Here is a 53,884-nt window from a genome sequence, read left to right on the forward strand (position 1 = left end):
GCCGGGGGCGGCGGCCAGGAAGCTCCCGCTCTGCGGGGTCCAGGGTCGGCCCTGGGCGTCGGAGATGGTCCCGCCGGCCTCGGTGACGAGCAGCGCGCCGGGCAGCAGGTCCGCGCGGGCGCCGGCGAACTGCCAGAAGGCGTCGATCCGGCCGGCGGCCACGTTGGTCAGGTGCAGGGTCGCGGGCACCGCGACGCGCACCACGAGCGTGTCGAGGAGCATCGCGGTGATCGACGCGCCGATGTGCCGTACGACCTGCGCGTCCTCGTCCGGCCGGGCCTGGCTGGTGGCCACGATGCCCAGGCCCAGGTCGGTGGTGGCGGCGACGTGCAGCGGCCGGCCGTCGAGGTGGGCGCCCGCACCGGTGCGCGCGGTGTAGGTCTCGCCGGTCAGCGGCAGGTGCACCACGGTGAGCACCGGCCGGTTGTCGCGCACCAGCGTGGCGGTGACCGCCCACTCCGGCAGCACGTGCAGGTGGTTGACGTTGCCCTCGGCCGGGTCCACCACCCACCACTCACCGGCCGGCAGCGCCCCGCCGTCCAGTTCGTCCTCCACCCACCGGGCCTGCGGCCGCAGTTCGGTCAGGGCGGGGCGCAGGATGTCCAGGGCCGTGTCGTCGTTGACGGCCAGCGCGGCCATCAGCTCCTCACGGCTCCCGTACCGGACCACCTCGCCGAAACGCCCGCGCAGCGCCGCGCCGGCGGCGCGGACCGCGTCCGCGGTGCGGTCGAGCAGATCGGCGTCGGAGAGGGCAACGTCAGTGGTGAGAAGCGATTCGGACATGGGCGAACTCCCTTATGAGATAGGGGCTATGAGGCTGATCGGGCCGAACTGTGCGGCCGTTCCTGCGCGTTCGTCTCAACGGTAGGCAGCCTCGTCGTTAACTTCAAATGCATGTCAAGTACGGCTGGGATTACTCGCATGCAATTGGATGGGAACCTGCTCCGGCGCTCGACGCTGCCGGAGCAGGGCACGTTGTCAGGGTGGCCGCGTGTCTGCATGTCAACGCCCCGGCGATGAGCCGGAGTTCGGGCGGAATGCGGCGCACGACGGCGGATGAAGGGCGTCGCAGAAGCGCCGTGGGCGCGGACGAAGGCTCAGTCGAGCAGTTCGGCGGCCCGTTCGGCGATGGCGTAGACGGTCGCGTTGGTGTTGGCCGAGGGGATGGACGGCATCACCGAGGCATCGGCGACCCGCAGTCCGGCGATCCCGTGGACGCGAAGGGTCGCAGGGTCCACGACGGCATCGGCGTCGGTTCCCATCCGGCAGGTGCCGGTGAAGTGGAAGTAGGGGCCGGTGGCCTTGCGGAGGAACTCGTCCACGGATTCTCCGCTCGTCACGGCGCCCGGCACCGCTTCCCGCTCGCGCCAGCCGGCGAACGCGTCGGCCTCCCCGATGCGGCGTGCGACTGCCAGGCCCCTGCGCATGACCTCCAGGTCGCGGTCGTCGCTCAGGTAGCCGGGGTCGACGAGGGGAGCGCTGGCGGGATTGGCGTCCGCCAGGCGCACGGTGCCGCTGCTGTGCGGAGCCATCGCGGAGAAGGCGATGGAGTAGCCGTTGGCCGGCGGCCGGCCCCATGCCGACGGGAGCGGTGCGGCGACGATGTAGACCTGAAGGTCCGGCCGGGCCGCGGCGGGGTCGCTGTACAACAGGCCCATCATTTCGGCCGGCGGGTTGGCAGGAACGAACGGTACGGGCCGGCCGGCCTCGTACACCACGCCCGCCATCGGATGGTCCTGCAGATGGGATCCCACTCCCGGCAGGTCGGCGACGACGTCGATGCCGTGTTCGCCGAGGTGTCCTGCCGGGCCGATCCCTGACAGCATCAGGAGGTGCGCGGAGCCGATGGCCCCCGCGGTCAAGATGACTTCGGCGCTCTCGGCGGACACGTGCTCGCCACCCACGGTGTACTCGACGCCGGTGCAGCGGCTCGCCGTGATGCGCAGACGCTGCACGGTCGCGTCCGTGACGACGTCGAGGTTCGGCCGGTCGAGGAACGGACGGATGTAGGCGTCCGCCGCGCTCTGACGGGCGCCGCCGGGCAGATTCATGTCACTCCACCCGAACCCGGTCTCCAGGCCGCCGCCGATGTCGTCGGCGCGTGTGAACCCGGCTTGCACCGCGGCGTCGACACCCGCCGTGGCCAGGGGATGGGGTTCCGGAACCGGGGCGACCACGACCGGCCCGTCCGTGCCCCGCACGGAGGCATCACGGCCGCGAGTGCTCTCGCTGCGGCGGAAGTAGGGCAGCAGATCGTCGAAACCCCAGCCCGGAGCACCGAGCCCGGGCCATTCGTCGTAACCGGAGCGGTGCCCCCGCAGGTGGTAGAGGCCGTTGATACTCGACGATCCGCCGAGTGCCTTACCGCGCAGCACGTCAGCGGCCCTGCCCGTACCGGCCTGCACGGCCGAGGCGCCCAGCCAGAGGGATGACGGGTCGAACCCCAGGAACCCCCATGGAGATGCCATCGCCTCGGTCGCGTCCCGGGCTCCGGCCTCCAGCAACAGCACCCGCACGCCGGGGCGTTCCGAAATCCGGGAGGCAATCACGCACCCTGCTGTCCCCGCTCCCACAACGACATAGTCATAGGGACTCTGGCCCATAATGTCTCCGCTTCCCACGGCAGCGCTGGCCGGCCACCGGGTTCAGTAAAAAAGTCTCATCGACGATCAAAAAGCTGATTACGTGCATGTATTAAAGTGGTCGAAGAGTCGGGATGGTTGTCCACAGGTCGGCCCTGTGCCTTGCTCGGCTGCCTCAGAGCTCGGCGCGCAGAAGGCATGGAACCGGCGGATCAGCAGCGAGCGCGCCCCCCTGGGGATGGCCATGTCGGCGCCGGTGTCTGCGATGACGGCCATGCGGCTGGACTTCTCTTGTTCCATGAGTTTCTTGTCCTTGGTGCGTACCCGTCCAGGAGCAGCCCGGGCTTCCCTTCTGCCCTTGAATCCTAGGATTACCGACACGGCAGGTACTTGAACCTCCGCGACGTTCGTTCGGAACCTCAGCGCCATGCGCGTGGCGGGACAGTCGGCATCACACCAGCATCGGGTCAGGCTGCCCGTACGCGCCGACCGACTTCTGGCCCTGCCGCAGGTGGCGTCCCTTCCCAGGGCTGAAGCGCCCACCTCACGCGAGCCTCTCGCCGCCCGTGCCCCCTCCTCCTTGGAGTGCGGGAGCCCCCGGATCACCGTGTTCCCCGCAGCCGACCGCGCCGCCGCCACCCGCCCGTCCATCAGGCGCAGTCGCCGTGAAGCCGGCCCCGCAGCTGCGCGCCGCGCTGCTCACCGCCTTCGGCCTGCCGGCCGGCGCACCGACGAACCGCACAGGCGCGGCCGACCGTCCGCTCACCGACGCCTTCAAGAACTCGGGTGTACTGCTGATCGACGACGTCCACCGCATCGCCGCCCCCGCACTCGAGGACCTGCGCCTGTTGGCCGGTACCCCCGCCGCCCAGACCGCGCTGGTGCTGTGCGGGGCTGGCGCCGAGCGCACCCGGGCCCGGGCCCGGGCCCGGGCCCCGGACTCGGCCTCGGCAAACCCGGGTGCCGACCTGGCAGGACTGGTCCGGTGAGCAATGGCCCGTCGACCAGTGGGGGCCGCTCCCTCCTCCGTTGCCCGGGACGGGCCGTCGCGTCGGGAGCACACTCGGTGCCGCACGCCGCGGCGCCGGGGTTCGCGCGTGTGCCGGGACGCGGGACTGTCTGCCGCGCTACGACGCGACCGGTTCGGGCCGGGAGGCGTGGTCGATGTTCTCCTCCACCCACGACCGAAGCGCGTTGAGCGGGATCGCGGCGCTCTGCCCGAGGGCGGTGAGGGCGTACTCGACGTGCAGGGGGACGGCGGGGTAGACGGTGCGGTCGAGGATGCCGAAGTCCTCGAGGCGGCGCAGCGTCTGGGTGAGCACCTTGGGGCTGACGCCCTGCAGTCTGCGCTGGAGTTCGCCGAATCGCCGGGGCCCGTCCTCGAGGGCGCCGATGGCCAGTGCGGACCACTTGTTGGCGAGCAGGTCGAGCAGGGCCCGGCAGGGGCACTGGGCGGCGTAGACGTCGTGGTGCGAGTGCTGGCCGCTGGGGCAGGTGGTCGTCATGATCGCGCTCTTCTCACCAGGTCACTTCCCATCGGGAAGTAGTGGACCTTAATGGTAACTATGTCCCCGGGGATAGCGTCGGCGACGTCAACCGGGGGGCCGCCAAGGGCCCTCCGCAGAAAGCCATTTCAGGAGATGACGCATGTCCACGCACACGATGCGCTCGGTGGTCCAGGACGGTTTCGGCGGTCCGGAGGTGCTGCGCGTCCAGCGGGTCCCGCGCCCGGTACCACTGCCCACCGAGGTGCTGGTGCGGGTGCACGCGGCCGGGGTCAACCCGGTGGACTGGAAGACCCGCGGCGGCTCCGGCATGGCCGGGCTGCTGGGTGAGCCGCCGTTCACCCTCGGCTGGGACGTGTCCGGGGTGGTGGAGGAGGTCGGCTTCGGCGTGACCACGCTGAAGGCCGACGACGAGGTGTACGGCATGCCGTGGTTCCCGCGCGCCGCGAACGCCTACGCCGAGTACGTGACCGCCCCGGCCCGCCAGTTCGCCCTCAAGCCCGCCACCCTCGACCACGTGCACGCCGCCGCCGTGCCGCTGGCCGCACTGACCGCCTGGCAGGCCATCGTCGACACCGCTCACCTGCAAGCCGGCCAGCGGGTCCTGATCACCGCCGCCGCCGGCGGGGTCGGCCACTTCGCAGTCCAGTTCGCCCGGCATCTCGGCGCCCACGTGATCGCCACCGCCAGTGCCGCACGCCACCCCTGGCTCAAGGAACTCGGCGCCGACGAGAGCATCGACTACACCAGCACCCGCTTCGAAGACGCCGCCAAGGACATCGACGTCGTCATCGACCTGGTGGGCGACGCCCACGACATGACCAGCACCCGCTCGCTGAAGGTGCTGCGCCCCGGCGGCCTGCTGGTCGCCATCCCGCAGGGAGTGTCGCCCGAGCTGGCACAGGCCGCCGAGGCGGCGGGCGTGCGGGTGACCCCGTTCCTGGTCGAGCCGGACGGTGCCGCGCTGACCACGATCGCCGGGCTGATCGACGCCGGCGAGGTCGCCGTCGAGGTGGCGGAAACCTTCCCCCTGGAGCAGGTCGGCGCCGCCCACGCCCGCGGCGAGGACCTGCGCACCCGCGGCAAGCTCGTCCTCACCCTCACCAACTGACCACCCGACGCAGAAATCGGAGTCGCACGTGTACTACGAGATCCGCCGCTACCAGGCGCAGCCCGGACGCCGCGACGAGTGGGTGCGCTACATGGAGGACGTGGTCATCCCGTTCCAGACGTCCAAGGGCATGGACGTGACCGCCTCCTTCGTCGACGACCAGGACGAGGACGGCTACATCTGGATCCGCCGGTTCGAGGACGAGGCCCGGAGCGAGGCCCTGTCTGCGGCCGTCTACCAGCACGACCGCTGGAGGAACGAGATCGGCCCGGTCGTGTACGGCCTGCTGATCCCCGAGCGGACCGTTGTCACCCGCGTGGTCCCCACCCCCGTCTCACCACTGCAGTGACCGGCCCGCACCACGGGCGCCCGCAGCGGCGCCACCCGAACAGCACAGCCGTAAAGGAACCACTCATGAGCACGGACACACTCGCACTGTCGTTCCCCACCTCCTCGATCACCCGGGCCGCAGCAGGTGCACTGATCACAGCGGTCCACACGGCTGCCGCCCGGATCGGTTTCACGGCGGCCGTCGCCGTCACCGACCCGGGCGGGCACCTCAAGGCGTTCGACCGCGCCGATGACGCGCCCTTCCTCACCGCCGAGGTCGCCGCCGACAAGGCCTGGACCGCAGCTTCCTTCCGCACCCCCACCCACACGTGGAACGGCTACCTCGCCGATCCGGGCATCGCGCCGCTGGCCGGCCACCCGCGCCTGATGGCGGTCGGCGGCGGCTACCCGATCATCGACAACGGCAGGTGCGTCGGAGGCCTCGGAATCTCCGGCGGCAGCTACCAGCAGGACCAGCAGGCCGCCGAAGAGGCCCTGGCCGCCCTCGGTTTCGAGGTACCCACCAGCTGACCGCCCGGCCGGGCCCGAACGCCCGGAAGTACGGCCGGACCCGCTCCCGCACCGGACCGCATCGCAATCGCGGCCGGCGCGGGCGGTGGCCGCCGGGGACGGGCCGGATCGTGCGTCTCAGGTCGGGCGGGTCCCCGAACAACTGGTGACGGGGCGTCGGCCGAGCGGCCAGGAAGCCGGGCGGTCGGTCGGACTCGGTGTTCACCTGCTCCCAGCCGTAGTGGTGAGCCGCAGGGGGAGCAAGTCTTCCGGGAGCTGGTTCCAAGTGCCGTGCAGCGATGGGGAGTCGTTCGTCAGGCGAGGCCGAGCCAGCCGAGGACGGTCTGGACGAGCAGGATGGTGGACATCGCGGCGACGCCGACGACCACGGCGGTGGCCGCGATGCGGTAGCGGGGGCCGTTGGCCGCGTCGCCGAGGACGGAGCGGCGGTTGGTGAGGACGAGGAGGTAGACCAGGACGATCGGGCTGATCAGGCCCTGGAGGACCTGAGTGCCGATCAGGAGCTGGATGACGTCCACCGGGGTGAGGGCGACGATCGCGCCGAGCGCGATCTGGGCGGTGAACAGGCCGAGGAACAGCGGGGCGTCGCGGAAGCTGCGGGAGACGGACCGCTCCACGCCGGCGGCCTCCCCGACGGCGTAGCTGGCGGAGAGCGGGACGACGGCGCCGGCCAGGGCGGAGGCGCCGATCAGGCCGAAGGCGAACAGCAGCTCGGCACCGTGCCCGGCGACCGGCTTCAGGGCTTCGGCGGCCTGCGCGGCGGACTCCAGCGGGCCGCTGCCGCCGATCGCGGAGGCGGTGGCGATGATGATGGTCAGGCTGATCACGCAGGCGAACACCGCGCCGAGCACGGCGTCCGCGCGGATCAGCTTGTAGTCGGCGGGCTTGGCGCCGCGGTCGACGACGCCGGCCGCGGCGTAGAACTGCATGTACGGGCTGACGGTGGTTCCGATCAGGGCGACGGCGAGCAGGATGAAGTCCCGGCCGGGCTCCAGGTGCGGGACGGCCAGGTGTTCGCCGACCTGCCCCCAGTCGGGGTTACCGAGGACCATGGCGACCGGGTAGGCGAAGAACGCCAGCGACATGATCAGGAAGATCCGCTCCGCCCACCGGTAGGAGCCGAACAGCACCAGCGACCACAGCAGGACGGCGGCCGGCGGGATGACCGCCCACTTGGGGACACCGAGCAGCTCGAACGCGGCGCCGATGCCGGCGAACTCGCTGACGACCAGCCCGGTGTTGGCCAGCAGCAGGCAGAAGACCGCGAGCGCGGTCAGACGGAGGCTGAACTGCTCGCGGATCAGCGCGCCGAGGCCCTTGCCGGTGTGGGCGCCGAGCCGGACCGCCATCTCCTGCACCATCACCAGCGCGACGGTGACCAGCACCATGAAGAACAGCGTGCCGTAGGTGAACTGGGAGCCCGCACTGGCGTAGGTGGCGATGCCGGCGGCGTCGTTCCCGGCGTTCGCCGCCACCAGACCCGGTCCGGCGACCATGGCGACGGCCGCGATGCGGCGCCATCCCCGACGGCGGCCGGCAGGCGCGGCAGGTGCGGCAGGTGCGGAGGGAGCCGGGAGCGCGGTGGCGGGGGAGGTGGCCGCCGTGGCGGGCACGGTCGGGGTGGTGAGGTCGCGGGTCACTTGAGGAGCCTCCGGAAGTGCAGGCGGCCGCGCTCGGGCAGCAGGGCGTCGAGGATGTCGTCGGCGAGGATCCGGCCGAGCGGGCGGCCGGCGTCGTCGACCACGAGGAGGGAGCTGGCGCGGGCGGCGACCAGGTGGTCGGCGGCCTCGGCCAGGCGTGTGTCCGGGCGTACGGTGACCGGCGGCGCGAACTGCGCCAGCCACTCCGCCAGGTCGCCGACCAGTGCGGTGTCCTCGGCCACCGCTAGGTCGAACAGCGGGATGTCGCCGACCAGCCGGCCGTGCTCGTCCAGGACCGCGACCGCGTCGATCTCGGTGCGGTGCTCGGCCTGCGCGGCCAGTTCCGCCCGCACCTGGGCGATCGTCCGGTCGGGGCGGGCGGTCACCAGGACGGTGGTCATCGCGCCACCGGCGGTGCCCTCCCGGTGGGTGAGCAGGGTGCGTAGTCCGGCCGCCTCATCGGCGGGCATGCGGGTCAGCAGGGCTTCGCGCTCACCCGGGTCGAGGTCGCGCAGGGCGTCGGCGGCCTCGTCCGGTTCCATCTCGTCGACCAGCCGGGCGGCGTGCTCGGGCGCCGCCTCGCGGAGCAGGTTCTCCAGCTCGGCCGGCTCCATCTCCTCCAGGGCGTCCGCGGCCTGCTCGGGTTCCAGCCAGCCGAGCAACTGCTGGCGTTCGTGGCGGCCGAGGTCCTCGAGGATGTCGGCGAGGTCGGCCGGGCGCAGCCGGTGCAGGGCGGAGCGGGAGGCGCGCAGTTGCACCTCGGCCGGCCCGTGGGTGGCCTGCTCGCCGAACGGGGCCACCGACTGCCAGTCCAGGACGCGTTCCGGGGTGGGCCGGACCTGCCAGCGGCGCGGGCCGAGGCGGCGCAGCAGGGTCGGCAGCGAGACGTCCACGCCGACCAGGACGGTGCGCCCGGCCAGCGGCGTCAGGTAGAGGTCGGCCGCGCGGGTGACCTGGATGCCGTCGACGTCGACGAGCTGGTGGTCCATCACGTCCCGGGCGAGCAGGACCTCGCCGGGGCGCCGCGCGTAGTCGCGCAGGTCGACGCGGGCGGTGCGCAGCCGTACCTGCCCGGCGCCGACGGTGTCGATCGCGCTCGCGGCGAGGAAGGCCCGGCGGCGTCCGATGCGGATGATCAGACCGGTGACCGGCGGATAGGGCTCGGGTCCGTAGAGGCGGGCGACGACGTCGACGACGCGGCCCACCTCCTCGCCGGACTGGTTGGTGACCGGGCCGCCGATCAGTCCGGCGAGGGACACCAGGGAGGCACGGACGGCGCGGGTCGCGGTGGTGCGGCGCGAACTCTCGGCCCGCCGGTCGCGAAGCCGGGCCGTGGTGGACATGAGCAGAGTGGTGGCAGCCACGAGGAACACCCCCTCGCCCCGGTCGGAACGGGGCATCGGGCAGCCCGGGACAGCCCACTGCATCCTCCGGCCGCAGGCTGTGGAGTGCCCGGGAGCACGGCGGCGCACCCCCGCCGGACGGGCCGGTGGGGGAGAGCGCCGGGTGCGCGGCGATCAGAGGAGGAGCGGTTGCCGCGGGTCGCTGAAGGACGGCGAGGACAACACGGTGAAGGGCCGACTATGGCCCGGACTACTGTCCATCACGCCTCCTTCCGGTCCCGGCCACGACTCGATGTCATGGCGGCGCGGCAAGGTGAGAGCCGGGAACGACCCGGCACACCCCAACTCGTCAGAGCTTTGGCACTCCACGGCGTGTCCCCGGCCGATCGGGGAAGCCACTTGGGGTCACCCCTTAGGTCGGGGAGACCTGTCCTGATCCGGAGCGTCTCTCGACGGGTGGGATCAGTGGCCTGTGTCCGTGAAGACGCCTCACCGAACGAGGTGTCTGTTCAAACCGGCATCAGCATAGGCCCCGGTCGCCCCGGCAACCCAATCCTTGACCTGACCTTGACCGGTCCCTGCCCGGCGGGAGGCGGCCGCGCGCCTGCAGCGCGCCTGATTGCCGGCGCGATCCGCATCTGCCGCACGCAGCTCCTGCCGGCGTTCGCCGATCAGGCCACGGGCCCCGCCGGCAGCAGGTGCGCGGTGGAGTCCCGTGGCCCGAACGGACGGGACGTCAGCGCAGGCCGCCGGACGCGAGGATGACGTCCCCGGTGATCCAGCGCGCGTCGTCGGAGGCCAGGAAGGCCACCAGCGGGCCGTAGTCGTCAGGGGTGCCCGTGCGGCCCAGCGGGGTGTCGGCGACGGCCTGTACCTCCTGGGCCGAGCCGGGGAATCCCATGGCCCTGGTGCCCTCGGTGTCCGACGGTCCGGGCATGATCGCGTTGACCCGGATGCCGCGCGGACCGAGCTCCTTGGCCGCCACGATGGTGAACGCGTTGACGGCGCTCTTGGAGGCGACGTAGAGCGAGGAGTACAGGGGGTGGGTGAGCGTGCCGGCCGTCGAGACGTTGACGATCGACGCGGTGCCGATGTCGTCCTGCCCGGCCAGGGCCTGCGTGGTGAGGATCGTCCCCAGCAGGTTCGTGGTCATCTCGCGCTGGAACTCCTTCTCGGTGATGTCCGACAGCGGTGCGAAGGTGGCGACGGCCGCGTTGTTCACCAGTACGTCGACCGGTCCGTACTCCTCGCGCGCCCGATCGAACAGACGGCGCACGTCGCCGCCGCGGGCCACGTCCGCCCGGACCGCGATCGCCCGGCCGCCGGCGGCGGTGATACCCGCGACGACCCGCTCGGCGCCCTCGGCGTCCTCCCGGTAGTTCACCACGACGGCCGCGCCGGTCCCGGCGAGGGCCTTGGCGATGCCCGCGCCGATGCCCTTCGACGCGCCCGTGACGATCGCCGTACGGGCGGTGTTGTTGCTGCTCACAGTGGCTCCTCGAACGTTGATGCTTGCGGAAGTCACCGTAGGAACGCGAATTACTATTAGGAAGTACCTACTTTTTTGTAAGCTCGTGCTGTGATGGAAACCCAGCAGGTCGCGACGGCCGCCCGGCTCCTGGCCCACGACACCTTCGACAAGAAGTGCGCGCTCCGGCCGATCATGGACCAGACGACGAGCCGCTGGGCGACACTGATCATCTCGGCCCTCGTCGCCGGCCCGCACCGCTTCGCGCAACTGCACCAGCGAGTCGGCGGCATCAGCCAGAAGATGCTGTCCCAGAACCTCAAGGCGCTGGCCCGGGCCGGGCTCGTCGACCGCCAGGTCGCGTCCACCAACCCGCCGCAGGTCACCTACTCCCTGACCGACCTCGGCACCGGCCTGGCCGGGCCGCTGACCGAACTCATCCAGTGGTTCGGCCGGCACGGCGGCGAACTCCTCGCCGCCCAGGAGCACTACGACAGCCAGCAGGGCCCACCGCGCGGGTGACCCGGCACCTCCCGCGGCGGTGACCGTCGCGCGCCCACAGTGCGTCAGTTCCCGGCGGGGCCCATACTCCCGCCGCCGAGCAGTCGGTCGACGAGGAGCCCGGGGTAGCCGGTGGCCGGCGGGTCGATGCCGAAGATCGCCCGTAGGTAGAACGGCGCGACGAGCTGGTCGAGGATCTGCTCCAGGGGTGGGGGGGGTTCTCGCCGCGGGCCGTGGCCCGTTGGCGGATCTGCTCGATGGAGTGCATCCGGCGCCGGAAGTGCTGCGCACGCTCCGCATCCACCCCCTCGCCGCAGCCATCGCCCACGACCAGCTCGCCCACCTCGACGGCTACCTCGCCGGCCGGGCCGAGATCGCCCGCCATCTCACCGTCCACCTGGCCCGGATACCCGGCCTGGAGGTCAGCGAGATGCCCGAAGGAGTGCTTCCGTCCTGGTACGGGTTGACGCTCACCTACCGGCCCGACGAACTCGGCGGGCTGCCGATCGAGAGGTTCCACCAGGCACTGGTCGCCGAGGGCGCCACCGAGTTCGACCGGCCCGGCTCCACCTGCCCCATGAACACGCTCCCGCTGTACCAGGAGCCGGCCGTGCTGTTCCCCGGTCACCCGCACTCCCACCGCCACTACAACGCCGGGGACTTCCCGGTCGCCGAGCACGCCCACGCCCACACGATCAAACTCCCGGTCTGGCATCGTGAGCAGGATCTGGAGCTGGCCGACCAGTACGTCCGTGCGGCCATCAAGATCAGCGACCATCACAAGGAGCTGCTGTGACCGTCATTTCCCCCGAGTTCGTGGCCGGCCTTGCGGCCGACGCCGAAGCCGCCGGCATCACCGGCTTCGTGGCCGCCGCGGTGATCACCCACCACGACCGGATCCTGCTCGTACGGCGCAAGCCCGACGACTACCTGGGCGGACTGTGGGAGATCCCCTCCGGAAGGGTCGAGCCCGGGGAGACCATCCTGGACGCCCTGCACCGCGAGACCGCCGAGGAGACCGGCCTGGCCATCGACCAGGTCACCGGCTACATCGGACACTTCGACTACCGGAACAGCCGTGGCACCACCACCCGCCAGTTCAACTTCGCCGGCACCGTGGAGAAGACCGAACCGGTCATCCTCACCGAACACGACGCGTACCAGTGGGCCCTCCCGGGCGAGCTGCCCGAGGTCAGCGACGCGGTCCGCGAGCTGATCGTCCGCTGAGGTGGTGCGAGTGTCGCGGGCCCGCCACACCAGGGCGACCCTGCGACCACGGCTCCTCGACCCGTTCATGCCCAGGGGCGAGGAGTGGATGGAACGTTCACAGTGCATCGGGCGCTCGGACAACTTGCACGAGCGCTTGGTGCTGCTCGGCTTCGCCGGGGACGAGCGCACGCCCCGCCGAGCGGCCGCGGCGGCGAAGGAGCGGTGGCGGGCCGGCCACCGCCGTACCTGCCGGCGCTGGATCACCAGCCCGGGCTCTGGTTGCAGTTCGACCGGTGGCTTCGGGCTGACGGTCCCGCGTGGTGATCCCGGGTCCGGAACCCTCGGCATGGTGTCCCTCCGGGGAGGTCGAGCCGAGCCCTCCACCTGCGGTGACCGCGGTTCTCGGTACCACGGACGGGGCTACGCCCGGCTCCGGGACCGGCGGTGCCGTGTCGGCTGCCCCGGCTCCGTTCGGACGCGCCCGCGGCGCCCAGCGGTCACCCGGGCATCGCCTTGCCCGCCGGGACGCCGTAGCAGAGCGCATCGCTGCGCTCGGCAACGTGGCCCCTGGTCCGGAAGACGCCGCCGCCACGCCTTCCTCAGCGGGACGGTTCTTCCGCGTCCTGCGTGCGGTGGGTGAGGCGGCCTGCGGACTCCAGCCGGGACAGGCGGTCGTGCTCGCGCTCGGCCCAGCGTCGTACCCGGTCGGGTTCGAGCGCGGTGCCGTGGCCGACGTGGAGGGCGGTGGGGCCCAGGGCGAGCATCGCGCGCAGGCTGGTGAGGTTCTGCCGGGGGTCGTCGTGGAAGGGCGGGTTCGCGGGCTTGCCGGGGATCAGGCCCATGAAGGAGTTGGCGATCAGGTCGCCGGCGACGAGGTCGCCCTCGTCGGTCAGGACGGAGACCGATCCGGCGGTGTGTCCGGGGGTGGGCATGATGCGGCCGGCGACCCCGAAGACCTCCAGGCTCGTCTCGCCGCTGATCAGTACGCCGGGTTCGACGGGTTCGGCCTGGGCGTGGAGGTTCTTGTTCCGGTCCATGAGGCGGCCCATAGGGCCGATGGGCAGGTACGGTTCGCGGACCCGGCCGGTGCGGTACGGTCCGAGGTCGGCGACGTGGCCGGCGACGGGTGCGCCGGTGAGGCGGTGCAGTTCGGCGGCCGAGCCAAAGTGGTCGATGTGGCCGTGGGTGAGGATGATCAGCGAGACGTCGGAGGGGTCGACGCCGTGTGCGGCGATCTGGTCGTAGATCTTCCGGCCGCTGCCGGGGATCCCGGCGTCGACGATGACGGGCCGTCGGCCGACCAGCAGGTAGGCGTTGATGGCGTGCCAGCCCAGGACCGGGATCGGGATGACCTTCGTGCGGGACATGAGGGGCTCCGGAGTGTGGGTGGTGCGTCGGCTGGTGCGGGCATGGCTGGGGGCCGCTGGGCGGCGGTGGGTTTGGCAGGTGGCGGGACGTGGGAGCGCGCCCGGATGCTCAGAAGCGGCGGCGGTACTCGGCTGGGGTGGTGCCCAGGCGTCGCTGGAAGGAGCGGTGCAGTGTGTCGACGGAGCCGAGGCCGCTGGCGGCGGCGATCTCCGGGAGGCCGAGGTCGGTCTCCTCCAGCAGCCGGCGGGCGGCCTCCAGCCGGGCGGACTCGACGTAGGCGGCCGGGGTGGTGGAGGTGCGTTGGCGGAAGAGGCGGGAGAAGTGGCGCACGCTCAAGTGCAGCCTGGCGGCGAGGGCTTCGGCCGAGAGGTCCTCGGTCAGGTGCTCGGCGATCCACACCCGCAGGTCGTCGATGCGGTCACCGCCGGCGCTCTGGACGGAGAGCGGCACGCTGAACTGGCTCTGCCCGCCGGAGCGTTTGACGTACATGACCATCATCCGGGCGGTGGCCAGCGCGAGCGCGTGGCCGTGGTCCTCGGCGACCATCGCGAGCGCCATGTCCATCCCCGAGGTGACGCCGGCGCAGGTCCACACCGTCCCGGAGCGGATGAAGATCGGATCGGGATCGACCGCGACCTGCGGGTGCTCGGCCGCCAGGCGGGCCGCGGTCAGCCAGTGGGTGGTGGCGGGTCGGCCGTCGAGCAGCCCCGCCGCGGCCAGCAGGTGCGCACCCGCGCAGATCGACCCGACCCGGCCTGCCCGGGGCGCCGCCGTGCGGAGCCAGGCGGTGACTTCCAGGTCGATCACCGGCTCCACTCCGCCGCCGACCAGGTCGATCGCGCCCGCCACGAGCAGGGTGTCCACCCGGCCGTCCACCGCGCCGAGGGTGAGGTCGGCCATCAGACGCACGCCGCTGGAGGTCGCGACCGGTTCGCCGTCGGCGGTCGCGATCTGTACGACGTAGCCGGGCCGGTCGGGTCCGGCGGCACGGGTGGCTACCGAGAACACCTCCGCCGGTCCGGTGACGTCCAGCAGCTCGACTCCGGGGAAGGCGGCAACGACGACTCGGTGGGGCGACTGGCGCATGGCCTGATCATGGTGCCCGGCGCAGGGTGACTGCAATGACGAGGTCATCGCAGATCCGGCCACGCTCCCGGACGCCCACGGAGCCCGGGACCTCGCCACGCGTCTCATCGCCCGGACAGCGAAGTCACCCGGCGGATACGCGGTACGGACGATCCTTGAGCACGCCGTCCGCCGCGACCATTCGAGCCCAGCCGAGTCGAGGCTCCTCGAGGCGGCCTCTGCTGCCTGCCGCTCTCGGCGCAGGCAGCAGAGCGGTCATCAAGAACCGTCCAGGGGCCCGGCGTACGCGCCGCGGTTGCGCACGAAGTCGCTGCGGGCCTCCGTCGAAGTGCAGTGCGGCGATGGTGGAGTCGGGGGTGGCGTCGGTGTGGCCGAAGGTGGTCCCGGTCGTGGACTCTCCCATGGAGAAGGTGGTGAAGTGGGTGCGCCACTCGCCGGTGACCATGCCGGAGTAGAGGCCGTGGTTGTGCTCCGGTTCCCAGGGCGGGTAGGCGGCGAAGTCCGGGACGAGGACGGTGCCGGGGGTCTTGGGCCACATCGTCGCCCAGATGACCTGCTGGTCGAGGGGGTAGTGGCCGTAGTCGAACTGTTCGCGCAGGGTGGTGCGCAGTTTCCAGCCGACGGTCTGGGTGTTGTCGCTGTTGGCGTGGAGGAAGACCTGTTCGCCGACGCCGCTGCCGTCGACGGCGGCGGGAAGGTCCACGGCAGGGGTCTTGGTGTCGGCGCCGGCGGGAAGTCGTTGCCAGAGGTAGCCGGTGAGGCGGATGTTGTTGGCGTCGGTGAACTGGGCCGTCTGGATCATCACGCCGGTGGGGATCTGCTGCATCCCGTCGCGTCCGTCGTCGCGCAGGTAGGAGGTGGCGGCGTCCTGGTCGGTGACCACGGTGCCGGGTGCGCCGGTGAGGGTGTCGTCGGCGGCGACCGCGACCCAGATGAACACGGTGGCGAGCAGGCACAGCGCGCTGACGGTGGCGCTGAACCAGCCCAGGGAGGAGGGTTTGGCGGATCGGTCGCAGCAGTAGCCAGGCCACGAGGGCCAGGCCGACGACGGAGCAGGTCAGTACGACGGCGAGCCGGCCGCCGTGCTGCATCGCCTCGTGCGCGGGTCTGTCGATGCCGGCGGCGGCGACGGCCGCGAGGACGAAGGGGACCGCAGCGAGCGTCGCGGCGGCTACCTGGGACCGTCCCCACGTGGCACGGTTCGGCGGCGGGCTGCTGGGAGAGGTGGACACGGGCGGCTCCGGGCGAGCGAAGGGATCGGCCCGATGCTCATGGGTCGGATCCGTCTCTCCGGGCGGACCGCGAAACACAACTTCGACCACGATCGAATCGCAAGTTCCACCGAACGGGCTACCACAGCACCTGAGATCGACCGCCTTGGCCGGACCTGCTCACCCCGGTTCCCCAGGGCACCGAGCCTCTCCGGCGGTCGTCGGCCGGGCGCGCCGCTCCAGCCGGGCGGCTCTGGTGATCAGATATCGCTGCTCCGGCGTGTTGGTGGTCCGGGCGGCCGCTGAGCGGTAGTAGCTCAGCGCGGACGCTGTCTCTCCCGCCATCTCCAGGAGATGGGCCCGTACGGCATGCGCCCGGTGGAGGTCTTCGGGAAGCCCGCCGTCGGCGTCGAGCCGGTCGAGCAGCGCCAGAGCAGCAGCAGGGCCGTCGACCATCGCCACGGCGACCGCCCGGTTGAGCGTGACCAGCGGGCCGGGTGCCACCTGTTCGAGAAGCCCGTACAGGCCGAGGACCTGCGGCCAGTCGGTCTCCTCGGCGCGCGCGGCCTGGTCGTGGACGGCGGCGATGGCCGCCAGCACCCGGTACTCGCCCGGACGCTCCCGGCCGGAGAACGAGCCGATGAGCAGCGCCGCTCCTTCCGCGATCAGGACGTGGTCCCAGCGGGCGCGGTCCTGCAGGTCGAGCGGGACGAGCTCGCCGTGCGGCCCGGTGCGCGCGGGCCGTCGGGCCTCGGTCAGCAGCATCAGCGCCAGCAGACCGGCCACCTCGCCCTCGGCGGGCAGGCTCCCGTGCAGTTGGCGGGTCAGTCGGACGGCCTCGCCGGACAGATCGGCACGGTGCAGGTCCGGCCCGCCGGAGGCGGTGTAGCCCTCGTTGAACATCAGGTACAGGACGTGCAGCACGTTCCGCAGCCGCCCGGGCCGGTCCGGTGCGCCCGGCACCGGCACCTCGAACACCGTCGAGGACGCCTTCAAGCGCTGCTTGGCCCGGCTGATGCGCTGCGCCATGGTCGCCTCGGGCACCAGGTAGGCGGCCGCGATCTGGGCGGTCGTCAGGCCGCCGACCGCCCGTAGCGTCAGGGCGATCGCAGAGGCCGGGGTGAGCGCCGGATGGCAGCACATGAACAACAGCGCCAAGGAGTCGTCGGCCACCCGGGCCCGGCCTGGCGCCGGTCCCCGCGCCGTGCGTTCCTCGCGCCGCCGCCGCGCCGCGTCGCTGCGCATCCTGTCGGTGTGGCGGCGGGTGGCGGTCTTCAGCAGCCAGCCGTGGGGGTTCTCCGGCACGCCTTGGGCGGGCCAGTGCCGGGCGGCGGCGATCAGTGCCTCTTGGAGGGCGTCCTCGCACGCGTCGAAGTCGCCCGTGCGCCGGGTCAGCACGCCGAGGACCTGCGGCGCCAGCGAGCGCAGCAGGTCCTCGACGACGACGGGCCGGTCGGTCACAGGTCGAACGCGGCGTCGGTCATCACCTGGCGCACCTCGACCGGCTGCTGGGTCGGGAGCCCGCCCGGGCCGGGCACGGCCGAGATCCTGGCGGCGATCTCCAGGGCACGGGCCTCGGAGTCCACGTCGACAACGTTGAACCCGGCCAGCACCTCCTTGGACTCCGGGAACGGACCGTCGGTCACCACCGGGGCCGAGGTGCCGTCCGAGCGGACGATCCGGGCCAGCCGCGGATCGGCCAGCGGGGTGAACTGCACCATCTCCCCGCTCGCGACCAGTTCCTTCGTCAGGGCGGCGTAGTAGTCGAAATGCGCCGCGACATCGCCGGGCGCCCACTCGTCCATCGGCTCCTCGAACGCTCCACCGTCGTGGTTGACCATCAGCAGGAACTTCGGCATCTGCACTCCTTGATCGTCGGCGCGCCCAGTGTGGCGCACTCGCTCCCTCAACGGAGTCGGCACACGGTTCTCTACATCGCCCGGAACACGTCTTCGGGCCGCGGTCAACCATGAGGGGAACAGTGAGCAGGCCTGGCCGTTCTCGTGAAGCCTCATCAGCCTCCGTAGGGCGCGACCAGCCGGATCCGCCTCAAATCGGCAGGCCGCCACCTCATCGGGGGAGCGGAGCGTCCCTGGGGGTCCCGGATTCGTCGGCCCCTCCCCGGGGACACCCCGGGATTCTTCGGCCTCCGCCCGCCGCGCGCGGAGGCCGCCCCGGCCAGCACCATCCCTGGCACCCACCGACCAGACTTCCTGCGGCGGCATCCGCTTTTCAGGCGCCGTCCAGGTGGCGCGGGTCCGGCGTGAGCGCCGACACCGCCCGGGTACAGCACACCGGGGCCCACCTCGACCGGTCCTGACCGCGGCTCAGTCCACAGCCGGGCTGCGGCGTTCGACGAGGACGACGTCGCGCCACCGGCCCAGGTGCCGGCCGAGCCGCTCGCGGGTGCCGACCACGCGGAAGCCGGCCCGGGCATGCAGGGCCAGGCTGGCCGTGTTCTCCGGGAACACCCCGGACTGCACGGTCCAGATCCCGGCGGCGTCGGTGGAGGCCAGCAGGGCCTGCAGCAGGGCGAGCCCCACGCCCCGCCCCCGGGCGTCGGTCCGGACGTAGACGGAGTGCTCGACCACGCCCGCGTACGCGCACCGGTCGGAGACCGGGACCACCGCGGCCCACCCCAGCACCCGGCCGCCGCCGCCGAGGGCGACCAGGCGGTGAGCGGGGAGCCGGGCGGCGTCGAACGCCTCCCAGGTGGGTGCGGTGCTCTCGAAGGTGGCGTCGCCGCCGTCGATCCCGGCCTGGTAGATCGCCAGTACCTGCTCGGCGTGCTCGGGGAGCATCGCGGCCACGGTCACGCCGGTGGCGCTCACCCGGCCGCCCGGACGCCGAGCTCGTCCAGCAGGCCGCGGATGCGCTGCTCGATCCGGTCACGGATCGGCCGGACGGCGTCCACGCCCTGGCCGGCCGGGTCGTCCAGCTGCCAGTCCAGGTAGCGCTTGCCGGGGAAGTACGGGCAGGCGTCGCCGCAGCCCATGGTGATCACCACGTCGGAGGCCTGCACCGCCTCGACGGTGAGTACCTTCGGCACCTCGGCCGAGACGTCGATGCCGACCTCGCGCATCGCCTCGACCACGGCCGGGTTGACCGTGGCGGCGGGGGCGGAGCCGGCCGAGCGGACCTCGACCCGGTCCTGGCCGAGGTGGGTGAGGAAGGCGGCGGCCATCTGGGACCGGCCGGCGTTGTGGACGCAGACGAACAGGACGGACGGGACGGCGGGGACGGGCAGGTCGGCGGGAGTGCTCACGGCGGGATGCTTTCTCGGTCGGGACGGCGGATGACGGCGGTCGGCGGATGGCGGCAGTTGTGGGAGGGCCGGTCAGCGGCCCGCGGCGGCGGCCCGGTGCTCGCCGTGCGGAACGACGACGTCCTCCGCGGCGGGCGTGGGACGGCCGAACAGCACGGCGACCAGGACGAGGCCGACGGCCAGACCGGCCAGTTGGGCGGCGAGGAACGGCAGGACCGAGGCGGGGGCGATGCCGGCGAAGCTGTCGGTGAAGGCCCGGCCGATCGTGACGGCCGGGTTGGCGAAACTGGTCGAGGACGTGAACCAGTACGCCGCGCCGATGTAGGAGGCCACCGCGACCGGCGCGAAGTGCGCCCGCCCGGTCCGGGCCAGGCCGAGGATCAGCAGGACCAGGCCGGCGGTCGCCACGACCTCGCCCAGCCACAGGTGCGGGGCCGACCGGTCATGGGCCGACCATTGAACGAGTGGTCGGGCGAACATCGCGTTCGCCAGCACGGCGCCGCCGATCGCCCCCGCGACCTGCGCCGGCAGGTAGGCGGCGGCCTCGCGCAGGGTCGGACCGTCGCCGTCGCGGCGCCCGGTCCACCATGCCGCCAGCGTCACGACCGGGTTGAAGTGGGCGCCGGAGACCGGGCCGAGCAGGACGATCAGCACGCCCAGGCCGAACACGGTCGCCAGTGAGTTGGCGAGCAGCTGCACGCCGACGTCCTTCGACAGCTCGGTGGCCTGGATACCGGAGCCGACCACGATCGCGACCAGCGCTCCGGTGCCGACGAACTCGACGGCCGTCCGCCGGCCCAGTGGCGCCATCGGTCTCATCCGGCACCCCCCACGGCCGCGGGGGCCTCGGCGGTGGTGCCGGTCGGGGCCTGGAGCAGGGCGGACAGCTTGGCCAGAGCGGCAGGCAGGACCCAGTAGTAGACCCAGGTCCCGCGGCGCTCGGAGCCGACCAGGCCGGCCTCGCGCAGCACCTTGAGGTGGTGGGAGATGGTCGGCTGGGAGACGTCGAAGGGGCCGGTCAGGTCGCAGACGCACGCCTCGCCGCCCTCGTGGGAGGCGATCAGCGACAGCAGTCGCAGCCGGACCGGGTCGGACAGGGCCTTGAACATCCGCGCCAGGTCGGCGGCCGCCACCTCCCCCAGCGGCTCGCGGACCATCGGCGAGCAGCACACCACCGCGTCGTCCTGCCCGAGGACGACCAGCTCAGATTTCGACATGCATCTATGTTGACAGTCATCTAAGTGGAGAGCAAGCTCGCTGTATCGACAGATGTCGAAACAGAACCTCGGACCGAGGAGAACGCCATGTCCCGTGTTCAGCTCGCCCTGCGCGTCGCCGACCTCGAAGGCTCCATCGCCTTCTACGCCAAGCTGTTCGACACCGAGCCGGCCAAACTTCGCCCCGGCTACGCGAACTTCGCCATCACCGAACCCCCGCTCAAGCTCGTGCTCATCGAGGGCGAGCCCGACCAGCCCACCCGCCTCGACCACCTCGGCGTCGAGGTCGAGAACGCCGGACAGGTCTCCGCCGCCGCCGTCCGCCTCCAGGACGCGGGCCTGGCCACCTCCCAGGAGAACGACACCTCCTGCTGCTACGCGCTGCAGGACAAGGTCTGGGTGACCGGCCCCGGCCAGGAGCCCTGGGAGGTCTACGTCGTCAAGGCCGACGCCGACACCCTGCGCAGGACCCCTGCCGCACCGGCCACTTGCTGCACCCCCGACGAGCAGGCGGTCGAACCCGCGCGGAAGGCTGCCACCGGCTGCGCCTGCGCCTGCTGACAGTACGGTCGTCCCCCGTTTCGGGGCGGCAGGTCCTTGACCGGGCGGGGCGTACGGCATCACGGCCGCAGCATCACGGCCGTGCCGACGAGGCGGACGGCCGCGCCGCTGAGGTCGGGTGACGGCTTACCTTCGAGCCGGCCCGAGCAGGTCAGTCCTCGTGCGGCGGGCCGGCTGCGAGGAGTTCGCGCTTCACGTTGTCGTAGTCGGCCCGGGCCTGCGGGTCGCCGCGGTGGTAGTCGGTCCAGAAGCCGGGGCGCTGCCAGCGGGCATCGGTGAGGCGGGTGCGGCCACCGGCGATGGTCAGGGTCCAGCCGGGCGGTATCCGGGTGTCCACCGTCTCGAAGGAGACGGGGTCCCATTCCAGTCCGGGGTCCGGCGAGTCGGGGCCGAGCACACGGATGTAGCACTGGTCGTCGTCGGTGACCATCTCCAGAACCGGGTAGACGCCACCCACCCGGATCCCGTCGAACTCCGCGACGGGGAAGTCGCCGTCGGGATGGACGATCTCCAAGCATCTGACTCTCATGCGTGGAAGTATCGCCCGGCCCGGTCGACAGGCACCGTCGGCCCGGGCCGAACCAGCCGGCACGGGACAGCTGTGCCGGTACCGCCGGTAGGCGAGCCCGGAGGCCGTTGGCCCACCGACGGGACCCCCACTGTGCGCTCCCGCTCGACCGCTCGGGTCCGGGCCGAGCAGCTCCGGCGGCGACAGCCCGCACACGGCGTGGCCGGTCACCCGGACGGCGGTGCGCGGATTGACGGCCCCACCGACCGGACGGAGGCTGGCAGGCGGCGAAGTCCACCGGACGGTGGGCCGGATCGAAGCCGCGGCGGGACCACCCCGCGCCGGGTACCGGAACCGACCGGACCGCAGCGGGGGCACGAGCCGGGGCGGTCGGCCCCAGCCGTCGCGGACCGAGAGGAAGCGGCGTCGGCGATGTCGGACAAGCAGGCCAGGCGGATCGCGAAGTTCATCGAGCCGCTGCGGGTGGAGCCGGGCTCAGTGGTGGATCTCGCCCGTGACTTCGACCCCCGCTACAAGGCCGGGATCAAGAAGCGGGACGGAGCCGGGCTGCTGCGCACCGGGGTCGGCCTGCTCGCCGAGTACCAGGCGAGGCTGGCAGCCCAGGACACCTTCGGCGTGCTGCTCTGCCTCCAGGCGATCGACGCGGGCGGGAAGGACGGGACGATCCGCCATGTGATGAGCGGGGTCAACCCGCAGGGCGTGCACGTCAGCAGCTTCAAGGTGCCGTCCGCGGAGGAGCTCGACCACGACTACCTGTGGCGCTACGCGTCGCGCCTGCCGGCCCGCGGGGACATCGCGATCTTCAACCGGTCGCACTACGAGGAGGTCCTCGTGGTGCGGGTGCATCCCGAGAACCTCGACCGCCAGCGGCTGCCCGCGGAGGCGAAGGGGCACGACGTCTGGGCGCGCCGCTACCGGGAGATCAACGACTGGGAACGCTATCTCTGCGACAACGGGTTCAGGGTCGTGAAGGTCTTCCTCAACCTCTCCGAGGAGGAGCAGCGCACCCGTTTCCTGAAGCGGATCGACCTGCCGGAGAAGAACTGGAAGTTCTCGGCGGCCGACCTCCGCGAGCGCGAGCGGTGGGACGACTACCAGCACGCCTTCTCCGAGATGCTCTCGGCCACGAGCACCCCGTGGGCGCCGTGGTACGTGGTGCCGGCCGATCGCAAGTGGTTCGCGCGGATCTGCGCCGCCGCGGTGCTCGCCCACACGCTGATGGAGATCGACCCCCGGTACCCGACCGTCGGGAAGAAGGCCCGCAAGGAACTGCGTGCCGCCAAGCGGCTACTGGAGCAGGAGGCCCCCGAGGGCGCCGCCCGCGACCCGTACGCGGCCGGGCACCGTGGTTGACCGCTGCAGGGGCGGGCCCGCCGGGAGGAACGAAACGTCGGAGGTGCGGAGATCACGGCGCAGGCCGATCCGTCGGGTGCGGGCCGGGTGCGGCCCTGGTACGCGACGCCGCCCGAGGAGGTCGCAGCCAGGCTGGCAGCACCATCCGGGAGGCGCTGGACCTGCTGCGCGGCGAGGTGACCAACGAAGTCCGCGCGCCGGGCTCGGACCGGCCCGCCACCTGCACCAAGGGGACGCGGCGAAAGAACACCAGGCCGAGACGCTCTGGCAGAGGCTCGCCGGCCGCCCGTCGGACGTCGCGGCTACGTCCTGGGGCGTCTCAGGGCGTCGGCGATTCGTCGCCAGATGGACGCAGGTCGGCCGAAGGAGCACAGGAGCCGGGCGAGGCGTGGATCGTGGGCGATGGTCTCGCGCTCGATCTCGGCGAGGATCTGCTGATCGCGCGTTGAGAGAGTCATCCGGGGACACCTCCTGGCGTCCGGACGGTGCCGTGCTCCACCGCAGGTTCGGCTTGCGGCGGGCGGGACACGGAACGCCCTGGTACCCCTTACGGTACGCCTCCGCCGGGGCGAAGGGACGGCCGCAGGCACGGCACGGGATCAACCGGGCGTCCCTTCGGCCGGCCGGGGAACGTCGCCAGGACGGACCGCATCCTGCTTCCGGCCCCTCGCCCGCACGCGCCGCCACCGTGGCGGGCAGGACCGCAACGGCACCGGCAACCGCCTGTCGACCTCGTGGCCGCCAGGGCCACCGGCGGCCCGGCCCGGTCCGACGCGGAAGCCGGCCCGGGACCGGACGGGGCGACAGGACGAGACGGACCTCAGATCCCGGTGGTGGCCTTGGCGCGGCCCTCCTTCACGGCGGTCTGCAGGGCCGCGAAGTCGTCCTCGTTCTGGTCGGCGTAGGTTTCGGCGAAGTCCGCGATGGCTTCGTCGAACCGGTCGGAGCCGCCGAGGTAGGCGGCCAGCGCGACCCGGTCACCGGAGCGGGCGTGCGCTCGGGCCAGGGTCCAGCCGCACAGCCGTCCGTACAGCGCCATGCCCGATGGGATCATCGCCTCGATCGGTGCGGAGAACTTCCAGTCCCGCAACTGGCGTACGTAGAAGTCGCGGTCCACCCCGTCCGCGCCGGTGACACGGGTCCAGCCGAGGAAGATGTCGCTCTGGGCCTGCATGAGATGCTGCCCGGCGACGACGCGCTCGCCCTGGTTGCTGTACTGGCTGCGCTTGGCGTACTCCACCAGGACGGAGGGCTGGGCCTCCTTGGCTTGCAGGAACAGCGGTTCGACGCCGTCCCCGGCGGCCAACAGTGCGATCCAGGCGCGGGTGCCGACGCTGCCGACCCCGACGACCTTGCGGGCCATCTGGATCAGCGTGAACTGATCGAGCAGGTATCGCCGGTCGGACTGCAGGGTGCGCCGGTACTTGCCCAGCACGGTGCGGATCAGCTCGTAGATCGCGTCGGCCTGGACACCGCTGAAGACCTCTTCGACGGGGACGATCGCCGGGGGGTCGCTCACGATCTGGCGCCGCCCGTCGACCACGGTGGTGAGCTTGCCCAGGGCCTGCGTGCTGTCGCGGGTGCGGGCCTTGGCCAGTAGTTCCTCGGCCGCCTCGTACCGCTTCGCCTTCATCTTGGACCTGAACTGCCTCATGGCCTCTTCGATGTCGACGTGCGCGTACCAGACTTCCAGGAACGGCTGCTTCGCGAAGCGGCGCATCGCCTTGCGATAGCCCTTGGCCGCCGCCAGGACGATCCTGCGGCGGGCCTTGTCGGAGAAGTCGTTGTCGCGCCCCGCGACCGCCAGGCTCGCGGCCAGCCGCTTGACGTCCCACTCGAACGGCCCGGGCAGAGTCTCGTCGAAGTCGTTGACGTCGAAGACCAGTCGCCGCTCCGGCGAGGCGAACGCGCCGAAATTGGACAGATGCGCGTCTCCGCACAGCTGGACCTGCAGACCCGAGGTGGGCGTGGCCGCGAGGTCCGCCGCCATCGGCAGTGCGGCCCCCCGGTAGTACGTGAACGGCGATACCAGCATGCGCCCGTGCCGTACCGGCACCAGTTCCGGCACCCGCGATGCCGCCTGCCCCAGCAGCAGCCCGACCGGATCCCGTGATCTGCCCGGCTGGAACTCCCCGTGCGCCTCCAGAGGCGCCGCCCGGCGGGCGTCCTTCCCCAGTGCCACCCGATCCGCCCGGCTCAACGGCTGCGCCGCCGCGGGCGCCGCGGCTCGGGTGGATGCCGCCGCATCAGTTTTCCCGCCCGCCACGCCCTTTTTCTTACCCGTCATGGCCACTCCCGTCGGGCCGCAGCCGTGTGTGCTGCCGGCCAACAAAGCACCGCAGATGGTCATAGGTACACCTGTTCCAGGCAGTCACTACCGCACCGGGGCGAAAACCCCTCGAAGGGGTGAGTTGTCGCCGCGGTCACCGGCAGCCACGCGATCCGCTCCGCACGGTCCGTCCGCGGGCGAGCGGAGCGGTATCGCTCCGTCGCGCTTGGGACGGGGAGATCCGGCGGGGCGTGAGCCGCCGGCCCGGTTCGGTGGTGCGCAAGGACGGCGGAGCCGCTCTCGTGCGGCGCGTCACTGCTTCGGCATCGGAGCCGGCGAGGCCAGAATGCGGTATGGCATCAGGCCCGAACCCGGTCGCTCCGCCCCCGCCGACGCCGGTTCGCGCCGGCGATCGGGGTGAGCAGTGGTGGCCGGTGGCGCTGGCGATCCTGGCAGCCGCGCTCCTCCACGTCGGGTTGCCCGCCAAGTACCGGGTGAACCCCGCCTGGGTGGTCCCGGTCGTCCTGACCGTGCTGATGGGCGCGCTGATCATCGGAGACCCGGGCCGCATCGACCGCCAGAAGCCGTGGCTACGGGTCACGACCCGCCTCGTCATCGCCTTCCTGACGGTGGCGAACCTGTTCGCCGCCGGCCGCCTGATCGCTGACATCTTGACCAACAACAAGCTGTTCGCCAACAACGCCACCGGGCTCCTGGCCACCGGCGGAGTGATCTGGGCGACGAACGTGATCACCTTCGGGCTGTGGTACTGGGATCTGGACCGCGGTGGTGCCGCTGCCCGCGCGCACCGACCGTATGCGAATCCGGCACTGGTGTTCCCCGAGATGCAGCACCGGGACTACGCGCCGCCCGCCTGGGTGCCGATCTTCGCCGACTACCTGGTGCTGGCCTTCTGGACCGCCACCGCGTTCAGCCCCACCGACATCTCCGCGATCAAGCGGTGGCCCAAGCTGCTGATGATGACGGAATCGGTGGCGTCCCTCGGAATCGGCGGGCTGGTGATCGCTCGCGCGATCAACATTCTGCAGTAGGAGCCCGCGGCCTTCGCGGTGGTGCGGGTGGCGGAAGCCCGTAGCTGCTGCCCTCCGTCGGGGCGAGTTCGCGCGTGTCGCCCCGCGCGCGGCGGACACGGCGCCTTCCACGTGGGAGTGACTGGGCCGTCCGTGTTTCCCCGGATGACGGGCCTCGCCCGGCTCGACCTCTTCCCGGGCCGGGCGGTCGGGTCACGAACGACGTGGGACTCCCGCTCGGCCGCCACCCGTGTGACCACTCCCGGTGGCCCTCCCGGCGCGTCGAGCTTTTCCTGGAGAAGGCGAGCCGATCGCCGACCACGTCGTTCAGGACAACCGACCCAGGGAGCCTGCGATGCCCGCCGATACGTCAGAGCCGGATCCAGAGCGATCGGGGGACGCGCGGCCGCAGGACGGGCCGCCGAAGGGCGGCCAGCCGGGTGCCGCCGGCTCGCCGAAGCCGGCCGAGCTCTCGCCAGGCGAGCGCAGTGAGCTGGACGAGCTGCGGCACCGGCTCACCGCCCTCGAGGCGTCCACACCACCGCCCAGGGCACGCCACCACCGCCTCCGCACGTCCGGCTCGGTCGTCCTGATCGTCATCTCCTCCCTGCTGGCCCTGCTCGCGGTCATCGCGGTCTGGACCAACTCGATCATCGGCGACACCAACCGGTACGTCGCCACGGTCGGGCCGCTGGCCAGCAACCCCGATGTCCAGGCCGCGATCACCAGCCGGGTCACGTCGGAGGTGCTGGCCCAGATCGATGTGAAGGCGGTGGTGGACCAGATCTCCCAGGCCGCCGTCGAACAGGGCGTGCCGCCCGAACTCGGCAAGCTGATCGGCGGCCTCAGCGGGCCGATCACCAGCGGCCTCACCCAGCTGGTCAGCAACACCGTGAGCAAGGTGGTGACCAGTGACCAGTTCGCGACCCTGTGGGTCGACGCCAACCGGGCGGTGCACTCCACGCTCGACAAGGCGCTGACGGGCAAGGGCGGCGGCGCGGTGTCGCTGGAGAACAACCAGGTCGCCATCGACATCGGCCCGTTCGTGGCCAAGGTCAAGGACCAGCTGGTGAGTTCCGGCTTCGGACCCGCCGCGAAGATCCCGGAGGTGCACACCAGCTTCGTGGTCTACCAGTCGAACGACATCGGGAAGTTCAAGACCTACTTCCGGCTCCTGGAGATCATGGGCACCTGGCTCCCGGTCATCGCCGTGCTGGTCGCCGCCGCCGGTGTGTTCACCGCGGTGAACCGGCGACGCGGCCTGATCGGCGCAGCGCTCGGGGTGGCCGTCGCCATGCTCCTGCTGGGCGTCGTACTGACGGTGTTCCGGTCCATCTACCTCGACCACCTGCCGCCCGGAGCGTCCCAGGCCGCCGCCGGCGCGATCTACGACGCCCTGATCCGCTTCCTGCGTGCGAGCATCCGCGCCGTCGGTGTGACCGCACTGGTGACGGCCGTCGGCGCCTTCCTCATCGGCCCGTCCAGGGTCGCCGTCACGATCCGCAACGGCTGCAGCTCGGCGATCGGTGCACTGCGTCAGGTGTCGACGGCACACGGCATGCGCCTCGGGCCGGTCGGCCGCTTCGTGCACCGGTACAAGCGTTGGATCGGGGCGGCGGTCCTCGCCGTGGCCGCCATCGTCCTCGCGACGTGGAGCTACCCGACGGCGGCCGTGGTGGTGTGGATCGTCGTCGTGGTACTGGCCGGGTTCGCCATCCGCGAGTTCCTCGACACGCCACCGGAGGACTCCGCTTCACGACCGTCGGCACCCACCGCCGGGAGCGCCCCACCCATCGGCGGTTGAAGCCCTTGACCTGGGACGCGCCGCGCCACCTCGGCGGCGGGCCGCACCCCGCTGCGGACACCCTCAGCCCTCACCGTCGTGCTGCTCGTGCTGCCTTCGAGGGGCAGCTCCGTCCTCGGCACCGTGGCCGCCAGGACCGTCGACCCGGTCGGGCGGTCCGGGCTGCCCGCAGGCGTGCTCATCCTCACGCGGATCGCCGCGCTCGCCACCAGCGACGCACCAGCGGTGTCCGACCTCGCCCGCATGACCCGCATGACCCGCATGCCGACGGCACGCCCGGCTCGCGCGCAGGGGAGTGAGGGATCGTCAGGACAGTGCGTACGGCCCGGGAACTCGGGTGCGGACCCCCGGGGGGTAGCCCCACCGGGGGCCGGGGGACAGCGGGATCGCCCCGGACGGCGCACCTCGGAGAGGCTGGCACGGCGGACACCGATGGTCCACCGACGATCCCCGAGGAGCCGACCCGTGAGTCAGCAGGCATCGCAGACCGACCGCCCGTCCGGACGGCAGCGCCGCGGCCGGCGCCGTACCGTACCCGTCGCGGCCGCCCTCGCCGTGGGCGTCCTGGCGCTCGGCGCGCTGGTGGCGCCCGCGGCCTCGGCCGCGCCCGGGCCGGACACCCTCCAGCGGAGCCTGGACGCACTGGTGCACACCGATGGTGTCCCCGCCGCGCTGGCGAGCGTCACCGACCGTTCCGGCCGCACCCGCACCTACACCGCGGGCGTCGGCGACGTGGTCACCGGCTCGCCGGTACCGGCCGACGGCCAGGTGCGGATCGGCAGCAACACCAAGACCTTCACCGCGGTGGTCGTCCTCCAACTGGCCGCCGAACACCGGCTCCGCCTCGACGCCCCGGTCGACCGCTACCTGCCGGGCCTGCTGCGCGGCGACGGGATCGACGGCCGCGGCATCACCGTCCGCCAACTCCTCCAGCACACCAGCGGACTCCCCAACTACACCGACTACCTCGACGACGACATCCGGCCGTACCAGCCCCGCGAACTCGTCGACCTCGCCCTGCGCCACAAGGCAGAGTTCGCCCCCGGGACCTCATGGGCGTACAGCAACACCAACTACATCCTCGCCGGAATGATCATCGAGAAGGTCACCGGACGCACCGTCGCCGAACAGATCGACCGGCGCATCATCCAACCCCTCGGACTGCGCCACACCTCCTTCCCCGCCCCCGGCGACGCGACCATCCGGGAGGCCCACCCCCACGGCTACTACCAGGAGTCCGCGGGCGGACCGCTGCACGACATCACGGAGATGGACCCCTCCTGGGCCTGGGCGGCCGGCCAGATGATCTCCACCAACTCCGACCTCAACCGCTTCTTCACCGCCCTCCTGCGCGGCGACCTCCTCCCGCCCGCCCAACTCGCCCAGATGCGCACCACCGTCCCCGCCGAGAGCACCTTCGGCCCCGGCGCCCGCTACGGACTGGGCCTGGCGAGCATCCCGTTGTCCTGCGGCGGCGTCTACTGGGGCCACGGCGGCAGCATCCCCGGCTACGAGACCCGCGGCGGCGTCACCGAGACCGGCCGCGCCGCCAACGTCGCGGTGACCGTCCAACCCACCGACGAGGCAGGCCTGAAGCACCTCACGGCGGTGGTGGACCGGGCCCTGTGCCCGTGACCCGCACCCACCGGAGGTGGTAGGACAGTCGGGCGGTACGGGCCGACCGGGCCCGTCCGCCCGGGGGCGAGGAAGTGGGGACCAGATGTTCATCGAGGTACTGACCCACCGCCACGCGGGAGCCCACCGGCGCGCCCTGACCGGCGAGTTGATCGCCGCCCACGAGGAGCTGAACCACCTCCTGGCGCGCACCAAGGGGACGCCGATCAGGGAGGTGTGGGCCGACTGCGCCGCCGAGCTCGACCGGTGCACGGGTCTCTACCGAAGCGCATGGGCACGCTTCGCTGCAGCGGTCGGCAACGACTACCCGCAGGGCTCGGACACCGAACCCCCGCCGTCGCTGGGCCCGGAGACGACGCAGGCCTTCCAGGCAGCACTGGACGGGCTCCGGGCCGCACTCGGAACCATGCGAACGGAGGCCCGCCGCCTCGGCCACGAGAGCTGGGTGCGCTGAGCGCGCCCGTCCGGTCGGCCCGGCCTCGGTTTCCGGGCGGCGGATGAGGGCGGCATAGGCTTCAGCGCATGCACAGCACCCTGACGGAGCACGCCCGGTGTCTCTACGGCGACGAGTACCGGCCCACCCCCGAGTGCGACCGGCCCCACCATGAGCACCACTTCGTCGAGGAACTGACCTTCGCCGGCGCGGACTCGATCCTGGCCATGCTGCACGAGCTGTGCCCGCCCCCGGTCAACGGCCACCTGCCGGTCTGGGTGCGCAACCTGGCGTACCGGTTGGTGCTCCTGCAGCGGCCGGACGAGCCGGCGCTGATGCGGGAGGCCGCCCTGAGCCTTGAGATGTTCGGTCCGGACTGGGACGACATCGCGGCGGACCTGAGGCGGCGGGCCGACGAACTGGATGCCCACCGCGGCGAACCGGAGGAGGGGCCGAGTCCCGCCGCGCCGCCCGCATGATCAACCCCTGAGTGGCGTCCGGAACCGACCACCTAGGCTGGAGGTGCTGGTGGGGCGCACGGTCCCACCCGTGGGAACCACCGAAGGGACCACCAGATGCAGGCCGACTCCGGCGCCCCCGATTCCGCTGTCACGCCCGGCACCGCAGGCCCCGGGATCGGACGGTTCGGGCTGGGGACGGCCGCCGTCGGCCGTCCCGGGTACATCACGCTCGGCCGCGACCTGGACCTGCCGTCCACCCGCAGCGTCGAGGCGATGCGCGAGCGGACCCACGCCCTGCTCGACGCCGCCTTCGCCGCGGGAGTGCGGTACTTCGACACGGCCCGCTCCTACGGCCGCGCCGAGGTGTTCGTCGCGGAGTGGCTGGCCACCCGGCTCGCCCCGAACCTGACGGTCGGCAGCAAGTGGGGCTACACCTACACCGCCGACTGGCAGGCCACGGGCGTGTCCGTGCACGAGGTCAAGGAGCACTCCACGGCGGTGTTCGACCGTCAGATCGCCCAGACCAGGTCGCTGCTGGGCAAGTCCCTCGACGTGTACCTGGTGCACTCGGTGACCCCCGACAGCCCCGCCCTCACCGACCCCGCGCTGCACGGACGCCTCGCCGCGCTGGCCGCCGAGGGCGTGCGGGTGGGCCTGTCCACCAGCGGACCGGCCCAGGCCGACACCGTCCGCGCGGCCCTGGACGTGACCGTCGACGGCCGGCCGCTGTTCGCCGCGGTCCAGAGCACCTGGAACGTGCTGGAGACCTCCGCCGGTCCGGCGCTGGCCGAGGCGCACGCGGCGGGCTGGCTGGTGGTGGTGAAGGAGGGCATGGCCAACGGCCGCCTCGCCGACCGCAACGCCACCGGTCCCGACACCGAGGCGCTGCGCGCCTGCGCCGCCCGCACCGGCGCGACCTGCGACGCCGTCGCGCTCGCGGCCGTCGCCGCCCAGCCGTGGGCGGACATCGTGCTCAGCGGCGCCGCGACCATCGACCAGCTCACCTCCAACCTCGCCGCCGCGCACCTCCCGCTCACCCCCGAGGACCTGGCCGCCCTGTCCGCCCTCACCGAACCGGCCGAGGCCTACTGGCGTACCCGGTCCGCCCTGCCCTGGGCCTGACCCCGGGGCCCGATGGTCAGGTGGTGCGGCGCACGGCGCCCGGCGCGCGCAGATCGGCCAGCGCCGGGTAGCCGTCCACCGCCATGATCAGGTCGGCCTCCGCCAGCAGGGTGCGCAGCACGTGCACGATGCCGTCCTCCCCGCCGACCGCCAGGCCGTAGGCGTACGGCCGGCCCACGCCGACGGCGGTCGCGCCGAGCGCGAGCGCCTTGACCACGTCCGCGCCCGAGCGGACCCCGGAGTCGAACAGGACCGGCAGGCCGTCCGCCGCCTCGACCACGCCGGGCAGCGCGTCCAAGGCGGCGAGACCGCCGTTGGCCTGCCGGCCGCCGTGGTTGGAGCAGTAGACCGCGTCCGCGCCGCCGTCCTTGGCGCGGCGGACGTCCTCGGGGTGGCAGATACCCTTGAGGATGATCGGCAGGTCGGTGAGCGACCGCAGCCACGGCAGGTCGTCCCAGGTCAGCGCCTTGGCGAAGATCTGTGCCCACTCCAGCACGGCCGCCTGCGGATCCTCCTGCGGGGGCTTCGCCAGCCGGGCCCGGAACACCGGGTCCGAGGTGTAGTTCGCCAGGCAGTGCCCGCGCAGCTGGGGGAAGTTGGCCGTCGCCAGGTCACGCGGGCGCCAGCCGGTGACCCAGGTGTCCAGCGTCACCACGATCCCCTTGAAGCCGGCCGCCTCGGCCCGGTGGACCAGGCTCTCCGCCAGCGCCCGGTCGGTCGGCGTGTACAGCTGGAAGAAGCCCGGGGTGTCGCCGAGTTCGCCCGCCACCTGCTCCAGCGGGTCGACGGTCAGGGTGGAGGCGACCATCGGTACGCCGGTGCGGGCGGCGGCCCGGGCGGTGGCGAGGTCCCCGTGGCCGTCCTGGGCGCACAGTCCGATCACCCCGACCGGCGCCAGGAACAGCGGGGACGGCAGCCGCAGCCCGAACAGGTCCACCGACAGGTCCCGGCGGGCCGCGCCGACCATCATCCGCGGCACCAGCCCCCACCGCTCGAACGCCGCCACGTTGGCCCGCTGGGTGAACTCGTCGCCCGCCCCGCCCGCGACGTAGGACAGCACGGACGGCGGCATCGCCGCCCGCGCCCGCTCCTCCAGGTCCGCGAACACCATCGGCATCGTCGGCAGTACGCCGGACAGTCCGCCGAGGTAGATCTCGTTCTGGTAGTCGCCGAACTGCGCTCCGAACACCGGATCCATCGTGTGCCCCGCCTTCCGGAGGCCGCCCTGCCCCGGGACCGTCCCGGCCGGCGGCCCACCCGAACCGTTCCCACCGAAAGGGGCCGTGACCCCGCCCGGCCCGGAACGGTTAGCCGCACGGGTCCCACCGAAGCGTTACGAGCCGTTGGGCTGCCGGACCACTGGGTGTCCGACGGTGCGGACCCGACGGGGGCTACGGTCTGCCGCACAGGAAGGTGGTCACATGCCGAAGGACGCACGAAGAGTGGCCGACTACGAGGTCTGGTACGGCGATTCACTGGTCGGGACCTTCTGGGACGTCCGGCGCGACCGGGCCGGGACGGCGTGCCGCTTCGTCCCCGGACGCGGCTGGGACGGGGTGCGCCCGCTGTTCGCCGCCCAGGACGAGTGGCGCCAGCAGTCCTTCTGCGAGTCGATGGCCTGGGCGCCGACGGCGGTCCGACGGCTCGGGGTGGAGCTGCGGCCGGTGGGCGGTGGCGCGCCGATCCGCCCGGGGATGATCTACATCGCCGACGGCCGGGCGAACTTCCGGGACTGAGCCCCCGGCCGCGCCGCCGCGACTACCCGTCCGCGGCGAGCGCGGGGCGGGTCAGGTTGGCGCCGGTCGCGGGGTCGAAGACGTGGATCCTCGCGGTGTCGATCCACAGCTCCACCGGGCTGCCCTCGCGGGCCCGGGTCTCTGGCCGCAGCCGGGCGACGATCCGGTGACCCTGCAGGCCGGTGTCGGCCCGTCCGGAGTCCGCGGCCAGCTCCGCCAGTTCGGACGGGCCGGCGGGCCCGCTCTCCTCGGTGATGTGGACGTAGACGTCGGAGCCCACGGACTCCCGGACGTCCACGGTCGCGGTGCAGGTCAGCCCGGTGCGGCGGTCGTCGACCAGGGCCGCGTCCTCGAAGTCCTCGGGGCGCAGGCCCACGATCAGCTCACGCGGGACGTCCTGCCGCTCCAGGCCGCGCCGCAGCCGGTCGTCGACCGGGATGTCGCCCAGCGAGGTGCGCAGCGCGCCCTCTTCGAGGGTGGCGCCGAGGAAGTTCATGCCGGGGGAGCCGATGAAGCCGGCCACGAAGAGGTTGACCGGCGCGTCGTACAGGTGCTGGGGCGTGCCGATCTGCTGGACGACGCCGCCGCGCATCACCACCACCCGGTCCCCGAGGGTCATCGCCTCGACCTGGTCGTGGGTGACGTAGACCGTGGTGGTGCCCAGCCGGCGCTGGAGCGCCGCGATCTGGGTCCGCATCTGCACCCGAAGCTTGGCGTCGAGGTTGGACAGCGGCTCGTCCATCAGGAACGCCTTCGGGTCGCGCACGATGGCCCGGCCCATCGCGACCCGCTGCCGCTGCCCGCCGGAGAGGTTGGCCGGCTTGCGGTCCAGGTGAGCGGTGAGGTCGAGGATGCGGGCGGCCTCCTCCACCTTCGCGTTGATGACGGCCTTGTCGGTCTTGGCGAGCCGTAGCGCGAAGCCCATGTTGTCGCGGACGTTCATGTGCGGGTAGAGGGCGTAGCTCTGGAACACCATCGCGATGTCGCGGTCCTTGGGCGCGCGGTCGTTGACGACCTGGCCGTCGATCCGCAGCGTGCCCTCCGTGATGTCCTCCAGCCCCGCGATCATGTTGAGGGTGGTGGACTTGCCGCAGCCGGAGGGGCCGACCAGGATGACGAACTCGCCGTCGGCGATGGTGAGGTCGAACTCGCGGACGGCGAGGGCACCGTCCGGGTAGCGCTTGGTGATGCCGTCGAGCACGATCTCGGCCACGGTTCGCCTTCCTGGTCCGCCCGGGCGGGCGGGCTCATCCCTTGACTGCGCCGGCGGTGAGACCGGCGACGATGCGGCGCTGGAACAGCAGCACGAAGACCACGATCGGCACGGTGATCACCACGGCGGCCGCCGCGATCGAGCCGGTCGGCTGCTGGAACTGGGAACTGCCGGTGAAGAAGGCGATCGCCGCCGGGACGGTGCGCGCGGCGGTGGTGGAGGTCAGCGAGATCGCGAACAGGAAGTCGTTCCAGCAGAAGATGAAGACCAGGATCCCGGTGGTGAAGACGCCGGGCGCCGCGAGCGGCGCGATCACCAGCCGGAACGCCTGCCAGGGGGTGGCGCCGTCCACCTTGGCCGCCTTCTCCAGGTCCCAGGGGATCTCCCGGAAGAACGCGGAGAGGGTGTAGATGGCCAGCGGCAGCGAGAAGGTCATGTACGGGATGATCAGCCCGGCCCAGGTGTCGAAGATGCCGAGCACGCGCTCGATGTTGAACAGCGGCGAGACCAGGGAGATCGGCGGGAACATCGCGATCAGCAGCGACATGCCGATCAGCAGCCGCTTGCCGGGGAAGCGCAGCCGGGCCACCGCGTACGCGGCCATGGTGCCGAGGACCACCGCGATGGTGGTGGCGATCACCGCGATGCCGATCGAGTTGATCAGCGCCCGGGTGAACTCCGAGGTCTGGAAGATGCCGCGGTAGTTGGCCCAGGTCCACTCGCGCGGGATGAAGTCGCCGTCGCTGAGGGTGCTCGGGTCCTTGAACGAGAGTGCCACGATCCACCAGACCGGGAACAGCGCGTACAGCACCACGATGAGGTTGACCACGCCCCAGCCGGTGAGGGTCCTGCCGCGGTGGGACATCATCGCCGCTCCGGTTCGCCGCCCGGCGCCGATGCGCCGAAGATCTTGATGAAGCAGAAGGCGATGACCGCCACGCACAGGAAGATCAGCACCGAGATCGCCGACCCGATGCCGAGGTTGAGGGCGGTGAAGAGGTTGTCGTAGCCCAGGATCGAGACCGATCCGGTGTCGTTGGAGCCACCGGTCAGCACATAGATGTTGTCGAAGATCCGGAACGCGTCCAGGGTCCGGAACAGCAGCGCGACCAGGATGGCCGGCTTCATCAGCGGCAGGATCACCAGCCGCAGCCGCTGCCAGAAGTTCGCCCCGTCGACCATCGCCGCGCGCACGGTCTCCCCGGGGACGAGGGCGAGTCCGGCGAGCAGCAGCAGCGCCATGAACGGCGTGGTCTTCCACACCTCGGCCAGGATGATCAGCCCGATCGCCTGCCACTGGTCGGTCAGCGGCGCGCTGCCGGCCGGCAGCAGGGCCGCCAGGTACCCGGTGCCCGGGGTCCAGGCGTACTGCCAGGAGTACGCGGCGACCACGGTGACGATGCCGTACGGGATCAGGACCGCGGTACGGACCGTGCCCCGGCCGAAGACCGCCCGGTGCATCACCAGCGCCAGCGCCATCCCGAGGACCAGCTCGACCGCCACCGAGACCACCGTGATGAGCACCGTCACCCACAGCGCCTGCCACCAGAACGGCGAGGACAACACCGCCCCGTAGTTGCTGAGCCCGACCCAGTGGGCCTGGCCGGGGAAGCGCAGGTCGTAGCGCTGGAGCGAGAGGTAGACCGCGTAGGCGATGGGGTAGGCGGTGACGGCGACCATCACGACCACCGCGGGCGCGCACAGCAGCAGGCCGAGCCGGCGCTCCTGCCGGGCACCCTCGGACAGCTCGGCCCGGCCGCGTCCGGCGGCGGCCTCTGCGGCTCCGGTGGCCTCGGAGGACTCGGCGGACGGGCTCACGGGATCAACCCCTTGGAACCGAGGGCGTCCTGGATCTGGCCGCGGAGGTCGGCGATGGTGCTCTCCGGCCGGATCGAGGCGGGCGGTGACAGCGAGTGCGAGATGGCGATCGACACGTTCTGGTAGGCGGGGGTCTGCGGCCGCACGCTGGCGGTGTCGAGGGCGGCCAGCACGTCCGCCGCGAACGGGTAGCTCTCGGTCAGCTCCGCGGCCTGGTACAGGCTGCGCAGCGACGGCGGCAGGCCGCCCTCCAGCGCGTTGGCGAGCTGGTTCTCCCGGTCGCGCAGGCACAGCGTCGCCTCGAAGGCGAGGTCGGGCTGCCGGGTGTACGTGCCGACCGCCAGGTCGATGCCGCCGATGGTCACGGTGGCCGGCCGGTCGGCGGTGACCCCGGGGTAGGGGGCCCACTTGAAGTGCGGGAACAGGTCCGGCTGATTGGCCTTCATCGACGGGTAGACGAAGGGGTAGTTGAGCTCGAAGGCGGCCGTGCCGGACTCCATGGCGAGCCGGTTCTGGTCCTCCATCTGGTTGGGCAGCGAAGGATCGGCGGCCGCCGAGACGGCGGTGTCGTGCATGATCCCCGCCGCGACCACGGCCGGCGGACCGAGCGAGGGCGCCTGGGCGTCGGGCGTGAGGATCGACCCGCCCGCGCTGGTGACCAGGGTGTTGAACCAGACCGTCAGGCCCTCGTACTGCGCGCCCTGGATCTCGACGTAGTGCGGCTTCCCCGCCTTGGCCAGGGCCTCCGCCTGGGCGAGCATCTCGGGCCAGCTCTTCGGCGGCGTCGGGACCAGGTCGTCGCGGTACCAGAGCAGTTGGGTGTTCGAGTTGTACGGGACGGCGTACAGCCGGTCCTTCCAGGTCGCGGTCCGGACGGCGGCGTCGAGGGTGTCGGCGGTGGCCTGCTGCTTGCGCTCACCGGTCCACTCGCGGATCCAGCCCGCCTCGGCGAACTCGGCGGGCCAGGTGACGTCCAGGCCCATGATGTCGACCCCGGCGTCGTGCGCGGCGAGCCGCCGCACGAGCTGCTGCCGCTGCCCGTCCGAGGTCCGCGGCAGCTTGTTGTACCGGATCACGTAGCGGCCCTGCGAGGCCTGGCTGCACCGCTCGGCTGCCTGCTGCAGCGCGCCCGAATCGTCCGGGAAGTTGTACCAGTTGAGGGTCACCGTCCCGGCGCCGCCACCGCTGCTCCCGCAGCCGCCGAGGACCGGGGCGAGCACCGCCAGGACGGCCGCGACGGCAGGCCACCGGGAGCGGGGACTCCTGTCAGGCATCGGACTCCAGCCGTTGGCGGGACGCGGACCCGATCACCGTACGGACGGACGGGCCTCCCCGGCGCGGGACGCTCCGCAGCCGGGCCCGAGATCGACCGGACGGCGCAGTGCGGCCGGTCGGGGCGGGGAGCCGGTTGGGGCAGCGCCGCCCCCGGGCCGTTCGGTCGTCGTCAGACCCGGGAGCCGGCTGCCGAGGCCGGTACCCGGGACCCTTGGGACCCGGCCTCGACGGGTCGTGTGACCGCGATCGGACGGTTCAAACCAGCGGGTGGTCGCCGACATCGCCGGACCGGCGTAGGTCGGGTCAGGGCCGGGTGTCGGTGTGGCCGCACACCCACGCCAGCGCGTCGTGCGCACCCTCGATGTACTCCCGGCCCACCGATGGCCGGGTCGAGGCCTCCAGCTGGACGAGGGAGGCGTCCACCTCGGCGGTGAGCACCTCCAGCGTCGGCACCTCGCGGGCCGGGGTGCCGGTCAGCGGTCCCGACCGGGCCAGACCCAGCGCCCAGCGGTAGGCCGCCAGGGCTCCCCGGCGGCGCGCACCCCCGTCGGCCGCCCGCACCCGCTCGTACTCCCGCGCCACCTCGGCGGCGGGCCGTACCCCGCTGCGGACACCCTCAGCCCTCGCCATTCCGTTCCTCCTCCTGCGCCGGATCGCCCGCCGCGTCCGACCACGGCGGGGTGGGATCGATGAACACCTGACCGACGGTCGGGAAGCGTTCGCGGATGCGCCGCTCCGCCGTCTCGCACGCCGCCTCGACGGCGGCCGAACCGTGCTCGTCGTGGAAGTCGACCCGGGCCGCGAGCAGAACCTCGCGCGGGCCGAGCACCATGGTGAAGAGCGTGATCACCCGGGCCGTCTCGGGAATCGCCAGGAGCTCCGCGCGCAGCGCCTCCCGCATCGCGGGCGGCACCGACTGCCCGATCAGCAGCGATTTGTTGGCGCTGGTCAACACGACCGCCACCACCGCCAGCAGCACGCCGATGAGCACCGACGCGATGCCGTCCCAGACCGGGGAGCCGGTCAGCTGCGAGCCCGCCAGCCCGCCCGCCGCGATGACCAGGCCGACCAGCGCGGCGGAGTCCTCCAGGGCCACGGCCTTGACCGTGGTGTCCGGGGTGACCCTCAGCAGCCGCAGCGAGGAGACCCGCCAGCGCGCCGCCTCTCGGCGGACCTGCCGCGCCGCCTGCCGCCAGGAGACCCCCTCACAGACGGCGGCCAGCGCCAGCACCGCGTACGAGAGCGGGTAGTGGCCCGGCTCGCTCCCCGCGGTGATCTCCTGCACGCCGCGCACGACGGAGACCAGCGAACCCGCCAGGAAGGTGGCCAGCGCGGCGAGGAAGGCCCAGAAGTACGCCTCGTGGCCGTAGCCGAACGGATGCTCCTCGTCCGCGGGCCGGTCCGAGCGGCGCAGCGCCGTCAGGAGCAGCAGCTCGGTGACGGTGTCGGCGAACGAGTGGGCCGCCTCGGAGAGCATCGCCGCGGAGCCGCCGAGCATCCCGGTGAAGAGCTTCGCGACGGCGATCACCAGGTTGGCGGCGGTGGCCACCAGGACGGTCCGGGTGCTCTCGGAGTCCCCGGCGACGGCCCGCCGGGACGCGATGTCGGGGACGTGCCCGGGCGGGACGTGCTCGGGCGGGCCCGCGGCGGGCTGCGGAGTCATGCGGCTCGCCTGCCCGGCGCCCGGGGCCCCAAACGGGTGCGTCCCCGACATCGCGTCCCGTGGGCTCACCGGATCGGCGGGAACCCGCCGAGGTAGTAGCCGCCGATCAGGTTGTAGTAGTCGGGGTCGTCGGTGTGCTTGTCCGGACGGAACTCCGGTGAGTCCTTGATCTGGTCCTTGGTGGCGTCGACCCAGACCTTCTGCTCCTCGGTGTCGATCCGGGCGATGGTGCCCGCCGGGAGCAGCACCTGCCGGCCGAAGATCCACACGCCGGTGTCGACGACCACGTACGAGGAGTCGACCTCGGCCGAGTGCCGGTCGATCCGCCCGATGTGCCCGTCGGACGCCTCGACCTTGTAGCCCACCAGGTCGAGCCCCTCGAGGTGGCCGGCAGTCTCCTGGTAATTCCAGATCCGCGTACCCATCGCTGCGTTCCCTTCCGTCGGTTGACGCGAGGCCGCCCTCCCGGCTGCCGCCGCCGCGGGACCGGGCCCGGCGGCCTCACGCGACCTCGCCTGCCCCACGCCCGCGTTCTCACACCGCCCCGCAAGTTGACGGCCGCGCCCGGACCGCGGTCCCCCGCCGCGCAGCGGCGCTACGCGCCGCCGCCCTGCCCCGGCGGGCGGAGAAGGAGGACGTCGACCGGGTCCTGGGTCTCCAGGGCGAAGCCGTGGCGTTCGTAGAGCCGGCGGGCGGCGCTGCCCTGGAGGACGTGCAGGACCACGGTCGCGCCCTGCCGGTCGGTCCGCTCCAGCAGCTCGCGCAGGACGGCGGAACCGAGTCCCCGGCCCTGGTGCTGCGGGGCCAGGTAGAAGTGCTCCAGCCGCTGCCTGCCGTCCTCGGCGGCCGGAGGGTGACGCAGCCCGCGAGCTCCCCGCCGACCGTGACGACCGAGGTGTACCGGGGGGAGCAGGAGTCCCGGAACCGCTGTCGCACCCGGTGCCCGTCGTAGCGCTCGAGGCGTTCCAGGTCCGCGCGCATGACCTCGGCCCGCAGGTCGGCGATCACCTCGACGTCCGCGGCCGTGACGGCACGCAACGCCCAGCCCGTGACCCGCGGGGGCCGCCCCGGCCCTGCCACCTCCGGCTGCGCCCCGATCCCCACCACTCCGGCATCCATGATCGGATTATCCCCGCGATCCCGCTCCGGCCCCGCACCGGGATGTGGCCCGCCGCGGGCTGCGCGGCCGGTGGGACACGCGGGCATCCCACCGGCCGGTCAGGTCAGGTCCGGTCCGGTCAGGGGAGCTTGACCCCCAGGAGGTCGACGGGGCGGATGTCCGGGGTGGAGCTCAGCATGGTCTGCGCCGCCTCCATCAGGGCCGCGGCGATCTTGCCCCCGAGGTGCCCGGCGCGCCCCTCCTCGTTCTCGAAGGTGTCGAAGACGCCGAAGGTAGTGGCGTTCTCCCGGAAGGCGAACCAGGCCGTGGTGTGCGCCTCCTCGTTGGCGAGCCGTACCGCCTCGCGCAGCATCGTCTCGACCTGGTCGGCGTACTCGGGCTTGGCTTCGATCCGTGCCAGCAGGCCGATGTTCATGGTGGTCGCTCCCATCTCGTCGGGTGCCCCTTTCCTGCGGGGCGTGATCGAACCTACGGGCGCCGCCGGGCTCGGCCCAGTGTCGTAAACGACGACTCTGCTACCGTTCCCGACATGGAGCTCGCGGTGCTGGCCTACGACGGCGTGTTCGACTCCGGCCTCTCGGCGGTCCTCGACGTGCTGGAGGCGGCCAACGCCATGCGGGGCGAGCTGCCGCAGCCGCCACCGGCCTGGCAGGTCACGACCGTCGGTTTCCGCCGCCGGGTCCGCACCGGGATGGGGCACACGGTGACGACCGCGCCGGTCGCCGAGGCCGTCCGCGCCGACCTGCTGCTCGTCCCGGCGCTCGCCGAACGGCGGCCCGAGGCCCTCATCGAGCACGTGTCGGGGCCCGCCTCGGTGTCCGTACGGCGGCTGGTGGCCGAGACCCGGGAACGCGGCACGCCGGTCGCCTCGGCCTGTACGGGCACCTTCCTGCTGGCGGAGTCCGGGGTGCTGGACGGGCGGCGGGCCACCACGAGCTGGTGGCTGGCGCCGGTCTTCCGCGGGCGCTACCCGGACGTCACGGTGGACCAGACCCGGATGGTCACCACCTCGGACGGCGTGACGACGGCCGGTGCGGCCTTCGGGCACGTGGACCTCGCACTGGCGATCGTCCGGATGAACAGCCCCGCGCTGGCCGACCTGGTCGCCCGCTACCTGGTGATCGACGAGCGCCCCTCGCAGTCGGCCTACACCATCACGAGCGCGCTCGCCCAGCACGATCCACTCGTCGCCGCCTTCGAACACTGGGCGCGCCAACACCTCGACCGGCCGCTCGCACTCGGCGACGCCGCGCGTTCGCTAGGCGTCAGCGAACGCACCCTCCAACGGGCCGTCCGCCGCACCCTCGGCACCTCCCCGGTGCGGTTCGTCCAGGACCTCCGGGTGGAACACGCCTCCCACCTGCTGCGCACCACCGACCTCTCGCTGGAGGCCATCGCCGGCCGGGTCGGCTACGAGCACGCCAACACCCTGCGGATCCTGCTGCGCGAACGCACCGGCAGCACGGTGGGCACGCTGCGCGGCCGCTGAACGCGGTCAACCGGTACCGAGCGCGGAACCGGCCTGTCTATCCCTCATCGTCGGCCTCCTGGTCGGTGGCTTCGTTGGCGCGGTCGATCTCGGCCATGTGATCCTCCGCCCAGGTCCGCAGCCCCGCCAGCACGGCTTCCAGGGACAGCCCGAGTGCGGTGAGTCGGTAGAAGACCCGCGGCGGCACGGTCGGTTCGACCCGACGCGACACCAGCCCGTCGCGGGTCAGGCTCCGCAGCGTCACGGACAGCATCTTCTGCGAGACGCCGGGCATCCGGCGTCTCAGCTCCGCGAAGCGCACCTCGTCCGGTGCGGCATCGGCGAGCGTCTTGACGGCCATGGACGTCCACTTCGTGCCGATGCGGTCCAGCAACTGCCGCGTCGGGCAGTGGGGATCGAACAGATCGCCGCGTACCCCGCGACCGGCGGCCCGGGCTCCTCGGGTGGTCACCTGTGGCTCACCACCTTCCCTGAAAGTGCCGTCTAGGAACCGGCCGGGCAGTTACCTATCGTTCTGAGGTAACCAATGGTAACCACTTGGAGGAGCCGTCATGCCCGCCGCCACCGGACACCAACTGCGCCGCATCGAGACGAACGGCGTCCAACTCAACGTCGCCGTCGCCGGGGACGGACCCGCAGTTCTCCTGCTGCACGGCTTCCCGCACACCTGGCAGCTCTGGAGCAGCATCATGGGCCGACTGGCCAAGCGGTACCGGGTCATCGCCCCGGACCTGCGAGGCTTCGGCGCCAGTGAACGTGCCGTCGAGGGTTACGACGCAGGCACCCTGGCCGCCGACGCCGAAGGGCTGCTCGACGCACTCGGCGAGCCCTCGGCCGCGGTGGTCGGCATCGACGCGGGCACCGCCCCCGCCGTCCTGCTCGCGCTGCGCCGGCCCGGCCTCGTCCGGCGCCTGGTCGTGATGGAGGCACTGCTCGGCCGCCTGCCCGGAGTCGAACATTTCGCGGGCGGCGCGCCGTGGTGGTTCGGCTTCCACGCCGTCCCCGGCCTCGCCGAGACCGTCCTGGCCGGCAACGAGGCCCCGTACATCGACTGGTTCCTCGATGCGGGGACGCTCGGGCGAGGAGTACCCGACGACATCCGTGCGGCCTTCGTCCACGCATACACCGGGAGCGAGGCCCTTCGCTGCGCGTTCTCCTACTACCGGGCCCTGCCCACCAGCGCGCAGCAGATCCAGGACGCCGTCGCGACGGCTCGGCTGACGATGCCCACCATGGCCGTCGGCTCCTACCCCATCGGCGCCGGGCTCGAACGCCAACTCCGTCCCATCGCCGATGACCTGGTCGGACACCAGCTCCAGGACTGCGGCCACATCATCCCCCTCGACCGCCCCGACGCACTGTTCGCGCTCCTTGCCCCCTTCCTCGCCGCCGATCTGCCGAAGTGACCGGCTCGGGACCGAAGGATCACCCCGCTACGCTGCCGGCCGGCTCACCCCGCCGGGCGGGGGACCGGGGGTTCCGGGTCGGGGCCGGGTGGCGGGGGATAGGGCGGGACCGGCGGGTCGGGGCGCGGGTCGCCCGGGCGGGCCGGGCCCGGGGGCCGGACGGGTTCGGGTGGGACCGGGACCGGGTCGGGCGGCAGCGGGCCGACGTCGGGCCCGGGCGGTACGGGGATGGAGGGCATGGTCCGGTTCCTCCTCGGTTCTCGTCGCCGTCCGCACCCGGGCGTCAGGCGTCCCGGTGCCCGAGTGCGTCGGAGAGCTGCTTCTTGTCCATCTTCGAGCGGCCCTTGAGATTGCGATTCCGCGCCTCGTTGTAGAGCTGCTGGTACGTTCGCCCGCCGGGGCCCTGGTGCGACCGGAGGCCGCCGCGCCGGCCGGAGGAGATGTCCTGCAGTGAGCTGCGGCCGGCGGTCCTGGACTCGCCGTGGCGGGCGCGCTCCTTGTTGACCGTCCGGGCGGCGATCTCCTCGGCGGTGTCCTCGTCGCGGCCGCGCTGCAGCAGGCCTTCCTTGATGTGTTCGTACTGGCGTTCGCGCTTGGGGCTCGCTCCACGGGGCATGGCGGCTGCTCCTCTCCGTCCGACGCGTTCCGAGGTCCGCTCGGGCTTGCGCCTGCGCGCCTACCCGGGTGGCGTTCCGGCATGCGCCCGTTCCAGATCGGCTCGGATCTTTTGTGGACAAGTAGGGTGGATCGGGCGTGATCGGCGTACGGCCGGGTAGACCGGTCAGATGGAGGTGCAGTCTCTTCTGCCCGCCTCCCGCCGTCGGCCCGCGCGGCTCAGCCCGGGCCGGGCGGTACCACGAGCTCCCCTCCCCGGGCGTCCCCGGCCCGCGCCGGAGCACGCCGGAGAGCCGGAGCCCCGAGACCCCGCAGGGAGCTGAACGTCGTGCTCACCGCCAGCATCACCCTGACTGCAGACCGTACGGGCGCGCCCGCCGGGACCCCGCCGCGTGAGAGCGCGCCCGAACCGGCCCCGGCCCAGGCCCAGGCCCAGTCCCCGGACCCGGACCTGACCGCCGAAGCCGTCGCCGCGGCGCGCCCCACCCCCGAGCAGCTGCGTTCGATGGGCAAGACCGAGGCGCGCGCGCTCAGTGACGCGCTGTTCCGGCGCCTGGCGGGTCTGGAGCGGGAGAGCCGGGACTACAGCTACGTCCGCGGCACGATCATCGAGCTGAACATGCCGCTGGTCCGCTTCGTGGCCGCCCGCTTCCGCCACCGCAGCGAGGAGCTGGACGACATCCTCCAGGTCGGCACCGTCGGCCTGATCAAGGCCGTGGACGGCTTCGACCCCGACCGCGGCGTGGAGTTCCTGACGTACGCCGTCCCCACCATCACCGGCGAGGTGAAGCGGTTCTTCCGGGACACCTCCTGGCCGGTCCGGGTGCCGCGCAGCATGCAGGAGATGTACCTGGTGACCGCCCGCGGCTCCGACCGCCTGGAACAGCGGCTCGGCCGGCCGCCCACCCAGGCCGAACTGGCCACCGAACTCGACCTCGCCCCCGAACAGGTCGCCGCCGGCCTGACGGCCGCCCGCCTCTGCCGCACCCACTCGCTGGACGCCCCGGGCACCGACGACGCCGACGACGGCGGCGGCGCCCTGGGCGAGCGTCTCGGCCACTGCGACCCGGACCTGGACCTGGTGGAGTTCCGGGTGGCCGTCCGGCCGCTGCTGCACGAGCTGGCGCCGCGCGAGCGCGCCGTGCTGCTGGCCCGGTTCTGGGGCGATCACACCCAGTCCGAGATCGCCGCCGAGATCGGCGTCTCGCAGATGCAGGTCTCCCGGCTGCTCGCCGGGATCCTCGGCCGGCTGCGCGAACGGCTGGAGGACGCCGACGCGGACGGGACGACCGGCGGCGAGGCGACACCCTGACCCGCCGAGGGGCGCAGCACGCCGCCGGCGACCATGGCGACCGCGCCCCCGTCAGTGGTGCAGCCCCTGGTACACCCGGTCCAGCCGGCCCGCCACCACCGGCCAGGAGTGCTCCGCCCGGGCCCGGTCGAGGCCCGCGACGCCGAGCGCCTGGCGCAGCGCCGGGTCGTCCAGCAGCCGCCGGACCGACTTGGCCAGCAGGTCGGGGCGGTCCGGCGGGACCAGCAGCCCGGTCACGTCGTCCACCACCAGACTGCGCAGCGCCCCCACGGCGCCGGCCACCACCGGCACGGCGCAGGCCATCGCCTCCAGGGCGACCGTCCCGGACGGGTCGGTCTGCGGCGCGGTGACCAGGATGTCGCTGGAGCGCAGCAGCGCCGGTACGGCCTCGTGCGGGACCTCGGGCACCTGCCGGACCTCGCCGTCCGCGCCCGAGCCTGAACCCGCGCCCGTGCCCGCGCCCGCACCTGCGCCCGGGCCGGTGTCGCCCGCCCGGCCGCCGACCACCACCAGCTGGGCCTCGGGCACCTCGGCCGCCGCCCGGATGGCCGCGCCGACGCTGGCGGCCGACCGGCCGCCGTCCAGGCACAGCAGCTGGGCCACCTCGTGCGGCGGGTGACGGCCCGCGGGGGCGAAGCGTTCGGTGTCCACGCCCTGCGGCAGCAGCATCACGCGGCCGTGCCGCGCGCCCAGCCGCCGCAGCACCCGGGCCTCCTCCGGTGACCGGGCGACGACCGCGTCCGCGCTGCGCGCCACGGCGCTCTGCAGCCGGTGCGCGCTCCCGGCCATGGAGGCGGGCAGCGAGCCCTCGTCGGGGAGGACGGCGATCCGCTCGTGGACGGTGAAGAGGTTCTTGACGCTGCGCGCGGCGACCAGCACGGCCAGCCCGGCGTCCAGCCCGATCGCGTGCGCGACCTCCGGGGGGTCGGCGCGCCAGCCATGCTCCAGCTGGTCGGCCATGGCGGGGACCATTGCGAGCAGTGCCTCGGTGCCGGCGCCGTCCGTCGGGGGTGAGTCGAGCGGCCGGATAACGACCTCGGGGGGCAACTCGTACCCGGCCGGCAGCGCCGCCTCCCACCGGCCGGTCAGGGTCACCCGGTGGCCGATCGCCGCCAGTGCCCCGGCCATGGCGAGCAGCCGCTCGGGTACCGCGTCGTCGGTGGGGCGGCGTCCTCCGGAGACGATGGCGATGTGCATCCCAGACTCCGATCAACAGACCGTATGCCCGACTCCTGACCGGTCGGCCGCACCCTGAAACCCCCCGGGCCGCAGCGACCGGGCGAATCGCGGCGGCGGCGGATCTATGGTGGAGGGGCGAAATCCCGGCGAGGCGAGGGAGCGGAGCCGATGGACTCCGACACCGGCAGGACGACCGGACGGCTGACCGTGTCCGCACACCCCTGGGAGTCGGGCGTGCTGGTCCGCCCGGACGGCGAGCTGGACCATGAGACCGCGGAGCCCCTGGAACGGGCGCTGCACGCGGCTCGGACGGCCGGGCCCGGCGGGCGGACCGTGGTCGACTGCGAGGGACTCCTGTTCTGCGACTCCACCGGACTCAACCTGCTGCTGAACGCCCGCTCGGCGGCGCGCGAGGGCGGCGGCGACCTGGTGCTGGCCCGGCCCGTGCCGATGGTCGCCCGGATGCTGGAGGTCACCGGCACCCAGGAGGTCTTCGAGGTGTACGGCACGCTGGACGAGGCCCTCGCGGGTCCTGGCGGCCGCTGATGGACACCGCCCGCCCCGCCGCCGCGTGCCCCCCGGTCGGCCAGGTACGTCGGCTGCTGCTGGGCGAGCCGCGCGGATCGGTCGGCCGCTCCCGGGCGTTCGCGCTCACCGCGCTGGAGGACTGGGGCTGGCTGCCGGCCGCCGACCGGGAGGGGCAGGAGCTGGCCGGGGACGTCCTGCTGCTGGTCACCGAACTGGTCACCAACGCCTGCCTGCACGCCGGCGGGCCGAACGAACTCGCCCTGGTGTCGGCCGGGCCGGCGATCCGGGTGGAGGTCTCCGACGGCAGCCGCGAGCTGCCGCGCCTGGCCGCCGGCCAGCACCCCGGCATCCCCAGCGGCCACGGACTCCGGGTGGTCGACCGGCTCGCCGCCGACTGGGGGTACGCGCTGCACGAGCACGGCAAGACGGTCTGGCTGGAGGTGGCCCGCCGGCCCGGGGCGTGAACCTCCGGGCCGGCGGGCCACCTCGGTGCCCCCGCGGCAGAGCAGAGCCCCCGCGGCCGGGCGCCCGCTGTCAGGCGCCTACGTACGCCGCGAGGTGCTCGCCGGTGAGGGTGGAGCGGGCGGCGACCAGGTCGGCGGGCGTGCCCTCGAAGACGATCCGGCCGCCGTCGTGGCCGGCGCCCGGACCGAGGTCGATGATCCAGTCGGCGTGCGCCATGACCGCCTGGTGGTGCTCGATCACGATGACCGACTTCCCGGCGTCCACCAGCCGGTCGAGCAGGCCCAGCAGCTGCTCCACATCGGCCAGGTGCAGACCCGTGGTCGGCTCGTCCAGCACGTAGACACCGCCCTTGTCGCCCATGTGCGTGGCCAGCTTGAGCCGCTGCCGCTCGCCGCCGGACAGCGTGGTGAGCGGCTGCCCGAGGCCGAGGTAGCCGAGCCCGACATCGGCGAGCCGGACCAGGATGCGGTGCGCCGCCGGGGTGTGGGCCTCGCCCGCGCCGAAGAACTCCTCCGCCTCGGTCACCGACATCGCCAGCACCTCGCTGATGTCCCGCCCGCCGAGCCGGTACTCCAGCACCGACGCCTGGAACCGCCGGCCCTCGCACTCCTCGCATACGGTCGCGACGCCCGCCATCATCGCGAGGTCGGTGTACACCACGCCGATGCCGTTGCAGGTGGGGCAGGCCCCCTCGGAGTTGGCGCTGAACAGCGCCGGCTTCACGCCGTTGGCCTTCGCGAACGCCTTGCGGATCGGGTCCAGCAGACCCGTGTACGTCGCCGGGTTGCTCCGCCGCGAGCCGCCGATCGCGCCCTGGTCGACCGAGACCACACCGGCCTCCTCCGCCCCCGGGCCCTTGACCAGCGACCCCTGCACCAGCGAACTCTTTCCGGAGCCCGCCACACCGGTGATCACGGTGAGCACCCCGAGCGGGATGTCCACGTCGACGTCGCGCAGGTTGTTCGCGCTCGCGCCGCGGACCTCCAGCGCGCCGGTCGGCGTCCGCACCGACTCCTTCAGCGACGCCCGGTCGTCGAGGTGGCGTCCGGTGACGGTGTCCGAGGCCCGCAGTCCCTCGAGGGAGCCCTCGAAGCAGACCGTGCCGCCCGCCGAACCGGCACCGGGGCCGAGGTCGACCACGTGGTCGGCGATCGCGATCAGCTCCGGCTTGTGCTCCACCACGAGCACGGTGTTGCCCTTGTCCCGCAGGCGCAGCAGCAGGCCGTTCATCCGCTGGATGTCGTGCGGGTGCAGGCCGATGGTCGGCTCGTCGAAGACGTAGGTCACGTCCGTGAGCGAGGAGCCGAGGTGGCGGATCATCTTGACGCGCTGCGCCTCGCCGCCCGACAGCGTCCCGGCCGGCCGGTCGAGCGAGAGGTACCCCAGGCCGATCTCCACGAACGAGTCCAGGCTCTGCCCGAGCGCGGTCAGCAGCGGCGCCACCGACGGCTCGTCCAGGCCGCGGACCCACTCCGCGAGGTCCCGGATCTCCATCGAACAGGCGTCTGCGATGCTGATCCGCCCGATCCTGGACGACCGGGCGCCCTCGCTGAGCCGGGTGCCGTCGCACTCGGGGCAGGTGGTGAAGGTGACCGCCCGCTCCACGAACGCCCGGATGTGCGGCTGCAGCGCCTCCTTGTCCTTGGACAGGAAGGACTTCTGGATCTTCGGGATCAGCCCCTCGTAGGTGAGGTTGACGCCCTCCACCTTCACCTTGGTCGGCTCCCGGTACAGGAAGTCGTGCATCTCCTTCTTGGTGTACTTGCGGATCGGCTTGTCCGGGTCGAGCAGGCCCGACTCGGCGTAGACCCGCACGGTCCAGAAGCTGTCCGACTTCCAGCCGGGGATGGTGAACGCGCCCTCGGCGAGCGACTTGGAGTCGTCGTACAGCTGGGTCAGGTCGATGTCGGTGACCGTGCCCCGGCCCTCGCAGCGCGGGCACATGCCGCCGGTGCGGTTGAAGGTCGCCTTCACGGCCTTCCGGGCGCCGCGCTCGACGGTGATCGCACCGCTCGCCCGGACCGAGGGGACGTTGAAGGCGTACGCCGAGGGCGGGCCGATCTGCGGGCTGCCGAGCCGGCTGAACAGGATCCGCAGCATCGCGTTGGCGTCGGTGGCGGTGCCGACCGTGGAGCGCGGATCGGCGCCCAGCCGCTGCTGGTCGACGCTGATCGCGGTGGTCAGCCCGTCCAGGACGTCCACCTCGGGCCGGGCCATGGTCGGCATGAAGCCCTGGACGAACGCGCTGTAGGTCTCGTTGATCAGCCGCTGCGACTCCGCCGCGATCGTGCCGAACACCAGCGAGGACTTGCCCGAACCGGAGACGCCGGTGAACACCGTCAGCCGGCGCTTCGGGATCTCGATGCTGACGTCCTTCAGGTTGTTCACGCGCGCGCCGTGCACGCGGATCAGATCGTGGCTGTCGGCACTGTGCGGCGCGGGCGACCGCGTGTCCGTCCCCGTGGCCTTGCTCATCGTCTCTCCATCCCGTCGGGCGGGGGCCGCCTCCGCGGCCCCCGCCGGCGTCGCCTGGCTCCGATCTAACCAGTCCGGGGTCAGCGGACCTCGTTGATGCGGACCAGGTTCCCGGCCGGATCCCGGAACGCGCAGTCACGGAACCCGTAGGGCTGCTCGGTCGGCTCCTGGACGACCTCGGCGCCGCCGCCCTTCAGCCGGGCGAAGGTGCCGTCGAGGTCGGCGGTGGCCAGGGTGATCCGGGCGTAGCTGCCCTTGGCCATCATCTCGGCGATGGTGCGGCGCTCGTCCTCGGTGATCCCGGGATCGGCGGCCGGCGGCTCCAGGACGACCGCGGTGCCGGGCCGGCCGGCCGGGCCGAGCGTGATCCAGCGCATCGCGCCCGCGCCGACGTCGTTGCGGACCTCGAGGCCGAGGAGGTCGCGGTAGAAGGCCAGCGAGGCCTCCGGGTCGTGGTGGGGGAGGAAGGTCCAGTGAATGCTGATGTCCATGGCCCTCAGGCTAGGCAGCCGCCGGACGCGGGGGCTTCTCCATTCCTGACCGGTTCCCCGCACCCACTCCCCGGCCGGTCCGGCCGCGCCGCGAACCACCGCCCCGGGCACGGCCGCTGTGGGAGACTGGCCGGGTGAGACGGCAGAGCCTCGACGACCTGGTCCGGCTGCGACGGGCCCGCGACCGGATGGACCGCGACTACGCCGAGCCGCTCGACGTACCGGCGCTGGCCCGCGAGGCGCTGATGTCCGCCGGCCACTTCTCCCGCAGCTTCCGCGCCGCCTACGGCGAGACGCCCTACAGCTACCTGATGACCCGTCGGATCGAGCGGGCCAAGGCGCTGCTGCGCCGCGGCGACCTCACCGTGACCGAGGTCTGCTTCGCGGTCGGCTGTACCTCGCTGGGCTCGTTCAGCTCGCGTTTCACCGAACTCGTCGGCGAGAGCCCGAGCGCCTACCGGGCCCGCGACCACGAGGACGGCGCCGCCATCCCCGCCTGCATCGCCAAGATCCACACCAGACCGGTCAGGAACGGAGAAGCATCCCCGGGCGGCCGGTCGTAGCGTGTACGCCATGAACATCAGCCTCTCCCAATGCTTCATCGCCGTCGACGACCACGACAAGGCGATCGCCTTCTACCGCGACGTGCTCGGCCTGGAGGTGCGCAACGACGTCGGGTTCGAGGGGATGCGCTGGGTGACCGTCGGCGCACCCTCGCAGCCCGACGTGAACGTGGTCCTCGAACCGCCCGCCGCCGACCCCAACGCCTCCCCGGCCGACCGGCTGGCCATGGCCGAGCTGATGGCCAAGGGCCTGCTGCGCGGCGTCATCTTCGGCACCGACGACTGCGACGCCACCTTCGAGCGGATCAGCGCCGCGGGCGGCGAGGTCCTCCAGGAGCCGATGGACCAGCCCTACGGCGTGCGGGACTGCGCCTTCCGCGACCCGGCCGGCAACATGCTGCGCTTCACCCAGCCCCTCGGGACCTGATCCCCGCCAACCCCGCCGCGGCCACTCCCGCGCCGCCGGCCCGGCCGGCGGCGCCCGGTCGCGCAGGCTCAGGGCGCCAGCTGCGCGGCCAGCTCCTGCTCGCTGCGCCGCTCGTCCGCCAGCAGCGACTCCATCAACTCCCGGGTCTGCCGGTCCTGGTCGCCCAGCCAGCCGATGATCGAGCGGTACGCGGCCACCACGATCCGGGTCGCCTGGAGGTTCTGCTCCCACAGCGTGCGCAGCGCCGAGGCGTCGGTCACCGAGTAGTCCGTGTGGGCGCGCTGGGCGAGGGTGGCGGGGTCGAAGTTGGGGCGCCCGCCGAGCTGGGTGATCCGGTCCGCGACCGCCGTCGCGTGCCGCATCGCCCGCTCCGCTAGCGCGTCGAACCGGTCGCTCGCCGCCGAACGGTCGCCGCGGCGGGCGGTCACCGAGTGCCGGGTGTACCGCAGCCACGCAACCACCTCAGCCGCCACGACATCGTTCAGCACACTGATCACGCGCTCGGTGTCGAGGCCCGCGCGGTCGGCCACCGGACCGGCGGCGATGGTCCGCAGGGCCTCCCGGCTGATCCGGTCGACGTCCAGCGCCAGGCTGTCGCTCATCCCAGTCCTCCTCGTCCGCCCCGGCCGGGTCGCCCGGCCCCCGGGTCGAGCGTATGTCCGTACGGCCGACCTGGAAACCGGTCGGCACCGGCAGTAACCGGCCGATACCAGGACAGTTGGCACTCAATCGCCGCGAACCGACCGAAACCGGCCGGAACAGGTTGGAACCGCCTCCGCCCGGGTAGCGGGCCAACAGAGGGGCCGTCGCCGACGGGTACGGAGGTGGCGACGATGGACGGATCGTCGATGTCCGGGCAGGAACGGCAGATCCTGCAGTCGATCGAGGAGCACCTGCGCAGCGACACCCGGCTCGACCGGCGGCTCAGCACCATGACCCCGGCCTGGACGGTCCGCGCGCGGACCGCGCTGCTCGCCGTGCGGGCGACGACGGTGGTCATGCTGCTGATGGGCGCCGCACTGTGCCTGGCGGCGGCCGTCCGGGAGCCTACGGCGGCCGTCCTGGTCGTCCTCGGGCTGGCCTGGGCGGCGGCGCTGACCGCCCTCGCGGGGCTGATCGGCCGGCGACGGCGGCGCACCCGGTGAGCCGGGAGCGGGACCGCCCGCCTGTTTCGGCTCGCCGCCGCCGGGCACACGGGCCGCGTGACGCCCGCGCCCGCGACGGCCTGACGGCCGATGGAAGGAGTCGAGGCCCGTATGACGCCCCCGACCCGAGTGACGACCACCGTCCCCGCCCTCCTCCTGCTCGCCCCGGCCATCGAGCTGCCGGTCAGGTCGACCTGGACCCACGACCCCCGCGACCCGTTCGCCGTGCACGTCGACTTCCACGTCCCCGCCGGCGCCCCCGAGCACTGGGTGTTCGCCCGTGACCTGCTCGCCGAGGGCCTGGACGTGCCGGCCGGCCAGGGCGACGTCCTGATCGAACCGGAGATCGGCCACCGCCACGTCCTGCTGCTGCTGCGCGGGGTGGACGGTTCGACGGCCGTGCTGCGCACCCCGAGCGCGGCACTGGAGGAGTTCCTGCAGCGCAGCTTCGCCGGGGTCCCGAGCGGGCGCGAGCAGTACCGGGCGGACCTCGACGGCTGGATCAGGCAGACCTTGGACGACGACGGCCGCCGGCCCACCACCGGCACCGGGACCCGGGCGGAAGACCCGAGACCGTGACGCGTGGACCGCCGTCTCCCGGGCAGACGCCCGGGGGACCGACCCCGGAAGACTCCCGGAAGGGGACACCCGGATGATTCTGCTCGGAGTACTGCTGCTCGCCGCGGCGGGCGCCTTCACCGGCCTGCTGATCGCGGACAACCTCGGCGGCGGCCCGGACTACACGGCGACCGTCCTCGGCACCGAGGTGGCCACCGTGGACAGCCTCACCGCCTTCCTCGCCGGCATCGCACTGACCCTCCTGGTCGGCCTCGGCGGTCTGCTGATCGCCGCCGGGGTCCGCCGCTCCCGCCGCCGCTCCGCCGAACTCCGCACCGCCCGGGCCGCCGCCGGTCGGACCGCGCCGGCGGCCTACACCGGGGCCTACCCGGGGACCGGCACCGACCCCGTCGAGCCCGTCGACCCCGTCGAGGCGGCCGGACCGGCCGGACCGGACCCGGACACCCGGCCGGGCGAGCCCGGTGAGTACGGATCCAGCGCACTACCGGGAGGCGGACGCCGCCGCCACGGCCTGGTCCACCGGACCGGCCACTGAACCGGGCGCCGCTGCCGGGCGTCAGCGCACGCCCGGCCCGGTCCGCTCCTGGGCCCGCCGGAGCAGCACGGCCGGCAGCACCAGCCAGCAGATCCCGAACCAGAGCATCACCAGGCCCGCGACCAGCCACGCCGCAGCGTGCAGGCCGGCGACCCGCAGCAGCAGGAGCAGCGCGCCGCCGACCGTCAGCGCGAGCAGCGCCGCCCCGAGGGCGACCAGCCGGCTGACCGCGGTCACCATCTTCGACTTCAGATGGCGTCCCGCCAGCACCCGGTGGTAACCGAC

At 72.6% G+C, this 53,884-nt stretch carries 60 protein-coding genes, 1 pseudogene and 1 riboswitch (1 of these 62 cut by a window edge); of the genes and pseudogenes, 26 read left to right on the top strand and 35 right to left on the bottom strand.

Going from position 1 to position 53,884, the window contains the following annotated elements:
- Both AB0D08_RS20740 and AB0D08_RS20745 read right to left on the bottom strand, forming a co-directional pair.
- Positions 1-783: inositol monophosphatase family protein (locus tag AB0D08_RS20740; protein ID WP_359890501.1), on the bottom strand; the 783-nt coding region annotated here is incomplete at its 3' end.
- 314 nt (positions 784-1,097) lie between these two features.
- Positions 1,098-2,603, bottom strand: coding sequence for a GMC oxidoreductase (locus tag AB0D08_RS20745; RefSeq protein ID WP_359890504.1), 1,506 nt, complete (start codon positions 2,601-2,603; stop codon positions 1,098-1,100).
- 644 nt (positions 2,604-3,247) lie between these two features.
- Here AB0D08_RS20745 and AB0D08_RS20750 point away from each other — a divergent pair.
- Positions 3,248-3,571, top strand: a complete 324-nt coding sequence (locus tag AB0D08_RS20750) for an ATP-binding protein (RefSeq protein ID WP_359890506.1) — start codon at positions 3,248-3,250, stop codon at positions 3,569-3,571.
- Between the two features lie 138 nt (positions 3,572-3,709).
- Here AB0D08_RS20750 and AB0D08_RS20755 read toward each other — a convergent pair whose 3' ends face one another.
- Complete coding sequence (locus AB0D08_RS20755) at positions 3,710-4,087, bottom strand: helix-turn-helix domain-containing protein (protein ID WP_033818048.1); 378 nt, start codon at positions 4,085-4,087, stop codon at positions 3,710-3,712.
- A gap of 142 nt (positions 4,088-4,229) precedes the next feature.
- On the opposite strand from AB0D08_RS20755, the gene AB0D08_RS20760 reads away from it, so the two are divergent.
- From AB0D08_RS20760 to AB0D08_RS20770, 3 genes are all read left to right on the top strand, one after another.
- Entirely contained in the window at positions 4,230-5,198 is a 969-nt protein-coding gene (locus AB0D08_RS20760; protein WP_033818049.1) for an NADP-dependent oxidoreductase, read from the top strand.
- 28 nt (positions 5,199-5,226) lie between these two features.
- On the top strand, positions 5,227-5,547 hold the full coding sequence (locus tag AB0D08_RS20765; RefSeq protein WP_033818050.1) for an NIPSNAP family protein: 321 nt from the start codon (positions 5,227-5,229) through the stop codon (positions 5,545-5,547).
- A gap of 65 nt (positions 5,548-5,612) precedes the next feature.
- Positions 5,613-6,059 (top strand): heme-binding protein, encoded by a 447-nt coding sequence (locus tag AB0D08_RS20770; protein WP_033818051.1) that lies wholly within the window; start codon positions 5,613-5,615, stop codon positions 6,057-6,059.
- A 293-nt stretch (positions 6,060-6,352) separates the two neighbouring features.
- On the opposite strand, the gene AB0D08_RS20775 is transcribed toward AB0D08_RS20770, so the two are convergent.
- The 3 genes from AB0D08_RS20775 to AB0D08_RS20785 all read right to left on the bottom strand — a co-directional run bounded on the left by AB0D08_RS20775 (position 6,353) and on the right by AB0D08_RS20785 (position 10,531).
- Complete coding sequence (locus tag AB0D08_RS20775) at positions 6,353-7,699, bottom strand: divalent metal cation transporter (protein WP_359890510.1); 1,347 nt, start codon at positions 7,697-7,699, stop codon at positions 6,353-6,355.
- Complete coding sequence (locus tag AB0D08_RS20780; protein ID WP_359890513.1) at positions 7,696-9,063, bottom strand: CBS domain-containing protein; 1,368 nt, start codon at positions 9,061-9,063, stop codon at positions 7,696-7,698. Before AB0D08_RS20780 ends, AB0D08_RS20775 begins: the two co-directional genes overlap by 4 nt.
- A 312-nt stretch (positions 9,064-9,375) precedes the next feature.
- Positions 9,376-9,550: riboswitch (M-box (ykoK) riboswitch) on the bottom strand.
- Positions 9,551-9,778: 228 nt separating this feature from the next.
- The gene (locus AB0D08_RS20785) at positions 9,779-10,531 is read right to left on the bottom strand and encodes an SDR family oxidoreductase (RefSeq protein WP_359890516.1); all 753 of its coding nucleotides are present in this window, start codon (positions 10,529-10,531) and stop codon (positions 9,779-9,781) included.
- A 93-nt stretch (positions 10,532-10,624) separates the two neighbouring features.
- On the opposite strand from AB0D08_RS20785, the gene AB0D08_RS20790 reads away from it, so the two are divergent.
- The 3 genes from AB0D08_RS20790 to AB0D08_RS20800 all read left to right on the top strand — a co-directional run bounded on the left by AB0D08_RS20790 (position 10,625) and on the right by AB0D08_RS20800 (position 12,238).
- The gene (locus tag AB0D08_RS20790) at positions 10,625-11,032 is read left to right on the top strand and encodes a helix-turn-helix domain-containing protein (RefSeq protein ID WP_359890577.1); all 408 of its coding nucleotides are present in this window, start codon (positions 10,625-10,627) and stop codon (positions 11,030-11,032) included.
- A gap of 259 nt (positions 11,033-11,291) precedes the next feature.
- Entirely contained in the window at positions 11,292-11,807 is a 516-nt protein-coding gene (locus AB0D08_RS20795; RefSeq protein WP_359890519.1) for a DegT/DnrJ/EryC1/StrS family aminotransferase, read from the top strand.
- Positions 11,804-12,238 carry an NUDIX domain-containing protein gene (locus AB0D08_RS20800; protein ID WP_233288890.1) on the top strand — a complete coding sequence of 145 codons (435 nt, stop codon included), beginning with the start codon at positions 11,804-11,806 and terminating at the stop codon, positions 12,236-12,238. The genes AB0D08_RS20795 and AB0D08_RS20800 overlap by 4 nt, the downstream gene beginning before the upstream one ends.
- A gap of 581 nt (positions 12,239-12,819) precedes the next feature.
- Here AB0D08_RS20800 and AB0D08_RS20805 read toward each other — a convergent pair.
- The 9 genes from AB0D08_RS20805 to AB0D08_RS20845 form a co-directional block, all read right to left on the bottom strand.
- On the bottom strand, positions 12,820-13,587 hold the full coding sequence (locus tag AB0D08_RS20805) for an MBL fold metallo-hydrolase (protein WP_359890522.1): 768 nt from the start codon (positions 13,585-13,587) through the stop codon (positions 12,820-12,822).
- Positions 13,588-13,696: 109 nt separating this feature from the next.
- Entirely contained in the window at positions 13,697-14,674 is a 978-nt protein-coding gene (locus AB0D08_RS20810; protein WP_359890524.1) for a helix-turn-helix domain-containing protein, read from the bottom strand.
- 124 nt (positions 14,675-14,798) lie between these two features.
- The gene (locus tag AB0D08_RS20815) at positions 14,799-15,614 is read right to left on the bottom strand and encodes a hypothetical protein (RefSeq protein WP_359890525.1); all 816 of its coding nucleotides are present in this window, start codon (positions 15,612-15,614) and stop codon (positions 14,799-14,801) included.
- A gap of 451 nt (positions 15,615-16,065) precedes the next feature.
- Positions 16,066-17,346, bottom strand: coding sequence for a DUF6596 domain-containing protein (locus AB0D08_RS20820; RefSeq protein ID WP_359890527.1), 1,281 nt, complete (start codon positions 17,344-17,346; stop codon positions 16,066-16,068).
- Complete coding sequence (locus AB0D08_RS20825; protein WP_033818057.1) at positions 17,343-17,744, bottom strand: YciI family protein; 402 nt, start codon at positions 17,742-17,744, stop codon at positions 17,343-17,345. Before AB0D08_RS20825 ends, AB0D08_RS20820 begins: the two co-directional genes overlap by 4 nt.
- A gap of 468 nt (positions 17,745-18,212) precedes the next feature.
- Positions 18,213-18,686 (bottom strand): N-acetyltransferase family protein, encoded by a 474-nt coding sequence (locus AB0D08_RS20830; RefSeq protein WP_359890580.1) that lies wholly within the window; start codon positions 18,684-18,686, stop codon positions 18,213-18,215.
- A gap of 26 nt (positions 18,687-18,712) precedes the next feature.
- Positions 18,713-19,132 carry an arsenate reductase ArsC gene (locus AB0D08_RS20835; protein ID WP_033818071.1) on the bottom strand — a complete coding sequence of 140 codons (420 nt, stop codon included), beginning with the start codon at positions 19,130-19,132 and terminating at the stop codon, positions 18,713-18,715.
- A 90-nt stretch (positions 19,133-19,222) separates the two neighbouring features.
- On the bottom strand, positions 19,223-19,960 hold the full coding sequence (locus AB0D08_RS20840; protein WP_359890530.1) for an MIP/aquaporin family protein: 738 nt from the start codon (positions 19,958-19,960) through the stop codon (positions 19,223-19,225).
- Between the two features lie 5 nt (positions 19,961-19,965).
- Positions 19,966-20,367 carry a metalloregulator ArsR/SmtB family transcription factor gene (locus AB0D08_RS20845; RefSeq protein WP_033818060.1) on the bottom strand — a complete coding sequence of 134 codons (402 nt, stop codon included), beginning with the start codon at positions 20,365-20,367 and terminating at the stop codon, positions 19,966-19,968.
- Between the two features lie 87 nt (positions 20,368-20,454).
- Here AB0D08_RS20845 and AB0D08_RS20850 point away from each other — a divergent pair, with 87 nt between their 5' ends.
- On the top strand, positions 20,455-20,928 hold the full coding sequence (locus AB0D08_RS20850) for an ArsI/CadI family heavy metal resistance metalloenzyme (protein WP_033818061.1): 474 nt from the start codon (positions 20,455-20,457) through the stop codon (positions 20,926-20,928).
- A gap of 151 nt (positions 20,929-21,079) precedes the next feature.
- Here AB0D08_RS20850 and AB0D08_RS20855 read toward each other — a convergent pair whose 3' ends face one another.
- Complete coding sequence (locus tag AB0D08_RS20855) at positions 21,080-21,457, bottom strand: hypothetical protein (RefSeq protein ID WP_359890533.1); 378 nt, start codon at positions 21,455-21,457, stop codon at positions 21,080-21,082.
- A 411-nt stretch (positions 21,458-21,868) separates the two neighbouring features.
- Here AB0D08_RS20855 and AB0D08_RS20860 point away from each other — a divergent pair, with 411 nt between their 5' ends.
- Positions 21,869-22,810: a polyphosphate kinase 2 family protein gene (locus AB0D08_RS20860; protein ID WP_033818063.1), complete on the top strand. Its 942-nt coding sequence runs from the start codon at positions 21,869-21,871 to the stop codon at positions 22,808-22,810.
- Between the two features lie 302 nt (positions 22,811-23,112).
- Here the strand turns inward: AB0D08_RS20860 and AB0D08_RS20865 are convergent, their stop codons facing one another.
- Together AB0D08_RS20865 and AB0D08_RS20870 are read right to left on the bottom strand one after the other, a co-directional pair.
- Positions 23,113-23,268, bottom strand: coding sequence for a DUF3040 domain-containing protein (locus AB0D08_RS20865; protein ID WP_082526197.1), 156 nt, complete (start codon positions 23,266-23,268; stop codon positions 23,113-23,115).
- Between the two features lie 362 nt (positions 23,269-23,630).
- Positions 23,631-25,160 (bottom strand): DUF2252 domain-containing protein, encoded by a 1,530-nt coding sequence (locus tag AB0D08_RS20870; RefSeq protein WP_359890536.1) that lies wholly within the window; start codon positions 25,158-25,160, stop codon positions 23,631-23,633.
- Positions 25,161-25,513: 353 nt separating this feature from the next.
- Between AB0D08_RS20870 and AB0D08_RS20875 the strand changes: the two genes are divergently transcribed.
- From AB0D08_RS20875 to AB0D08_RS20900, 6 genes are all read left to right on the top strand, one after another.
- Entirely contained in the window at positions 25,514-26,131 is a 618-nt protein-coding gene (locus tag AB0D08_RS20875) for a hypothetical protein (RefSeq protein ID WP_359890538.1), read from the top strand.
- Positions 26,132-26,465: 334 nt separating this feature from the next.
- On the top strand, positions 26,466-27,914 hold the full coding sequence (locus tag AB0D08_RS20880; protein WP_233288893.1) for a hypothetical protein: 1,449 nt from the start codon (positions 26,466-26,468) through the stop codon (positions 27,912-27,914).
- Positions 27,915-28,379: 465 nt separating this feature from the next.
- Positions 28,380-29,549 (top strand): serine hydrolase domain-containing protein, encoded by a 1,170-nt coding sequence (locus tag AB0D08_RS20885; protein ID WP_359890540.1) that lies wholly within the window; start codon positions 28,380-28,382, stop codon positions 29,547-29,549.
- A gap of 85 nt (positions 29,550-29,634) precedes the next feature.
- Complete coding sequence (locus AB0D08_RS20890; protein WP_033822779.1) at positions 29,635-30,003, top strand: hypothetical protein; 369 nt, start codon at positions 29,635-29,637, stop codon at positions 30,001-30,003.
- A 68-nt stretch (positions 30,004-30,071) separates the two neighbouring features.
- The gene (locus tag AB0D08_RS20895; protein WP_051813418.1) at positions 30,072-30,461 is read left to right on the top strand and encodes a hypothetical protein; all 390 of its coding nucleotides are present in this window, start codon (positions 30,072-30,074) and stop codon (positions 30,459-30,461) included.
- 96 nt (positions 30,462-30,557) lie between these two features.
- The gene (locus AB0D08_RS20900) at positions 30,558-31,565 is read left to right on the top strand and encodes an aldo/keto reductase (RefSeq protein WP_359890543.1); all 1,008 of its coding nucleotides are present in this window, start codon (positions 30,558-30,560) and stop codon (positions 31,563-31,565) included.
- 16 nt (positions 31,566-31,581) lie between these two features.
- On the opposite strand, the gene AB0D08_RS20905 is transcribed toward AB0D08_RS20900, so the two are convergent.
- On the bottom strand, positions 31,582-32,763 hold the full coding sequence (locus AB0D08_RS20905) for an alpha-hydroxy-acid oxidizing protein (RefSeq protein WP_033822780.1): 1,182 nt from the start codon (positions 32,761-32,763) through the stop codon (positions 31,582-31,584).
- Positions 32,764-32,986: 223 nt separating this feature from the next.
- Between AB0D08_RS20905 and AB0D08_RS20910 the strand changes: the two genes are divergently transcribed.
- Entirely contained in the window at positions 32,987-33,301 is a 315-nt protein-coding gene (locus AB0D08_RS20910; RefSeq protein WP_033822781.1) for a hypothetical protein, read from the top strand.
- 22 nt (positions 33,302-33,323) lie between these two features.
- Here the strand turns inward: AB0D08_RS20910 and ugpC are convergent, their stop codons facing one another.
- From ugpC to AB0D08_RS20955, 9 genes and pseudogenes are all read right to left on the bottom strand, one after another.
- Positions 33,324-34,514: a sn-glycerol-3-phosphate ABC transporter ATP-binding protein UgpC gene (gene ugpC, locus AB0D08_RS20915; protein ID WP_359890547.1), complete on the bottom strand. Its 1,191-nt coding sequence runs from the start codon at positions 34,512-34,514 to the stop codon at positions 33,324-33,326.
- A gap of 34 nt (positions 34,515-34,548) precedes the next feature.
- Entirely contained in the window at positions 34,549-35,379 is an 831-nt protein-coding gene (locus AB0D08_RS20920) for a carbohydrate ABC transporter permease (protein WP_033822784.1), read from the bottom strand.
- The gene (locus tag AB0D08_RS20925; protein ID WP_233289202.1) at positions 35,379-36,260 is read right to left on the bottom strand and encodes a sugar ABC transporter permease; all 882 of its coding nucleotides are present in this window, start codon (positions 36,258-36,260) and stop codon (positions 35,379-35,381) included. Before AB0D08_RS20925 ends, AB0D08_RS20920 begins: the two co-directional genes overlap by 1 nt.
- 68 nt (positions 36,261-36,328) lie before the next feature.
- Entirely contained in the window at positions 36,329-37,606 is a 1,278-nt protein-coding gene (locus AB0D08_RS20930) for an ABC transporter substrate-binding protein (protein WP_051813424.1), read from the bottom strand.
- A 304-nt stretch (positions 37,607-37,910) separates the two neighbouring features.
- Positions 37,911-38,237 carry a hypothetical protein gene (locus tag AB0D08_RS20935; protein ID WP_359890550.1) on the bottom strand — a complete coding sequence of 109 codons (327 nt, stop codon included), beginning with the start codon at positions 38,235-38,237 and terminating at the stop codon, positions 37,911-37,913.
- Positions 38,224-39,270: a cation diffusion facilitator family transporter gene (locus tag AB0D08_RS20940; protein WP_082526846.1), complete on the bottom strand. Its 1,047-nt coding sequence runs from the start codon at positions 39,268-39,270 to the stop codon at positions 38,224-38,226. Before AB0D08_RS20940 ends, AB0D08_RS20935 begins: the two co-directional genes overlap by 14 nt.
- Before the next feature lie 65 nt (positions 39,271-39,335).
- Positions 39,336-39,695, bottom strand: coding sequence for a PRC-barrel domain containing protein (locus AB0D08_RS20945; protein ID WP_359890553.1), 360 nt, complete (start codon positions 39,693-39,695; stop codon positions 39,336-39,338).
- Between the two features lie 170 nt (positions 39,696-39,865).
- Positions 39,866-40,251, bottom strand: a pseudogene (locus AB0D08_RS20950) (GNAT family N-acetyltransferase).
- A 257-nt stretch (positions 40,252-40,508) separates the two neighbouring features.
- Entirely contained in the window at positions 40,509-40,820 is a 312-nt protein-coding gene (locus AB0D08_RS20955; RefSeq protein WP_359890556.1) for an antibiotic biosynthesis monooxygenase, read from the bottom strand.
- A 99-nt stretch (positions 40,821-40,919) separates the two neighbouring features.
- Between AB0D08_RS20955 and AB0D08_RS20960 the strand changes: the two genes are divergently transcribed.
- Complete coding sequence (locus AB0D08_RS20960; protein ID WP_033822786.1) at positions 40,920-41,879, top strand: helix-turn-helix domain-containing protein; 960 nt, start codon at positions 40,920-40,922, stop codon at positions 41,877-41,879.
- A gap of 37 nt (positions 41,880-41,916) precedes the next feature.
- Here AB0D08_RS20960 and AB0D08_RS20965 read toward each other — a convergent pair whose 3' ends face one another.
- Positions 41,917-42,330 carry a helix-turn-helix domain-containing protein gene (locus AB0D08_RS20965; protein ID WP_033822787.1) on the bottom strand — a complete coding sequence of 138 codons (414 nt, stop codon included), beginning with the start codon at positions 42,328-42,330 and terminating at the stop codon, positions 41,917-41,919.
- Positions 42,331-42,430: 100 nt separating this feature from the next.
- On the opposite strand from AB0D08_RS20965, the gene AB0D08_RS20970 reads away from it, so the two are divergent.
- Positions 42,431-43,285, top strand: coding sequence for an alpha/beta hydrolase (locus AB0D08_RS20970; protein ID WP_033822788.1), 855 nt, complete (start codon positions 42,431-42,433; stop codon positions 43,283-43,285).
- Between the two features lie 283 nt (positions 43,286-43,568).
- On the opposite strand, the gene AB0D08_RS20975 is transcribed toward AB0D08_RS20970, so the two are convergent.
- The gene (locus AB0D08_RS20975) at positions 43,569-43,901 is read right to left on the bottom strand and encodes a plasmid stabilization protein (RefSeq protein WP_359890559.1); all 333 of its coding nucleotides are present in this window, start codon (positions 43,899-43,901) and stop codon (positions 43,569-43,571) included.
- Between the two features lie 327 nt (positions 43,902-44,228).
- Between AB0D08_RS20975 and AB0D08_RS20980 the strand changes: the two genes are divergently transcribed.
- Positions 44,229-45,212: a SigB/SigF/SigG family RNA polymerase sigma factor gene (locus AB0D08_RS20980; protein WP_359890561.1), complete on the top strand. Its 984-nt coding sequence runs from the start codon at positions 44,229-44,231 to the stop codon at positions 45,210-45,212.
- A 51-nt stretch (positions 45,213-45,263) separates the two neighbouring features.
- Here the strand turns inward: AB0D08_RS20980 and AB0D08_RS20985 are convergent, their stop codons facing one another.
- Positions 45,264-46,409, bottom strand: a complete 1,146-nt coding sequence (locus tag AB0D08_RS20985; RefSeq protein ID WP_359890564.1) for a glycosyltransferase — start codon at positions 46,407-46,409, stop codon at positions 45,264-45,266.
- Positions 46,410-46,559: 150 nt separating this feature from the next.
- Between AB0D08_RS20985 and AB0D08_RS20990 the strand changes: the two genes are divergently transcribed.
- Together AB0D08_RS20990 and AB0D08_RS20995 are read left to right on the top strand one after the other, a co-directional pair.
- Positions 46,560-46,937, top strand: coding sequence for an STAS domain-containing protein (locus AB0D08_RS20990; RefSeq protein ID WP_359890566.1), 378 nt, complete (start codon positions 46,560-46,562; stop codon positions 46,935-46,937).
- Positions 46,937-47,383, top strand: a complete 447-nt coding sequence (locus AB0D08_RS20995; RefSeq protein WP_359890569.1) for an ATP-binding protein — start codon at positions 46,937-46,939, stop codon at positions 47,381-47,383. The genes AB0D08_RS20990 and AB0D08_RS20995 overlap by 1 nt, the downstream gene beginning before the upstream one ends.
- 70 nt (positions 47,384-47,453) lie before the next feature.
- On the opposite strand, the gene AB0D08_RS21000 is transcribed toward AB0D08_RS20995, so the two are convergent.
- Positions 47,454-49,859, bottom strand: a complete 2,406-nt coding sequence (locus AB0D08_RS21000; RefSeq protein ID WP_033818648.1) for an excinuclease ABC subunit UvrA — start codon at positions 49,857-49,859, stop codon at positions 47,454-47,456.
- 80 nt (positions 49,860-49,939) lie between these two features.
- Positions 49,940-50,350, bottom strand: coding sequence for a VOC family protein (locus tag AB0D08_RS21005; RefSeq protein ID WP_033818649.1), 411 nt, complete (start codon positions 50,348-50,350; stop codon positions 49,940-49,942).
- Between the two features lie 188 nt (positions 50,351-50,538).
- Here AB0D08_RS21005 and AB0D08_RS21010 point away from each other — a divergent pair, with 188 nt between their 5' ends.
- Positions 50,539-50,913 (top strand): helix-turn-helix transcriptional regulator, encoded by a 375-nt coding sequence (locus tag AB0D08_RS21010; RefSeq protein WP_199520266.1) that lies wholly within the window; start codon positions 50,539-50,541, stop codon positions 50,911-50,913.
- 10 nt (positions 50,914-50,923) lie between these two features.
- Positions 50,924-51,340, top strand: coding sequence for a VOC family protein (locus AB0D08_RS21015; RefSeq protein WP_033818655.1), 417 nt, complete (start codon positions 50,924-50,926; stop codon positions 51,338-51,340).
- Between the two features lie 68 nt (positions 51,341-51,408).
- Here the strand turns inward: AB0D08_RS21015 and AB0D08_RS21020 are convergent, their stop codons facing one another.
- Positions 51,409-51,942 carry a ferritin-like domain-containing protein gene (locus AB0D08_RS21020; protein WP_051811895.1) on the bottom strand — a complete coding sequence of 178 codons (534 nt, stop codon included), beginning with the start codon at positions 51,940-51,942 and terminating at the stop codon, positions 51,409-51,411.
- Between the two features lie 231 nt (positions 51,943-52,173).
- On the opposite strand from AB0D08_RS21020, the gene AB0D08_RS21025 reads away from it, so the two are divergent.
- From AB0D08_RS21025 to AB0D08_RS21035, 3 genes are all read left to right on the top strand, one after another.
- The gene (locus AB0D08_RS21025) at positions 52,174-52,485 is read left to right on the top strand and encodes a DUF3040 domain-containing protein (RefSeq protein ID WP_033818651.1); all 312 of its coding nucleotides are present in this window, start codon (positions 52,174-52,176) and stop codon (positions 52,483-52,485) included.
- 111 nt (positions 52,486-52,596) lie between these two features.
- Positions 52,597-53,064 (top strand): SsgA family sporulation/cell division regulator, encoded by a 468-nt coding sequence (locus AB0D08_RS21030; RefSeq protein ID WP_359890574.1) that lies wholly within the window; start codon positions 52,597-52,599, stop codon positions 53,062-53,064.
- Positions 53,065-53,137: 73 nt separating this feature from the next.
- Positions 53,138-53,599: a hypothetical protein gene (locus tag AB0D08_RS21035; RefSeq protein ID WP_063794282.1), complete on the top strand. Its 462-nt coding sequence runs from the start codon at positions 53,138-53,140 to the stop codon at positions 53,597-53,599.
- A gap of 21 nt (positions 53,600-53,620) precedes the next feature.
- Here AB0D08_RS21035 and AB0D08_RS21040 read toward each other — a convergent pair whose 3' ends face one another.
- Positions 53,621-53,884, bottom strand: the end of a protein-coding gene (locus tag AB0D08_RS21040) for a DUF6328 family protein (protein WP_051811897.1). Its footprint extends 270 nt past the window's final position; the window shows 264 of its 534 coding nt (coding positions 271-534); its start codon lies off the right edge, out of view; it ends in the stop codon at positions 53,621-53,623.

Source organism: Kitasatospora sp. NPDC048540 (genome assembly GCF_040651175.1).
Lineage (GTDB): Bacteria > Actinomycetota > Actinomycetes > Streptomycetales > Streptomycetaceae > Kitasatospora.

Bases quoted from the DNA above. Each gene is read 5' to 3' on its own strand.
- AB0D08_RS20940 (WP_082526846.1), bottom strand. From the start codon at position 39,270: ATGACTCCGCAGCCCGCCGCGGGCCCGCCCGAGCACGTCCCGCCCGGG.
- AB0D08_RS20850 (WP_033818061.1), top strand. From the start codon at position 20,455: ATGTCCCGTGTTCAGCTCGCCCTGCGCGTCGCCGACCTCGAAGGCTCC.
- AB0D08_RS20955 (WP_359890556.1), bottom strand. From the start codon at position 40,820: ATGGGAGCGACCACCATGAACATCGGCCTGCTGGCACGGATCGAAGCC.
- AB0D08_RS20895 (WP_051813418.1), top strand. From the start codon at position 30,072: ATGCACAGCACCCTGACGGAGCACGCCCGGTGTCTCTACGGCGACGAG.
- AB0D08_RS20990 (WP_359890566.1), top strand. From the start codon at position 46,560: ATGGACTCCGACACCGGCAGGACGACCGGACGGCTGACCGTGTCCGCA.
- AB0D08_RS20855 (WP_359890533.1), bottom strand. From the start codon at position 21,457: ATGAGAGTCAGATGCTTGGAGATCGTCCATCCCGACGGCGACTTCCCC.
- AB0D08_RS20985 (WP_359890564.1), bottom strand. From the start codon at position 46,409: ATGCACATCGCCATCGTCTCCGGAGGACGCCGCCCCACCGACGACGCG.
- AB0D08_RS21035 (WP_063794282.1), top strand. From the start codon at position 53,138: ATGATTCTGCTCGGAGTACTGCTGCTCGCCGCGGCGGGCGCCTTCACC.
- AB0D08_RS20830 (WP_359890580.1), bottom strand. From the start codon at position 18,686: ATGCTCCCCGAGCACGCCGAGCAGGTACTGGCGATCTACCAGGCCGGG.
- AB0D08_RS20935 (WP_359890550.1), bottom strand. From the start codon at position 38,237: ATGGCGAGGGCTGAGGGTGTCCGCAGCGGGGTACGGCCCGCCGCCGAG.
- AB0D08_RS20805 (WP_359890522.1), bottom strand. From the start codon at position 13,587: ATGTCCCGCACGAAGGTCATCCCGATCCCGGTCCTGGGCTGGCACGCC.
- AB0D08_RS20900 (WP_359890543.1), top strand. From the start codon at position 30,558: ATGCAGGCCGACTCCGGCGCCCCCGATTCCGCTGTCACGCCCGGCACC.
- AB0D08_RS20995 (WP_359890569.1), top strand. From the start codon at position 46,937: ATGGACACCGCCCGCCCCGCCGCCGCGTGCCCCCCGGTCGGCCAGGTA.
- AB0D08_RS20760 (WP_033818049.1), top strand. From the start codon at position 4,230: ATGTCCACGCACACGATGCGCTCGGTGGTCCAGGACGGTTTCGGCGGT.
- AB0D08_RS20810 (WP_359890524.1), bottom strand. From the start codon at position 14,674: ATGCGCCAGTCGCCCCACCGAGTCGTCGTTGCCGCCTTCCCCGGAGTC.
- AB0D08_RS20745 (WP_359890504.1), bottom strand. From the start codon at position 2,603: ATGGGCCAGAGTCCCTATGACTATGTCGTTGTGGGAGCGGGGACAGCA.
- AB0D08_RS20945 (WP_359890553.1), bottom strand. From the start codon at position 39,695: ATGGGTACGCGGATCTGGAATTACCAGGAGACTGCCGGCCACCTCGAG.
- AB0D08_RS20790 (WP_359890577.1), top strand. From the start codon at position 10,625: ATGGAAACCCAGCAGGTCGCGACGGCCGCCCGGCTCCTGGCCCACGAC.
- AB0D08_RS21015 (WP_033818655.1), top strand. From the start codon at position 50,924: ATGAACATCAGCCTCTCCCAATGCTTCATCGCCGTCGACGACCACGAC.
- AB0D08_RS20975 (WP_359890559.1), bottom strand. From the start codon at position 43,901: ATGCCCCGTGGAGCGAGCCCCAAGCGCGAACGCCAGTACGAACACATC.
- AB0D08_RS21030 (WP_359890574.1), top strand. From the start codon at position 52,597: ATGACGCCCCCGACCCGAGTGACGACCACCGTCCCCGCCCTCCTCCTG.
- AB0D08_RS20770 (WP_033818051.1), top strand. From the start codon at position 5,613: ATGAGCACGGACACACTCGCACTGTCGTTCCCCACCTCCTCGATCACC.
- AB0D08_RS20755 (WP_033818048.1), bottom strand. From the start codon at position 4,087: ATGACGACCACCTGCCCCAGCGGCCAGCACTCGCACCACGACGTCTAC.
- AB0D08_RS21005 (WP_033818649.1), bottom strand. From the start codon at position 50,350: ATGGACATCAGCATTCACTGGACCTTCCTCCCCCACCACGACCCGGAG.
- AB0D08_RS20905 (WP_033822780.1), bottom strand. From the start codon at position 32,763: ATGGATCCGGTGTTCGGAGCGCAGTTCGGCGACTACCAGAACGAGATC.
- AB0D08_RS20840 (WP_359890530.1), bottom strand. From the start codon at position 19,960: ATGGCGCCACTGGGCCGGCGGACGGCCGTCGAGTTCGTCGGCACCGGA.
- AB0D08_RS20880 (WP_233288893.1), top strand. From the start codon at position 26,466: ATGCCCGCCGATACGTCAGAGCCGGATCCAGAGCGATCGGGGGACGCG.
- AB0D08_RS21010 (WP_199520266.1), top strand. From the start codon at position 50,539: ATGGACCGCGACTACGCCGAGCCGCTCGACGTACCGGCGCTGGCCCGC.
- AB0D08_RS21000 (WP_033818648.1), bottom strand. From the start codon at position 49,859: ATGAGCAAGGCCACGGGGACGGACACGCGGTCGCCCGCGCCGCACAGT.
- AB0D08_RS21025 (WP_033818651.1), top strand. From the start codon at position 52,174: ATGGACGGATCGTCGATGTCCGGGCAGGAACGGCAGATCCTGCAGTCG.
- AB0D08_RS20920 (WP_033822784.1), bottom strand. From the start codon at position 35,379: ATGTCCCACCGCGGCAGGACCCTCACCGGCTGGGGCGTGGTCAACCTC.
- AB0D08_RS20970 (WP_033822788.1), top strand. From the start codon at position 42,431: ATGCCCGCCGCCACCGGACACCAACTGCGCCGCATCGAGACGAACGGC.
- AB0D08_RS20825 (WP_033818057.1), bottom strand. From the start codon at position 17,744: ATGCCGAAGTTCCTGCTGATGGTCAACCACGACGGTGGAGCGTTCGAG.
- AB0D08_RS20960 (WP_033822786.1), top strand. From the start codon at position 40,920: ATGGAGCTCGCGGTGCTGGCCTACGACGGCGTGTTCGACTCCGGCCTC.
- AB0D08_RS20845 (WP_033818060.1), bottom strand. From the start codon at position 20,367: ATGTCGAAATCTGAGCTGGTCGTCCTCGGGCAGGACGACGCGGTGGTG.
- AB0D08_RS20870 (WP_359890536.1), bottom strand. From the start codon at position 25,160: ATGACCATCTGCGGTGCTTTGTTGGCCGGCAGCACACACGGCTGCGGC.
- AB0D08_RS20860 (WP_033818063.1), top strand. From the start codon at position 21,869: ATGTCGGACAAGCAGGCCAGGCGGATCGCGAAGTTCATCGAGCCGCTG.
- AB0D08_RS20890 (WP_033822779.1), top strand. From the start codon at position 29,635: ATGTTCATCGAGGTACTGACCCACCGCCACGCGGGAGCCCACCGGCGC.
- AB0D08_RS20910 (WP_033822781.1), top strand. From the start codon at position 32,987: ATGCCGAAGGACGCACGAAGAGTGGCCGACTACGAGGTCTGGTACGGC.
- AB0D08_RS20930 (WP_051813424.1), bottom strand. From the start codon at position 37,606: ATGCCTGACAGGAGTCCCCGCTCCCGGTGGCCTGCCGTCGCGGCCGTC.
- AB0D08_RS20865 (WP_082526197.1), bottom strand. From the start codon at position 23,268: ATGACTCTCTCAACGCGCGATCAGCAGATCCTCGCCGAGATCGAGCGC.
- AB0D08_RS21020 (WP_051811895.1), bottom strand. From the start codon at position 51,942: ATGAGCGACAGCCTGGCGCTGGACGTCGACCGGATCAGCCGGGAGGCC.